General features: G+C 71.2%; 57 protein-coding genes (1 of these 57 cut by a window edge). 21 read left to right on the forward strand and 36 right to left on the reverse strand.

Annotation, left to right across the window (positions count from 1 at the left end; translation table 11 throughout):
• Window positions 1-61: 61 nt before the first annotated feature.
• Complete coding sequence (locus tag ACFWN2_RS12405) at window positions 62-1,111, forward strand: glycosyltransferase (protein WP_382427023.1); 1,050 nt, start codon at window positions 62-64, stop codon at window positions 1,109-1,111.
• Between the two features lie 3 nt (window positions 1,112-1,114).
• Here ACFWN2_RS12405 and ACFWN2_RS12410 read toward each other — a convergent pair whose 3' ends face one another.
• The gene (locus ACFWN2_RS12410) at window positions 1,115-1,504 is read right to left on the reverse strand and encodes an ankyrin repeat domain-containing protein (protein WP_382427025.1); all 390 of its coding nucleotides are present in this window, start codon (window positions 1,502-1,504) and stop codon (window positions 1,115-1,117) included.
• Window positions 1,505-1,515: 11 nt separating this feature from the next.
• Complete coding sequence (locus tag ACFWN2_RS12415) at window positions 1,516-3,720, reverse strand: catalase (protein WP_382427026.1); 2,205 nt, start codon at window positions 3,718-3,720, stop codon at window positions 1,516-1,518.
• A 309-nt stretch (window positions 3,721-4,029) separates the two neighbouring features.
• Between ACFWN2_RS12415 and ACFWN2_RS12420 the strand changes: the two genes are divergently transcribed.
• From ACFWN2_RS12420 to ACFWN2_RS12450, 7 genes are read left to right on the forward strand one after another with little or no spacing between them, the layout of a single operon-like run.
• Window positions 4,030-4,881, forward strand: coding sequence for an STAS domain-containing protein (locus ACFWN2_RS12420; protein ID WP_382427028.1), 852 nt, complete (start codon window positions 4,030-4,032; stop codon window positions 4,879-4,881).
• Entirely contained in the window at window positions 4,881-5,249 is a 369-nt protein-coding gene (locus ACFWN2_RS12425) for an STAS domain-containing protein (RefSeq protein ID WP_382427029.1), read from the forward strand. Before ACFWN2_RS12420 ends, ACFWN2_RS12425 begins: the two co-directional genes overlap by 1 nt.
• Window positions 5,249-5,662 (forward strand): anti-sigma regulatory factor, encoded by a 414-nt coding sequence (locus ACFWN2_RS12430; protein ID WP_382427030.1) that lies wholly within the window; start codon window positions 5,249-5,251, stop codon window positions 5,660-5,662. Before ACFWN2_RS12425 ends, ACFWN2_RS12430 begins: the two co-directional genes overlap by 1 nt.
• The gene (locus ACFWN2_RS12435; RefSeq protein WP_382427031.1) at window positions 5,650-6,687 is read left to right on the forward strand and encodes an ATP-binding protein; all 1,038 of its coding nucleotides are present in this window, start codon (window positions 5,650-5,652) and stop codon (window positions 6,685-6,687) included. The genes ACFWN2_RS12430 and ACFWN2_RS12435 overlap by 13 nt, the downstream gene beginning before the upstream one ends.
• The gene (locus ACFWN2_RS12440) at window positions 6,684-8,414 is read left to right on the forward strand and encodes an ATP-binding protein (protein WP_382427033.1); all 1,731 of its coding nucleotides are present in this window, start codon (window positions 6,684-6,686) and stop codon (window positions 8,412-8,414) included. Before ACFWN2_RS12435 ends, ACFWN2_RS12440 begins: the two co-directional genes overlap by 4 nt.
• Window positions 8,411-9,979 carry a SpoIIE family protein phosphatase gene (locus tag ACFWN2_RS12445; protein ID WP_382427034.1) on the forward strand — a complete coding sequence of 523 codons (1,569 nt, stop codon included), beginning with the start codon at window positions 8,411-8,413 and terminating at the stop codon, window positions 9,977-9,979. Before ACFWN2_RS12440 ends, ACFWN2_RS12445 begins: the two co-directional genes overlap by 4 nt.
• Window positions 9,976-10,362 (forward strand): ATP-binding protein, encoded by a 387-nt coding sequence (locus tag ACFWN2_RS12450; protein ID WP_382427036.1) that lies wholly within the window; start codon window positions 9,976-9,978, stop codon window positions 10,360-10,362. The genes ACFWN2_RS12445 and ACFWN2_RS12450 overlap by 4 nt, the downstream gene beginning before the upstream one ends.
• Window positions 10,363-10,402: 40 nt before the next feature.
• Here ACFWN2_RS12450 and ACFWN2_RS12455 read toward each other — a convergent pair whose 3' ends face one another.
• Entirely contained in the window at window positions 10,403-11,593 is a 1,191-nt protein-coding gene (locus ACFWN2_RS12455) for a zinc-dependent alcohol dehydrogenase (RefSeq protein ID WP_382427037.1), read from the reverse strand.
• A gap of 163 nt (window positions 11,594-11,756) precedes the next feature.
• On the opposite strand from ACFWN2_RS12455, the gene ACFWN2_RS12460 reads away from it, so the two are divergent.
• The gene (locus ACFWN2_RS12460; RefSeq protein WP_382427038.1) at window positions 11,757-12,128 is read left to right on the forward strand and encodes a DUF6292 family protein; all 372 of its coding nucleotides are present in this window, start codon (window positions 11,757-11,759) and stop codon (window positions 12,126-12,128) included.
• Here the strand turns inward: ACFWN2_RS12460 and ACFWN2_RS12465 are convergent.
• Together ACFWN2_RS12465 and ACFWN2_RS12470 are read right to left on the reverse strand one after the other, a co-directional pair.
• A complete protein-coding gene (locus ACFWN2_RS12465; RefSeq protein WP_382427040.1) occupies window positions 12,072-13,058 on the reverse strand; it encodes an iron-containing redox enzyme family protein in 987 nt (328 codons plus the stop codon). The two genes, ACFWN2_RS12460 and ACFWN2_RS12465, sit on opposite strands and share 57 nt — an antisense overlap.
• Window positions 13,059-13,065: 7 nt before the next feature.
• Window positions 13,066-14,055, reverse strand: coding sequence for a YbdK family carboxylate-amine ligase (locus ACFWN2_RS12470; protein ID WP_382427042.1), 990 nt, complete (start codon window positions 14,053-14,055; stop codon window positions 13,066-13,068).
• 88 nt (window positions 14,056-14,143) lie between these two features.
• Here ACFWN2_RS12470 and ACFWN2_RS12475 point away from each other — a divergent pair, with 88 nt between their 5' ends.
• Window positions 14,144-14,524, forward strand: coding sequence for a hypothetical protein (locus ACFWN2_RS12475; protein ID WP_382427044.1), 381 nt, complete (start codon window positions 14,144-14,146; stop codon window positions 14,522-14,524).
• 7 nt (window positions 14,525-14,531) lie between these two features.
• Complete coding sequence (locus tag ACFWN2_RS12480) at window positions 14,532-15,137, forward strand: nucleotidyltransferase domain-containing protein (RefSeq protein WP_382427045.1); 606 nt, start codon at window positions 14,532-14,534, stop codon at window positions 15,135-15,137.
• A 1-nt stretch (window position 15,138) separates the two neighbouring features.
• On the opposite strand, the gene ACFWN2_RS12485 is transcribed toward ACFWN2_RS12480, so the two are convergent.
• From ACFWN2_RS12485 to ACFWN2_RS12500, 4 genes are all read right to left on the reverse strand, one after another.
• On the reverse strand, window positions 15,139-15,891 hold the full coding sequence (locus ACFWN2_RS12485) for an SDR family NAD(P)-dependent oxidoreductase (protein WP_382427046.1): 753 nt from the start codon (window positions 15,889-15,891) through the stop codon (window positions 15,139-15,141).
• A 101-nt stretch (window positions 15,892-15,992) separates the two neighbouring features.
• Window positions 15,993-18,716: an ATP-binding protein gene (locus ACFWN2_RS12490; protein WP_382427048.1), complete on the reverse strand. Its 2,724-nt coding sequence runs from the start codon at window positions 18,714-18,716 to the stop codon at window positions 15,993-15,995.
• A gap of 50 nt (window positions 18,717-18,766) precedes the next feature.
• Window positions 18,767-19,183 carry a DUF3592 domain-containing protein gene (locus ACFWN2_RS12495; protein WP_382427049.1) on the reverse strand — a complete coding sequence of 139 codons (417 nt, stop codon included), beginning with the start codon at window positions 19,181-19,183 and terminating at the stop codon, window positions 18,767-18,769.
• Window positions 19,184-19,225: 42 nt separating this feature from the next.
• Window positions 19,226-20,560, reverse strand: coding sequence for a hypothetical protein (locus ACFWN2_RS12500; RefSeq protein ID WP_382427050.1), 1,335 nt, complete (start codon window positions 20,558-20,560; stop codon window positions 19,226-19,228).
• Window positions 20,561-20,691: 131 nt separating this feature from the next.
• Here ACFWN2_RS12500 and ACFWN2_RS12505 point away from each other — a divergent pair, with 131 nt between their 5' ends.
• On the forward strand, window positions 20,692-21,489 hold the full coding sequence (locus ACFWN2_RS12505) for an SAM-dependent methyltransferase (RefSeq protein WP_382427052.1): 798 nt from the start codon (window positions 20,692-20,694) through the stop codon (window positions 21,487-21,489).
• A gap of 82 nt (window positions 21,490-21,571) precedes the next feature.
• On the opposite strand, the gene ACFWN2_RS12510 is transcribed toward ACFWN2_RS12505, so the two are convergent.
• A complete protein-coding gene (locus ACFWN2_RS12510) occupies window positions 21,572-22,912 on the reverse strand; it encodes an endo-1,4-beta-xylanase (protein WP_382427054.1) in 1,341 nt (446 codons plus the stop codon).
• Window positions 22,913-23,270: 358 nt separating this feature from the next.
• Between ACFWN2_RS12510 and ACFWN2_RS12515 the strand changes: the two genes are divergently transcribed.
• Window positions 23,271-23,813, forward strand: a complete 543-nt coding sequence (locus ACFWN2_RS12515) for an AAA family ATPase (RefSeq protein WP_382427055.1) — start codon at window positions 23,271-23,273, stop codon at window positions 23,811-23,813.
• Here ACFWN2_RS12515 and ACFWN2_RS12520 read toward each other — a convergent pair.
• On the reverse strand, window positions 23,802-24,425 hold the full coding sequence (locus ACFWN2_RS12520) for a TetR/AcrR family transcriptional regulator (RefSeq protein WP_382427057.1): 624 nt from the start codon (window positions 24,423-24,425) through the stop codon (window positions 23,802-23,804). The genes ACFWN2_RS12515 and ACFWN2_RS12520 overlap by 12 nt on opposite strands.
• Window positions 24,426-24,491: 66 nt before the next feature.
• On the opposite strand from ACFWN2_RS12520, the gene ACFWN2_RS12525 reads away from it, so the two are divergent.
• Window positions 24,492-26,498, forward strand: a complete 2,007-nt coding sequence (locus tag ACFWN2_RS12525) for a 2Fe-2S iron-sulfur cluster-binding protein (RefSeq protein ID WP_382427059.1) — start codon at window positions 24,492-24,494, stop codon at window positions 26,496-26,498.
• A 40-nt stretch (window positions 26,499-26,538) separates the two neighbouring features.
• On the opposite strand, the gene ACFWN2_RS12530 is transcribed toward ACFWN2_RS12525, so the two are convergent.
• The 17 genes from ACFWN2_RS12530 to ACFWN2_RS12610 all read right to left on the reverse strand — a co-directional run bounded on the left by ACFWN2_RS12530 (window position 26,539) and on the right by ACFWN2_RS12610 (window position 43,092).
• Complete coding sequence (locus tag ACFWN2_RS12530) at window positions 26,539-27,192, reverse strand: caspase domain-containing protein (protein ID WP_382427061.1); 654 nt, start codon at window positions 27,190-27,192, stop codon at window positions 26,539-26,541.
• The gene (locus tag ACFWN2_RS12535; RefSeq protein ID WP_382427062.1) at window positions 27,193-27,540 is read right to left on the reverse strand and encodes a hypothetical protein; all 348 of its coding nucleotides are present in this window, start codon (window positions 27,538-27,540) and stop codon (window positions 27,193-27,195) included.
• A gap of 5 nt (window positions 27,541-27,545) precedes the next feature.
• Entirely contained in the window at window positions 27,546-28,661 is a 1,116-nt protein-coding gene (locus ACFWN2_RS12540) for a hypothetical protein (protein WP_382427064.1), read from the reverse strand.
• A complete protein-coding gene (locus ACFWN2_RS12545; RefSeq protein WP_382427065.1) occupies window positions 28,658-29,563 on the reverse strand; it encodes a hypothetical protein in 906 nt (301 codons plus the stop codon). The genes ACFWN2_RS12540 and ACFWN2_RS12545 overlap by 4 nt, the downstream gene beginning before the upstream one ends.
• A 213-nt stretch (window positions 29,564-29,776) precedes the next feature.
• Complete coding sequence (locus ACFWN2_RS12550; protein WP_382427067.1) at window positions 29,777-30,991, reverse strand: VWA-like domain-containing protein; 1,215 nt, start codon at window positions 30,989-30,991, stop codon at window positions 29,777-29,779.
• Window positions 30,988-32,211, reverse strand: a complete 1,224-nt coding sequence (locus ACFWN2_RS12555) for an AAA family ATPase (protein WP_382427069.1) — start codon at window positions 32,209-32,211, stop codon at window positions 30,988-30,990. The genes ACFWN2_RS12550 and ACFWN2_RS12555 overlap by 4 nt, the downstream gene beginning before the upstream one ends.
• A 56-nt stretch (window positions 32,212-32,267) precedes the next feature.
• A complete protein-coding gene (locus ACFWN2_RS12560) occupies window positions 32,268-33,656 on the reverse strand; it encodes a hypothetical protein (RefSeq protein ID WP_382427070.1) in 1,389 nt (462 codons plus the stop codon).
• 120 nt (window positions 33,657-33,776) lie between these two features.
• The gene (locus tag ACFWN2_RS12565; RefSeq protein WP_382427072.1) at window positions 33,777-34,253 is read right to left on the reverse strand and encodes a hypothetical protein; all 477 of its coding nucleotides are present in this window, start codon (window positions 34,251-34,253) and stop codon (window positions 33,777-33,779) included.
• A 78-nt stretch (window positions 34,254-34,331) separates the two neighbouring features.
• Window positions 34,332-36,185, reverse strand: a complete 1,854-nt coding sequence (locus ACFWN2_RS12570; protein WP_382427073.1) for a CheR family methyltransferase — start codon at window positions 36,183-36,185, stop codon at window positions 34,332-34,334.
• A 10-nt stretch (window positions 36,186-36,195) separates the two neighbouring features.
• A complete protein-coding gene (locus tag ACFWN2_RS12575) occupies window positions 36,196-36,939 on the reverse strand; it encodes an ATP-binding protein (RefSeq protein ID WP_382427074.1) in 744 nt (247 codons plus the stop codon).
• Window positions 36,940-37,025: 86 nt separating this feature from the next.
• The gene (locus ACFWN2_RS12580; RefSeq protein WP_382427075.1) at window positions 37,026-37,226 is read right to left on the reverse strand and encodes a hypothetical protein; all 201 of its coding nucleotides are present in this window, start codon (window positions 37,224-37,226) and stop codon (window positions 37,026-37,028) included.
• Between the two features lie 22 nt (window positions 37,227-37,248).
• Window positions 37,249-37,986, reverse strand: a complete 738-nt coding sequence (locus tag ACFWN2_RS12585) for an ANTAR domain-containing protein (protein ID WP_382427076.1) — start codon at window positions 37,984-37,986, stop codon at window positions 37,249-37,251.
• Between the two features lie 134 nt (window positions 37,987-38,120).
• The gene (locus ACFWN2_RS12590) at window positions 38,121-38,888 is read right to left on the reverse strand and encodes an esterase/lipase family protein (protein WP_382427078.1); all 768 of its coding nucleotides are present in this window, start codon (window positions 38,886-38,888) and stop codon (window positions 38,121-38,123) included.
• 89 nt (window positions 38,889-38,977) lie between these two features.
• Window positions 38,978-40,135, reverse strand: coding sequence for a glycosyltransferase (locus ACFWN2_RS12595; protein WP_382427079.1), 1,158 nt, complete (start codon window positions 40,133-40,135; stop codon window positions 38,978-38,980).
• A 125-nt stretch (window positions 40,136-40,260) separates the two neighbouring features.
• Complete coding sequence (locus tag ACFWN2_RS12600) at window positions 40,261-40,491, reverse strand: hypothetical protein (protein WP_382427080.1); 231 nt, start codon at window positions 40,489-40,491, stop codon at window positions 40,261-40,263.
• 228 nt (window positions 40,492-40,719) lie between these two features.
• Entirely contained in the window at window positions 40,720-42,204 is a 1,485-nt protein-coding gene (locus ACFWN2_RS12605) for a family 43 glycosylhydrolase (protein WP_382427082.1), read from the reverse strand.
• A gap of 150 nt (window positions 42,205-42,354) precedes the next feature.
• Window positions 42,355-43,092 carry a D-Ala-D-Ala carboxypeptidase family metallohydrolase gene (locus tag ACFWN2_RS12610; RefSeq protein ID WP_382427084.1) on the reverse strand — a complete coding sequence of 246 codons (738 nt, stop codon included), beginning with the start codon at window positions 43,090-43,092 and terminating at the stop codon, window positions 42,355-42,357.
• A 231-nt stretch (window positions 43,093-43,323) separates the two neighbouring features.
• Between ACFWN2_RS12610 and ACFWN2_RS12615 the strand changes: the two genes are divergently transcribed.
• Window positions 43,324-43,500, forward strand: a complete 177-nt coding sequence (locus ACFWN2_RS12615; protein WP_382427085.1) for a CsbD family protein — start codon at window positions 43,324-43,326, stop codon at window positions 43,498-43,500.
• Between the two features lie 105 nt (window positions 43,501-43,605).
• On the opposite strand, the gene ACFWN2_RS12620 is transcribed toward ACFWN2_RS12615, so the two are convergent.
• The 6 genes from ACFWN2_RS12620 to ACFWN2_RS12645 form a co-directional block, all read right to left on the reverse strand.
• Entirely contained in the window at window positions 43,606-43,809 is a 204-nt protein-coding gene (locus ACFWN2_RS12620) for a cold-shock protein (RefSeq protein ID WP_382427087.1), read from the reverse strand.
• Entirely contained in the window at window positions 43,806-44,042 is a 237-nt protein-coding gene (locus ACFWN2_RS12625) for a hypothetical protein (protein WP_382427088.1), read from the reverse strand. The genes ACFWN2_RS12620 and ACFWN2_RS12625 overlap by 4 nt, the downstream gene beginning before the upstream one ends.
• 249 nt (window positions 44,043-44,291) lie before the next feature.
• Window positions 44,292-46,199: a hypothetical protein gene (locus ACFWN2_RS12630; protein WP_382427090.1), complete on the reverse strand. Its 1,908-nt coding sequence runs from the start codon at window positions 46,197-46,199 to the stop codon at window positions 44,292-44,294.
• A gap of 54 nt (window positions 46,200-46,253) precedes the next feature.
• Window positions 46,254-47,615, reverse strand: coding sequence for an aldehyde dehydrogenase family protein (locus ACFWN2_RS12635; protein ID WP_382427092.1), 1,362 nt, complete (start codon window positions 47,613-47,615; stop codon window positions 46,254-46,256).
• Between the two features lie 16 nt (window positions 47,616-47,631).
• Window positions 47,632-48,984 (reverse strand): CitMHS family transporter, encoded by a 1,353-nt coding sequence (locus ACFWN2_RS12640; RefSeq protein WP_382427094.1) that lies wholly within the window; start codon window positions 48,982-48,984, stop codon window positions 47,632-47,634.
• 209 nt (window positions 48,985-49,193) lie between these two features.
• Complete coding sequence (locus ACFWN2_RS12645; protein ID WP_382427096.1) at window positions 49,194-50,063, reverse strand: GntR family transcriptional regulator; 870 nt, start codon at window positions 50,061-50,063, stop codon at window positions 49,194-49,196.
• 144 nt (window positions 50,064-50,207) lie between these two features.
• Between ACFWN2_RS12645 and ACFWN2_RS12650 the strand changes: the two genes are divergently transcribed.
• Genes ACFWN2_RS12650 through rraA form a run of 6 tightly spaced genes read left to right on the forward strand, consistent with a single transcriptional unit; the run spans window position 50,208 to window position 54,649 of the window.
• Window positions 50,208-50,618: a cupin domain-containing protein gene (locus tag ACFWN2_RS12650; RefSeq protein ID WP_382427098.1), complete on the forward strand. Its 411-nt coding sequence runs from the start codon at window positions 50,208-50,210 to the stop codon at window positions 50,616-50,618.
• Between the two features lie 16 nt (window positions 50,619-50,634).
• Window positions 50,635-51,711: an isocitrate/isopropylmalate dehydrogenase family protein gene (locus ACFWN2_RS12655; protein ID WP_382427099.1), complete on the forward strand. Its 1,077-nt coding sequence runs from the start codon at window positions 50,635-50,637 to the stop codon at window positions 51,709-51,711.
• A gap of 1 nt (window position 51,712) precedes the next feature.
• Window positions 51,713-52,351 carry an AroM family protein gene (locus tag ACFWN2_RS12660; RefSeq protein WP_382427101.1) on the forward strand — a complete coding sequence of 213 codons (639 nt, stop codon included), beginning with the start codon at window positions 51,713-51,715 and terminating at the stop codon, window positions 52,349-52,351.
• 5 nt (window positions 52,352-52,356) lie between these two features.
• Window positions 52,357-53,577, forward strand: a complete 1,221-nt coding sequence (otnK, locus tag ACFWN2_RS12665; protein ID WP_382427103.1) for a 3-oxo-tetronate kinase — start codon at window positions 52,357-52,359, stop codon at window positions 53,575-53,577.
• Window positions 53,574-54,173 carry a class II aldolase/adducin family protein gene (locus tag ACFWN2_RS12670; protein ID WP_382427105.1) on the forward strand — a complete coding sequence of 200 codons (600 nt, stop codon included), beginning with the start codon at window positions 53,574-53,576 and terminating at the stop codon, window positions 54,171-54,173. Before otnK ends, ACFWN2_RS12670 begins: the two co-directional genes overlap by 4 nt.
• Complete coding sequence (gene rraA, locus ACFWN2_RS12675) at window positions 54,170-54,649, forward strand: ribonuclease E activity regulator RraA (RefSeq protein ID WP_382427107.1); 480 nt, start codon at window positions 54,170-54,172, stop codon at window positions 54,647-54,649. Before ACFWN2_RS12670 ends, rraA begins: the two co-directional genes overlap by 4 nt.
• A 149-nt stretch (window positions 54,650-54,798) precedes the next feature.
• Here the strand turns inward: rraA and ACFWN2_RS12680 are convergent, their stop codons facing one another.
• Together ACFWN2_RS12680 and ACFWN2_RS12685 are read right to left on the reverse strand one after the other, a co-directional pair.
• Entirely contained in the window at window positions 54,799-55,254 is a 456-nt protein-coding gene (locus ACFWN2_RS12680) for a hypothetical protein (RefSeq protein WP_382427109.1), read from the reverse strand.
• Window positions 55,251-55,890, reverse strand: partial view of a hypothetical protein gene (locus ACFWN2_RS12685; RefSeq protein ID WP_382427111.1) — the 3' portion only. The gene runs 293 nt beyond the window's last position; only the last 640 of its 933 coding nucleotides appear in the window; its start codon lies off the right edge, out of view; it ends in the stop codon at window positions 55,251-55,253. Before ACFWN2_RS12685 ends, ACFWN2_RS12680 begins: the two co-directional genes overlap by 4 nt.

Consider the following 55,890-nt stretch of genomic DNA (forward strand, 5'->3'; position numbering starts at 1 on the left):
CTGCCGCAGCCATGCCCTGCGGACGGAGGTCGTCCCCGCGCTCCCTGTGGAAGAGGTCCCGATGAAGATCGCGATGGTGCTGGCGGAGGACGTGCCCGGCTGGGGCGGGGCGCACGTCGCGAACCTGTCGAAAGCCCTGGGACGACTGGGTCACGACGTGGTCGTGCACGGTCCGGACACAGCACGACGCGACGGTGCGGAGCTGTACCTGGGCGACTTCGTCGACGCCCTCCGCGCACGGTGGGACCGCACCAGACCGGATCTCGTGCACGCGCACTTCCTGCGGTCCGGGCTCGCCGCGCTGCTGGCCGCGCAACGGTCGGGCGTGCCGGTCGTGCAGTCGTTCCACGGCGTCAGCGCCACCGAGCAGAACGGCGTCGAACGGCTGGTGGGCAAGGAGGCAGCGCTCGTCGTCGCGAACGCCGAGGAGGAGTTGCTCGACCTCGCCGCCGCCGGTGTGCCGCGGTCGCGGATCGAGGTCGTGGCGCGCGGCGTCGACACCGGGCTGTTCCAGCCGGTCGGTGCGGTGGCCAGGCGCTCGAAGCTGCGCCGGATCGTCTCGGTGGGGGAGCCGGACAACGGTGTCGCCGACCTGATCACCGCTCTGCCCCGCCTGGGGGACGCGGAGCTGGTGGTGGCGGGGACGACGGCGACCGGCGGCATGGACAGGCTGGCGCAGTGGGCGCGCAGGCTCGACGTGCAGAACCGGACGCGCCTGCTGGGACCGGTGGCGCGGCAGGACATGCCCGCGCTGTTGCGTTCGGCGGACGTGGTGGCGTGCGTGCCGCACCGCACGTCGTGGGATCCGGTGGTGCTGGAGGCGATGGCGTGCGGGAAGCCGGTCGTCGCGAGTGCCGTCGGAGGGCTCACCGACGCCGTGATCGACGACGTGACGGGGGTCCTGGTCCCGCCGGGCGACCTGAAGCGACTCGTCAGGACGTTGCGGGAGCTCCTGGACGACGAGACGCTGCAGGCGTCGTGCGGTATCGCCGGAGCAGACCGGGTCCAGGCCCGCCACAGGTGGCAGGACGTTGCGGAGTGCGTGGACCGCCTGTACCGGCGGTTCCCGAGCACGGCCGAGGCCGCGCGATCGGGGACCGGCCGGCACTGAGGGTCATCGGGGCGCGGTGAGCAGCTCCAGCATCGGCGTCAGCTCGAAGTACCGGGCGACGTCGAGCGCGGACCTCGGCCCGAGGGCGGGATCCGCTCCCGCCTCCAGCAGCAGTCCGGTGATCCGCTCGGAGCGGCGGAAGACCGCCGCCCCGAGCGCCGTCTGCCCCCGGTCGTTGACGCGTCCGGTGTCGGCGCCCCGCTCCAGCAACGCCGCCACCGCGTCCGCGTGGCAGTGGTAGGCGGCGAGGATCAGCAGGGAGTCGCCCGCGGAGTTGGTGAGGTTCACCGGCACTCCCGCGTCGAGCGCCTCGGCCAGCCGTTCGGTGTCACCCGTGCGGGCGAGGTCGAACATCGACTGCAGGAACGAGAGCTCCTCGTCGGTCAGCGTCACGTCCGGGCCTCTCAGACGATCGTCGCGGGGAAGCGGTCCCACACCCGGTGCAGTGCGAGCAGTTCGGTGACACCGGACAGGACCTTCGACGCGTCGTCGTCCAGCACGACACCCGGACCCGAGCACCCGGCGGCCTCGACGGCGGTGGCGCCGGTTCCCCAGGCGCCGATGGCCTTCGCGTGGCGGAAGCACTCCTGGACCAGCAGGACGACGCTCGGGTCGACGGTGTCCGGACTGCCCGCGAGCAGCAGCGCGTCGAACTCGACCGAGCGCGTCGTGAGGAACGTGCGCTGGGCGACCAGGTCGTTGTCGCCGACCGGGCCACCGGTGCGCGCGATCAGCAGCGGCACCATGCCGCCGGCCAGGATCGTCTCGCGGACGGTCCGGACGCCGTCGAGATCGGCGGGGTCGACGACGATGCCGATGACGCGCCCGTCCGTCGGCCACTTCCGCCCGATCTGGGACAGGGCCGGGCTGGGCGTGACCTTCTTCGGACGCGCCGTCGTGCTCGGCACCGGCAGGCCGAGGCCCCGCGCGACCTCCGCGCACAGCGTCGGGTCGACGTTGGCCAGCACGGCCAGCTGGCGTTCCTTGATCGCCTGCTCGTAGACCTTGCCCAGTTCGAACGTGAACGCGCGCACGACGTGTTCCTTCTCGACGGGCGTGAGGCTCAGCCAGAACAACCGCGGCTGCGTGTAGTGGTCCGCGAACGACGCGGGTGCCTGCCGGACCTTCACCGCCCTCGGCAACGGCTGCGCCACCTCGACGAACGGCCGGTCCTCGGCCTTCGCGACGAACGGGTTGCCGCCGTCGAGGGTGTTCGGCCGGTACGGCGCGACGCCCCCGTGCACCGCGTGCTGGTGGAACCCGTCGCGCAGCATGTCGTTGACCGGCGCGTGCGGGCGGTTGACCGGGATCTGGTTGAAGTTCGGGCCGCCGAGCCTCGACAGCTGGGTGTCGAGGTAGGAGAACAGGCGCGCCTGGAACAGCGGGTCGTCCGTGACGTCGATGCCCGGCACCAGGTTGCCGAGGTGGAACGCGACCTGCTCGGTCTCCGCGAAGTAGTTCGTGGTGTTGCGGTTGAGCGTCAGCATGCCGACCGGCTGCACCGGCGCGAGCTCCTCCGGCACGATCTTCGTCGGGTCCAGCAGATCGATGCCCTCGAACGTCTGCTTCGGCGTGTCCGGGAAGATCTGCAGGCCGAGCTCCCACTGCGGGAACGCGCCGGACTCGATGGCGTCGGCGAGGTCGCGGCGGTGGAAGTCGGGGTCGAAGCCGCCCAGCAGCTGCGCCTCCTCCCACACCAGGGAGTGCACGCCGAGCTTCGGCTTCCAGTGGAACTTCGCGAGCGCCGTCTCGCCCTCGCCGTTGACGAGGCGGAACGTGTGGACGCCGAAGCCCTCCATCGTGCGGTAGGAGCGGGGGATGCCGCGGTCGGACATGTTCCAGATGACGTGGTGGGTCGCCTCGGTGTGCGTGGAGACGAAGTCCCAGAACGTGTCGTGCGCGCTCTGCGCCTGCGGGATCTCGCGGTCCGGGTGCGGCTTGCCGGCGTGGATCACGTCGGGGAACTTGATGCCGTCCTGGATGAAGAAGACCGGGATGTTGTTGCCCACCAGGTCGAAGTTGCCCTCCGCGGTGTAGAACTTCGTCGCGAACCCGCGGGTGTCGCGCACCGTGTCGGCCGATCCGCGCGAGCCCAGCACGGTCGAGAACCGCACGAACACCGAAGTCTCGACGCCGTTGGCCAGGAAGCCCGCCTGGCAGACGTTCGCCGCCGTGCCGTAGCCGACGAACACGCCGTGTGCGCCGAACCCTCGTGCGTGCACCACGCGCTCCGGGATGCGCTCGTGGTCGAAGTGCATGATCTTCTCGCGCAGGTGGTGGTCCTGCAGCAGCGTCGGGCCGCGCTCACCGGCCTTCAGCGAGTGGTCGGTGTCGTGCAGCCGCGTGCCCGCCGACGTGGTGAGGAACTCGCCCTGCTGGGCGTTCGCGGTCTGCGGCGCTCCGGTCGGCGCGCCCGTCGGCGACACCGTCTCCGGTCCCGTCTGGTCGGGCTTCGGCGGCAACGGGCCGCGCGGCTCCGTCGGCTCCTCCAGCGACGGCGGCTCGCTCGCCGGAGCACCCGGGATCGGCGGGTTCACCAGCTCCGTCACCTTGTCGACTGCCTTGTCCAGAGCTGCCTTCACGAGCTTGCCGGGCTTGCGCGGTGCCACTGCGTCCTCCTCGGGGGCGGGAAGTCCTGAGGAGGCAGTACCCGCGACCTCACCGGATATGCGTCGCTCACCCCGGTGCTCCCGCGCGGTCCCGAACCGCCGCGGTGTCACACGGCGGGCCGGTCGGGCGATGCACACTTCGCAGGGACGATCCGCCCGCCGACCTGCTGCGGCACGCCGTTGGATCTCCGCCTGTAGGCTTCGCTGCCAGCAGGTGCACACGTCAAGCAGTCGGCGCATCATCCTGCTGCACAGCGGCGGTGTGCACCGTTGCTCGTCCAGCCTGTTCGACTGCCTGAGGAGACTTGAGTGACCGACGCAGGGCACGCCCAGCGCCTGACCGAGCTGCTGCGGACCAACGCCGACTCCCTGATCGACAGGTGGGTGGGCGCGGTCGCGGCCCTGCTGCGCGGACGTGCGACGAAGACGGAGCTCGAAGGCGACTTCCGGGAGTTCTTCGCGGCGCTGCTGCCGCTCGTCGGCAACGACGGCAAGGACGTCAACGCGCCGGAGTTCGGCGAGGTGCGGTCGTTCCTGGAGGAGTACTCGCGCGCCAGGGTCCGCGCGGGCTTCACGCCGACGGAGACCGCGGCGAGCATCTTCTCGCTCAAGCGCGAGGTCTTCGGTCTCACCGAGAACGAGGAGGACCCGCAGATCTTCCGCCAGCTCATGGCGTTCTCCGGGCTGCTCGACGCGTTCGGCCTGCTGACCTTCGAGTTCTACGCGCAGGCCCGTGAGGAGATCATCCGCGAGCAGTCGGAGCAGCTCCTCGAGCTGACCACGCCCGTGGTGAAGATCTGGGAGGGCGTGCTGGCGGTGCCGCTGGTGGGCACGCTGGACTCCGCGCGCACCCAGGTCGTGATGGAGAAGCTGCTCGAAGCGCTGGTGGAGACCGGGTCCGAGCACGCGATCATCGACATCACCGGTGTCTTCGCGGTCGACACCCAGGTCGCGCAGCACCTGCTCAAGACGGTCGTCGCGGCACGGCTGATGGGCGCGGAGTGCATCGTCTCCGGCATCCGGCCGCAGATCGCGCAGACGATCGTGGCGCTCGGCATCGAGTTCGGCGACATCGTCACCAAGGCCTCCCTCGCCGACGCGCTGCGGCACGCGCTGCGCCGTGACGGAGTCGACGTCGTCGCGCAGCGCGAGGTGCGCTGATGGAGCGCGTCCCGATTCTCAAGATCGGCGGCGTGCTGCTCGTCTCCATCCAGATCGACCTGCAGGACCAGAGCGTGCTGGCGCTGCAGGAGGACCTGGCCGAGAAGATCAGCGCGACCGGCGCGCACGGCGTGGTCATCGACATCTCCGCGGTGGAGATCGTCGACTCGTTCATCGGGCGGATGTTCGCCACGATCGCGTCCATCTCCCGGCTGTTCGACGCCGACACGGTCGTCGTCGGCATGCGTCCGGCGGTGGCGATCACGTTGGTGGAACTGGGGCTCACACTCGGTGGCGTGCGCACGGCCCTCGACCTCGAACGCGGAATGAAGATCCTGGGACAGCTCGGTCGCGGACGGGACACCTGATGCCCTCCCGGTCCGAAGGGCCGGAAGAGGTCCCCATCAGCGGGGACGACGACGTGGTTCGAGTGCGCCAGCTCGTGCGCACCTACGCACAGCAGACCAAGCTGTCGCTGGTCGACCAGACGAAGCTGGTCACGGCGGCCAGCGAGCTCGCCCGCAACACCCTGATCTACGGCGGGGGAGGCTTCGCCCGCGTCGAGGAGGTCAGCGACGGCCGCCGCGCCGGCGTGCGGGCCTCGTTCCACGACGAGGGGCCCGGCATCCCCGACCTCACGCTGGCGCTGGCCGACGGCTGGAGCAGCGGCAGCGGCCTCGGGCTCGGCCTGAGCGGCGCGCGCCGGTTGGTGGACCAGTTCGACCTCGACACCGAGGTCGGCCGCGGCACGGTCGTGACGGTGACCAAGTGGAAGAGGTGACCACCGCGAACTGCCTGCCGCTGGTGCGCGACGAGGCTTGGCTGCCGGTGGAGGAGACCGCCCAGGTCGGCAGGATCCGGCGCGCGGCCACGGCACTCGCCGAGAAACTGGGCTTCGACGCGCCGCGCACGGCGGAGATCGGGCTCGCGGTCACCGAGATCGGCACGAACCTGCACAAGCACGCGCGGGACGGCGTGGTCGTGATCCGGTCCGTGCGCGGCGAACGGGACGCGGCCGTCGAGGTGGTCGCGATCGACCGCGGGCCCGGCATCGCTGACATGGCACTGGCCTGGGAGGACGGCCAGTCCACGACCGGCACCCTCGGCGTCGGGCTCGGCGCGGTGGCGCGGCTGTCGTCCAGCTGCTCCATGACGTCCCGGCCCGGCCAGGGGACGGTGATGGTGGCGCGGTTCGCACCCCGGGTCGACTGGGTCCCCGAGTGGGGTGCGGAGAACGCGGCGGGCTTGACCAGGCCGATCGGCGGCGAGGACGTGTGCGGCGACGCCTACGCGTTCTGCCGCGGCACGGACCGGATGACGCTGATGATGTGCGACGGCTCCGGGCACGGACCGCTCGCGGCCTCCGCGTCCGACGCGGCGGTGCGCCTGTTCCGCGAACAGCCGTTCCTGCCGCCGGAGGTGATGGTCAAGCAACTGCACACGGCGTTGCGCGGCACCCGCGGTGGCGCGGTGGCGGTCGCCGACATCGACCTCGTCGCGAGGACGGTCCGCTACTGCGGCCTGGGCAACATCGGTGCGGCGGTCCTCGGGGACGGCCGCAAGCAAGGCATGATCTCGGTGCCGGGGGTGGCGGGCCACCAGGCGCGCACGATCCGGTCGTTCGACTACGCGTTGCCGGAGCGGGCGGTGGTCGTGCTGCACTCCGACGGCCTGACCGAACGCTGGGGCGTCGACGTCGGCAGCGACCTGGCCGTCGACGAACCGGTGCTCATCGCCGCCACGCTGCTCAGGGAAGCGGGCGTGCGCAACGACGACGCCTGCGCGCTCGTGGCCAGACCGGCATGACGCCCTCCGAGCTGCTGCGGCTGGTGATCAGCGACGAGCGGGACGTGTTCCTGCTCCGTCAGCGCGGTCGCCAGGTCGCGGCGGCGATCGGCCTCGACGGGCAGAACCAGGTCAGGGTGGCGACGGCGCTGAGCGACGTCGGCAGGGAGCTGGTGCGGCAGGACGTGAGCACCACGGCGGTCTTCCGGGTGCGGCGCGCGCCGGCACCTGCCCTGCTCGTCGAACTGAGCTGGCAGGCCGTCGTGTCCGGTTCTGGACCGGGCTGGGACACCGCCCGGCGGCTGATGAACGCGCTGATCATGACCGGTTCGGGCGTGACGCTGGTCAAGAACGTGCCGAACGGGATCGTGCTCGACGAGGACCTGCTCGGCGAACTGCGCGAGACCTCCACCGCGACCTCCGCGCTCGACGAGCTGCGTGCCCAGAACCAGGAGCTGCTCGAGACGCTCGAGAACCTGGAGGCGAAGAGCAAGGAGCTGGAGCGGCTCAACGAGGAGCTGGAGGAGACCAACCGCGGCGTCGTCGCGCTCTACCAGGAGCTGTCCGAGGAGCTGGAGCAGACGAACCAGGGCGTGGTCGCCCTCTACGCGGAGCTGGACGCCAAGTCGGCGGAGCTGCGCGACGCGGCCGCCGCGCGCATCCGGTTCTGGTCCAACATCAGCCACGAGCTGCGCGCGCCGATCAACTCGGTGGTAGGCCTGACCCGGTTGCTCGGCGGTCCCGGCAGCGACCCCATGACCGACGACCAGCGCCACCACGTCGACCTGATCAACGAGTCGGCGGCGACGTTGCTCGCGCTGGTGAACGAGCTCCTCGACACCGCCAAGGCCGAGTCGGGCAGCCTGCAGCCGCGGATGGCGCCCGTAGCGCTCGACTACGTGGTCACCCAGCTGCGTTCGGCGGTGCGGCCGATGCTGCGCTCCGGTGACGTGCAGCTGGTCGTGGACGCGTTGCCCGAGCTGCGTCCGCTGGTCACCGACGAGACGATGCTCGTGCGGATCCTGCGCAACGTCCTGTCCAACGCGGTCAAGTTCACCAAGCGTGGCGAGATCCGCTTCGTCGCCGAGGAGGGGCCCGGCCCGGACGAGATCCGGTTCGTGGTCACCGACACCGGCATCGGCATCCCGCCGGACGAGCAGAGCCGGGTGTTCGAGGAGTTCTACCAGGTGCCGAACGCGCTGCAGGTGGGTGCGAGCGGCACCGGCCTGGGCCTGTCCTACGCGCGCAAGCTCGCCGAGATCCTCGGCGGGAGCCTGGCGCTGAGCAGCACCCCCGGCCAGGGCACGGAGGTCGTGCTGACCCTGCCGACCGCCGAGGACGAGTTCGTCCGGCCCGCACCCGTCGCGTGCGCGCTGATCGCGGACGGCGACGAGAAGTGCCGCGAGGAACTGAGCGTCGCGCTGACCGGGATCGCCACCGAGGTCGTCGAGGCGGAGGACGGCCGCAGCGCCCTGAACCTCGTGAAGGAACGGCGGCCCGACCTGCTCCTGATCGGCGCGAGCGCGCCGGTGATGAGCGGCAGCGCCGTGTTGTCCGCGTTGAGGCTTGATCCGGAGCTGGCCGGGGTACCAGTGGTCATCGTGTGCGGCGACGATCCCGGCGGTCTCGCACGCAGCGTGCACAGCCTCGGCGCGGCGATGCTGCACGAGGCGCGGATCTCCCCGGAAACGGTGGGCCGTGCGATCAGGGACGCACAGCTCACGGCGCGCAGAACGGACGCCCGATGAACCCGACAGCCATGGGCGGTGGACCGGCCAGGGTCCTCGTGGTGGACGACCTGGAGGCCAGCAGGTTCATCGCCTGCAGCTGGCTGCGCCGCAGCGGCCACACGGTCGTCGAGGCGACCACGGCCGCGGAGGCGCTGGTCGCTCTGGAGGGCGACTCGTTCGACCTGGTCCTGCTGGACGTGCACCTGCCGGACATGAGCGGCTACGACGTCACCGAGCGCATCAAGGCCGATCCGCGCACGAGCTCGATCCCCGTCGTCATGCTCTCGGCGACCTACATCGAACCCGAGGACAAGGTCATCGGCCTCACCCGCGGCGCCGACGCGTACCTGACCGAACCCGTGGACCCCGGCGAGCTGCTGGCGAACGTCGAGGCGGCGCTGCGCTACCACCGCGCCCGCGCGCTCGCCGAGCACCTCGCCGCGAGGCTGACCCGTCTCGCCACGGCCACGTTCGCGATCAACGCGGCGACGACGTTCGACGCACTGGTCGAGGCGGCGGCGATCGGGGCGGCGGACGTGCTCGACACGCAGGCGACCGCCGTGCTCACCGCCCCGTCCGGCGCCGTCTGCGTCGCGACGGTCGGCGCTCGGCAGCCCGAGGCCCCGACCCGTCCCGGCAACGTGGACGTCGAACAGTGGATGTCGTCGCTCAACCCCGGTGTCGGCGTCGTGGTGGTGGAAGACGCCGCAGTGCCGTGGCACCCGTCGACACCCGCGGTGGCCGTGCTCGCCCGCACGAAGGCACGCAGGCCGCCGATCGGCATCGCCGTCGCACCCTGGGCCGTGACCAGCGACGACGACCGCAACCTGCTGCGCCAGCTCGCCCAGGCGACGGCACTGGCCGCAGAGGGCCTGCACACGTTCGCCGAGGAGCACTCGCTCGCGCTCACGTTGCAGCGCAGCCTCCTGCCCAGGGCGCTGCCGCACCGCCCGGGACTGCCGATGACGGCCCGGTACGTGCCCGCGTCGAGCAACGCCGAGATCGGCGGGGACTTCTACGACGTGATCGAGCTCGACGGCCACGTCCTGATCGCCATCGGCGACGTCTGCGGCCACTCGATCGAGGCCGCGACCGTGATGGCCGAGGTGCGCCACACGCTGCGCGCCTACGCCGTCGAGGGACACCGGCCCGCCGAGATCCTGCGCAGGGTCGACACCCTGCTCGAACGCTTCCACCCGACGGGCGGTCTCACCACGATGTGCCTGCTGCAGGTCGACCTGGAGGCGGGCACGATGGCCGTCGCGAACGCGGGTCACGTGCCGCCCCTGGTAGTGGACGACGTGGACGCGCACTACGTCCCCGTCCACGGCCCGTTGCTGGGCATCGGGTTGGGCAGACCCGAAGCCACCGAGATCCCGTTACCGCCGGGGACCACCGTGCTGCTGACGACCGACGGCCTGGTCGAACGGCGCGGCGTCGACCTGGACGAGGGCATGGAGAAGCTGCGCGCCACCGTGTCGAACACGGAGGACATGGACCTGCTCGCCGACCGCCTCCTGGCCGAGCTCGGCCAGGGCAAGCAGGACGACATCGCCCTGCTCCTGCTGCGACGGCCGGCGTGACGGCCCTGGCGGTCGACATGCCGGTGCGGCCGGGCATGTCGATGTCGTCGTTGCGGCGCGACCTCACCAAGGCGTTGGGCGATCTCGGCGAGGACCACCTCTACGACGTGCAGCTCGTGGTGACCGAACTCGTCACGAACGTCCTCGACCACACCCCGTCCAGCACCGGGCACCTGCGGATCCTGCACGACCAGGAGCCCTGCGCGGTCACCGTCGAGGTGGACGACGAGTCGACGACCGAGCCGGTGTACGGGCGGTCCCGCCTGGGGGAGAACCGCGGCAGGGGGATCGTGGTGGTGGACAACATCTCGCGGCGGTGGGGGAGCCGGTCGCGCGGGGACGTGGGCAAGACGGTGTTCGCGGTGGTCGACTGCACGGGGTGAAAACGGTGGCCGGCCGCACGACGTGGGCCGGCCACACATGTCAGCCCGCAGGCCGCAGCAGCACCTTCTGCGCGCCGAACTGCTTCTTCTGGAACATCTCGTAGGCCTGCGGCGCGTCCTCCAGCGGCAGCCGGTGCGTCGCGAAGTCGTCCACGCCCAGCGGGTCGTCGGACCCGGTGAGCAGCGGCACGATCTCGTCGACCCAGCGGCGGACGTTCGCCTGGCCCATGTGGAGCCGGATCTGCTTGTCGAACAGCTCCATCATCGGCATCGGGTCGATCATGCCTCCGTACACACCGGACAGTGAGATGGTGCCTCCGCGGCGCACCGAGTCGATCGCGGCGTACAGGACGCTCAGCCGGTCGATGCCCGCCTTCTCGGTGAGCAGCGCGCCAGCCGCCTGGGGCAGCGCGGCGACCAGGTTGTGCGCGAGCCGTGCGGCCGGGGCGCCGTGCGCCTCCATGCCCACCGCGTCGATGACGGAGTCCGCGCCCCGCCCGCCGGTGAGCTCGCGGATCGCGTCGCCGATGTTGTCGTGGTCGCGGGTGTCGAGCACGGTGACGCCCCGTGCCTCGGCGCGGGCCAGGCGTTCCTGCACGAGGTCCACGCCGATGACCTGACCGGCGCCCTTGTGCAACGCGACGCGGGCGGCCATCTGCCCGATCGGCCCCAGCCCGAAGACGACCACCGAGCCGCCCTGCGGGATCTCGGCGTACTCGACGGCCTGCCAGGCGGTCGGCAGCACGTCGGACAGGTAGACGAAGCGGTCGTCCGGCGGGCCGTCCGGGACCTTGATCGGCCCGTAGTGCGCCTGCGGCACCCGCAGGTACTCCGCCTGCCCGCCCGGCACCTGCCCGTACAGCTTCGTGTAGCCGAGCAGGGCCGCTCCCTTGCCCTGGTCGGTGACCTGGGTGGTCTCGCACTGCGACTGCAGGCCGCGGTCGCACATGAAGCAGTGGCCGCAGGAGATGTTGAACGGCACCACGACCCGGTCGCCCGGCTTGAGGGAGGTGACCTCGGCGCCCACCTCCTCGACGACGCCCATCGGTTCGTGGCCCAGGACGTCGCCTTCGGTCATGAACGGGCCGAGCACCTCGTACAGGTGCAGGTCCGAACCGCAGACACCGGTGGACGTGACGCGGATGACGGCGTCCGTCGGCGTCTCGATCCTCGGGTCGGGCACCGTGTCCACGCGGACGTCGCGCTTGCCGTGCCAGGTGACGGCCTTCATCGTCGCTCCACTTCGGCAGACTGCAAGAGACTGTCGGCGGGTGCCCTGCCGATCGACGTGCAAACACCGCGGGGATTCCGTTTCACGAGGCCACGGCGGGGTAGCACTTCTTCACGTCAAGCAGTCGGCGCTTCGAGTTCCTGCGTGCGACGGCGGTGGACTGATGAGCGTGCAGACCGGCTTCCACTTCGACTCCGACGACACGGCCCGTCAGCTGCGCCAGTACGTCGACGACGTCCTCGAAGCCGCCGGACTGTCCGGCAACGGCTTCGTCGACCACGCGGACGGGTCCCGCAGTGCTTATGTGGCGGTGGACGGCCGGGTGGCGGAGTTCCCCGGTCACGACGTGGCGCTGCTGTGGGACCAGGACGACGGCTGGTCGGTGGCCGCGGAGAATCCCGCCGACGGCTCGCTCGTGGTGATCGACCGCCTCACCGGACCGCGGCAGTCGCCTGCCGCGGTCGCGCAGTGGGTCCGTTCAGTGCTGCGGCACCAGCCACCGCAGGCGGGTCCGCAGCGACGACTCGTCGGCTGACCAGGCCGCCAGCAGGTGATCGGCGAGGCGTGACTCCAGGAGGTTGGTCGCCTGAACGCCGAACACGACGTCGTCGCGCAGTGTCGGTTCCTGCTCCAGCAACGAGCCGATGACGTCGTGGCGCATGATCTGCTCGTGCACGGCGTCGGCCTCGATGTGCTCGGTGAAGAACTCGACGCAGCGCGGGTCGGCGTCCATCCGCGTCAACGCCTGAACCATGCGCTGGGCGCTCGGCCCCGTGGTGATCTCGGCGGCGGCGAAGTGCCCGACCAGCGCGCCGCGCAACGACCGGTGCAGGCCGAACAGCGACATCATGTTGACGATCGCGATGGCTGGCGCAGGCACGTCGTCCAGGTACCGCAGGTGGTCCGATGACATCCCCGCGCCTTCGAGCAGGTCCACGAACAGTCGCGAGTGCATCCGGTCGGCCCTGCCGCCGCCGTACTCGTCGAACTCCACGGCCACCAGCGCGGCCTTCGCCCTGCCCCGCAGCCGGGGGATCACCCACGCGTGCGGGTCCGCCTCCTTGTGGTGGTAGACCGAGCGATGCGCGAAGTACTCGCACATCTGCTCCCAGGTCCCGTTGTCGCGCAGGTGGTGGGATACGCCGCTGCCGGGGACGTGCTCGACCAGCAACGCGTCCAGCGTGCCGTCGAGGTTGTCGCCGCCGTCCACATCGGACCGCAGGGCGGCGAGGAACACGCGTTCCGCCTGTGCCCGCAGGCGCAGCAGCTCGGGATCCCACTCCCAGGCCGGGTCCACGCCGTCGAAACCGCCGTAGTGCAGCTCGTACAACGTGTGCAGCGCGATGGTGAGGTCCTCGCCGTACGGGTCGGCGGCGGTGAACGGGACCGGGCGGCCGTCCGGGGCGCCGCTCAGTGCCGCGACGACCTGTTCGGACAGTGGCCCGCGAGGTGTGGGTAGGTGCACTCGGGGGTCATACCCGCTGGGACAGCAGGTGATGCACCAGTTCCAGCTCGCCGCGTTCCTCCAGCGCGGGTGTCACCTGGTCGAGGAGGTCGTCCAGCACGGCGGTGGCGGGCACCCGGCACTCGCGCCACGGGTCGATGCCGACACCGTCGATGCCGTACCGGGAGGCGGTCCACACCGCGGCGGCGAGCACGTCGTCCCGTGCCGGCGCGGGTTCCTTGCCGTGGGCGATGTCCACGTGAGCGGCGTGCACCAGAGCGCGGGACAGCGCCGCCTGCAGGACCGCGTCGTCCGTCGTGGCGGCGGCGTCGGCCGCCCGGAACTCCACTGTGGGCAACGTAGAGGCCAGGCGCAGGAGCCAGAACGACTGGGCGGTGTCCACCAGCGTCCCGCAGGCGACCATCCGCGCCACGTGGGCGTCGTAGTCGGCGGCGTCCCTGAACAACGGAGGCACACCGGAGCCGGGGAACCTCGACTGCAGCACCGTCCTCCAGCTCGCGTAGCCGTGGTCGGGGGAGTTGGCGGACAGCGCGAGCAACGTGGGCAGCCACGGCCTGACGTGGTTGAGCACCGCCACGGCCGTCTCCCGGTCCGGGACACCGACGTGCACGTGACACCCGGACGCCTCGTAGTCCTCGATGACACCCGCGTACGTGTCGAGCACGCGGTGGTACCTCGCGCCGTTCGTCACCACGGGCCGTGCCGCCGCTTTGGTAGGCGTGCCACGGGAAAGCAGCTCCAGACCTTCCTCACGGGCGGCGTCGGCGACCATCTCACGGGCCTGCGCGAGGGCCTGTCCGAGCGCGGCGACCGTGGTGCAGGGTCCGGTGGCGGCCTCCACCTGCGTCGCGGCCAGCTCCGCGTGGAAGTGGGTCAGTTCGGTGTTCTGGAGGCGTTTGAGAACGGCGTCCGCGCGCAACACGGTCCGTCGCGAAGCCGGATCGACGAGCAGGAACTCCTCTTCGACGCCGACGGTGTCGGCACACGCGTCAGGCAAGTGCCCATCTCCGCTCTTCGGAGGAACCCTGTTCCCGCGGTTACCCGAAGTGGGTAGGGGCGAACCGCGGCGGGGTATTCGGAGCGGCATGGACGACAAGACGACCGAGGCCCTCGGCAAGCTCCGCAAGGCACTGGAGACCACCGAACGCGCCCGCGGGCACCTGTACTCGTTCCACCAGCTCACCGGCACCGCCGACTTCGAGCTGGGCGACGCCGTCACCCTCCTGCGCGAGGCGGGCCACGCCGACCACGCGAAACGCGTGCAGCGGGAGCTCCTCGGCCGCAACGTCCTGCCGGGCCGCTGGACGTTCCAGGTCGTGGAGGAGTACGACGACATGTACTACGAGGTGTTCCGCGAGGTCGAGCGCGCCGTGCGGGACGACCTGGCGGCAGGGGAGCGGCACGGCCTGGAGAAGGGGCTCAAGCGTGAGCGGCAGCGACTCAGCGCCGAGGCGTACGACGACTGACGGGGTCGTGCTGGACTTGCACGAGCTGGAAGCGCGATGGGCGTTCGCGTGGACGCCGACCGAGGTGGCCGCGCGCCTGAACGGTGTCGGCACGCCCTGGTACGTCGCGGCGGGGTGGGCGCTCGACCTGTTCCGCGGCGAGCGGACGCGGCCGCACGGCGATCTGGAGATCGCTGTGCCCACAACGGGATTTCCGGAGATCCGCGACCGGTTCTCCGGCTACGTGTTCGACGTGGCGTCGTCCGGACGTGTCTGGTTCGAAGCGGACGCGGACGTGCTCGCCACCACGCACCAGACGTGGCTGCGGGACCCGTCGACCGGCGGCTACCTGGTGGACGTGTTCCGCGAGCCGCACGACGGCGAGGTGTGGGTGTGCCGCCGGGACGAGGGCCTGCGGTTGCCGTACAGCGACATCATCGAGCGCACGGCGGACGGGATCCCTTACCTGGTACCGGAACTCGTGCTGCTGTTCAAGGCGAAGGCCATGCGGTCCAAGGACCAGCGTGACTTCGAGGGGGTGCTGCCGTTGCTCGGACGCGACCGGCGAGGGCGGCTGCGGGAGTGGCTGGAGCGCGTCCACCCCGGTCATCCCTGGCTGGACGCGCTCCCGTGACTCAGCCGCCGTAGCAGGCGCCGACCGAGATGTTGACCTGCGTGGACGTGATGCTCCGTCCCTTCTCCGAGGCGACGAACGCGGCCACGGCTCCCACGTCGGACATCGTCGCCGCCCGCTTGAGCGGTGAGCCGTTGATGATGCCCTGGCGCGGGCCCTCCATCTCGGGGATGTCCGGGAACGTGTCGATGATGCCGCCGGTCAGCAGCGTGATGGTGCGCACGCCGTGCGGCGCGAGCTCCACCGCCCACTGGCGGCGCAGCGACTCGACGGCGTCGAAGCCGATCTGCACGTTGCCCATGCCGGGCATGGCGTGCGTGGGGTCGGAGCCGCCGAAGAACAGCAGCACGCCCGACTCCTGCTTCACCATGTGCCGTGCGGCGGCCTTGGTGGTGATGAGCTGCGTGGTGAGGCCCCTGCCGATGGCGGCGACGCAGTCGTCGGTCGAGATGTCGGCCAGCGGCTGGAAGAGGCCCTCGCCGGTGATGACGTTGACCGAGATGTCGACGCTGCCCGTCTTCTCGACGACGGCGTCGATGTGGTCGTTCACGGCGGACGCGTCGGTGGCGTCGACCACCGCGGTCTCTGCCTGGCCGCCCGCGGCGCGGATCCGTTCCGCGACCGCCTCCAGCGTCGCCGGGGTCCTGCCCACCAGGAAGACCCGCGCGCCCTCGGCGGCGAAGGCGTCGGCCATCGCACCGCCGATCGAGCCGCCGCCTCCGTAGATCACCGCGGTCCTGTTCTCCAGCAACATGTGCCTCTCCTTGTCGTTGCTGGAGAAGCTATGGCTCCGGCGCACCGGTCCACATCGGTCACGTGACTGGCGTGCGGCCGGTCGGGCGCCGGTCGGTTAAGTCATTCGAGGCCGAGCTGCGCGAGCTCGATCCGCCGGGTGACGCCCAGCTTGGGGTAGGCGCGGTACAGGTGATGACCGATCGTGCGGGGGCTCAGGAACAGCTGCGCGCCGATCTCCTTGTTGCTCAGGCCCGCCGCCGCCAGTCGAACGACCTGCACCTCCTGCGGGGTCAGGTTCTTCAGCGCGTCGTCGGCGACCGGTTCGAGCGCGGGGCGTTCGCCGAGGGCGGTGAGCTCGCTGCCGGCGCGTGCCTCCCACGCCGGCGCGCCCAGCCGTGTGAAGCCGTTCAGGGCGGCGGTCAGTTCGGTGCGCGCCTCGCCGCGGCGGCGCCTTCTGCGCAGCCACTCGCCGTAGAGCAGGTGTGTTCTGGCCTGGTCGAACCGGCCGCCGTGCGAGGCGTGCAGGTCGAGGGCGGCCCGGTAGTGCTCCTCGGAGTCCTCGACCACCGCCTGGCAGCGGTGCAGCAACGCCGTCGCGATCGGACTGTCGACGTGCTTCGCCCACCGTTCAAACGCCGTGAGCTGCTCGGTGACGCGGCCGGGGTCGCCGTCGCGCACCGCCGCCTCGACCAGGTCCGGGACCGCGCGGATGAGGAAGTCGTGGCGGGCAGGGCCCGTGCAGACGGTGCGCAGCGCGTCGAACGCCGCCCCGTACCGCCCGGCGGCGAGGTCGAGCAGGCCGAGGCCCCAGAACGTCAGCGCGGCGCCGACGGCGTGCCGTCCGTCGAGGACCGGCAACACCTCGGCGGCCAGCGACCGGCAGCGTTCCTCGTCCCCGGTCACCGCGGCCAGCCACACCGACGTCGCGCGCAGCAGCGCGACCTCCATGTCCATCCCGAACTCGCTGCTCAGCGCCACCGCCTCGGCCAGTGCGGTCTGCGCGGTCAGGAAGTCGCCGCGCAGCATCGCGGCGAACGCCAGGACCTCCTGCGCGTACGGGATCCAGGTCAACGCCCCGCTGGCGCGCACGTCGGCCAGCATCGCCTCCATCACCGCGATGGTCGCCCGGTCGTCGGCGAGCATCAGCCCGCTGAACCCGGCCACGACCCGGTGCATCGTGTCCTCGCCCGGCAGCCGGCCGAAGTCGACCATGGCGCGCAACGCGCCGACGGCGTGCTCGGGCCTGCCGGCCAGCAGCTCGCCCCAGCCGATCTGCGCGTCGGCGGACGCCCGGTGCCGCGAGCCCGGCTCCAGCCGCAGCAGGGCCATCAGCCGACCGCCCTCGGCGACCAGGGACAGCGCGCCCGCGTCCCGTCCCGCGCAGGCCATCTCCGTCAGCATCACCAGGGCGCGTTCGGGGTCGCTGTCCATGACGAGCAGCGCCGCCTCGCACGCCAGCGCGGCGTCCGCCTCCGGTGACTTCCGCTCGTACTCGATCTGGCCGCGCAGCAGCGTCACGTCCGCGACCACGGCCGGGTCGGCGGTGAGCGAGGTGACCTCGACGGCCAGCCGTGCCGCGCGGTCGGGTTTGCCCGCGTCGTAGGCGGCGAGCGCGGCCTTGGCGATGCGCCGCGCCTTGAGCTCCGGATCCACGCTCAACCGTCCGGCGCGGTCGTACGCGGCGGACACGGCCATGGCCCCACCACGGCGTTCGGCGCGCAGCGCGGTCCGTTCGAGCTCGGCGGCCACGGCCTCGTCCGGCTCCGTCGTGGCCGCGGCGAGGTGCCAGGCGCGGCGGTCGAGGACCTCCGGAGTGGACAGCGCCTCGGCGAACGCCCGGTGCACCGCGATCCGCTGGTGGTGCGTGGCGCACTGGTAGGCGGCGGCCCGCACGAGCGGATGCCGGAACGCGAGCTCGCCGTCCAGCACCGTGACCAGCCCCGCGCGTTCGGCGGCGGCCAGGTCGGACGTGTCCGCGCCGACCGCGCGGGCGACCCGCAGCACCGTCTCCATCCCCGCGAACCGGTCGGCCGCGGCGACCAGCAGCATCGACTGGCACGCCGGTGGCAGGCCGACGATCTGCGCGCGGAACGTGTCCTGCACCCGCCGCGTCACCGGCAGCGGTCCGACCTGGTGAGCCGGTTCCGCCCGGCCCTCGCGCTGCGCCGCCAGCCTGGCCGCGCCGAGTTCGAGCAACGCGAGCGGGTTGCCTCCCGCCTCCTCCAGAACCCGCGCCCGCATCGGCGCGGTCAGCCCGGGACTGCGTTCGTCGAGCAGCCCGGCCGCGGCCTCCGGCGACAGGTCCGCCAGCCGCAGCTCCTCGATGCCGGGCGTGGCGAACGGCACGGCCGTGTCGCGGACGGCGAACAACATGACGACCGGATCGGCCTGGAACCGCCGCGCCGCGAACAGCAACGCGTCCGACGACCCCCGGTCGAGCCACTGCGCGTCGTCGACCACGCACAACAACGGCTGCTCCGAAGCCAGCTCCGCGAGCAACGTCAACGTCGCCGCGCCGACCAGGAACGGCGTCGTCGCCACGTCGCCGCTCAGCCCGAACGCACCGCGCAACGCGTCCGCCTGCGGCCCGGGCAGCAGGTCCAGCCGGTCGAGGTACGGGTACAGCAGCAGGTGCAGCGCGCCGAACGCCAGCTCGGCCTCGGACTCGATGCCGACACCGCGCAGGACCCGCATGCCGCCGGCTGCGGCCACGGCGTGGTCGAGCAACGCGGACTTGCCGATCCCCGCCTCGCCCCGGACGACCAGCGCCGCGCTGCGACCGGCCGACGCCAGCCCCAGCGCCCGCTCGACGTGGTCCCGTTCACCGTCCCGGCCGACCAGCATGGCGAAAGACTAGTCGTGGGACCGAGGACGCCGGGCGGGAACAGCGTGGGTCAGGTACGTCGCGGCCGCTCGGGCGCCCAGGCGATGAAATTCATGAACAGTCCACCCAGGATCACCACCCCGAGCATCACGCCGAGCACCCAGAACGCCTCGTCGTTGTCCGCCAGCGCGGCGTCCACGACCCTGCCGTCCTCCAGGTCGTAGCGGACCGTCACGCGCTCACCTGGCTGCCGGCTCGGCCCGTTCTCCGACAGGGTCGCCACCTGCCTGCTGCCGTCCGGCAACGGGTACTCGACCCTCACCGAGACGCTCTTGCCCGACTTCAGGCGCTCCTGCACCGTGCCCTCGGCACTCGCCCACGACCCCTGCTCCACAGCGGACTGCAGCACGATCACCAAGCCGATCACCGCGCCCGCCAGCACGAGTCCGGACAGGATGCGGCCCTGCCGCGACTTCACCTTCGCCACCACGCCTCCTTCGCAGAGGACATCGTCCTCCGCGCGGAAACGTCACACGCAGGGCGTGAACAACCTCCTGGTGCCGGGGCCCGTGTAGGCGGCGCGGTCGGTGAACCGGCAGCCGAACGCCTCGGCGGCGACGGTGGCGCGGTCGAGCGCGTCACCGGCGGGCTTCGTGCCGCGGTCGGTCCACCTCACCAGGTCGTCCCACGCCGTGCCCACCTCGGCCGGGGAGAACTCGCAGTGCTCGACGGTGCGGATCGCCCGCTGCACCAGCCACCTCGACTGGCCGTGCCGGGCGACGTCGGCCCGGTACTCCTGTTCCATCGAGAACGGCACGAAGAGGTCGCCCAGGCCGTGCAGGGAGAGCACCGGCACGCCCGGCCTGCCCGCGATCCTCGGGATCTCGGTGAGCGCGGGGGACAGGCGGGACCGCCAGTCGCGCGGCGTCACGCGCTGCACCGCGCGGTTCAGGTCGACCGGCGTCGACGGCTGGTAGCGGGTGCCGATGTTCGTGGCCAGCCTGCCGGGGTCGAACGCGAGCGGGGCGGCGTCGGCCGGCGGGGAGGCGAGGCCGAACAGGAAGTCCTTCCAGTACGCGAAGGCGGGCGTCGCTCCGGGACGTGGTCCGCCGCTGCGTTCGACGGTGGTCGCGCGGAACTGGGCGCCCTTCTCCGTGACGGTGTCGGGGCCGCCGGGCGTGAGCGCGGTCAGGCCGAGCTTCTCCTGGATGCGCGGGACCACGGTGGTGAGGTAGTCGGCGGGCACCGGGTAGGAACCGATCCCGGAGAGCGCCTGCGCCGTCAGCTGGTAGTCGAGGAAGAAGTCGAACAACTCGTGATCGCCGAGCACGCCGCACATCGGCAGCGCGCCGTCGTAGAAGCCGGGGAACTGCTCCAGCGACCGGCCGATGACGTGCCCGCCCATCGACACCCCCGCGACGAGCACCTGCCTCGGCTTCGCGACGAGCTTCCCGAAGTGCTGCGCCAGGTCGTGCGTGGCGAGGACACCGGCCCGGACGTCGTAGCCGTTGCCGTAGTAGGAGGACGCGGCCCAGGCGTAGCCCTGGCCGAGCATGCGGGCGCGCAGGCCGTACGCGGGCGGTTCCACGGTGAGCACGGTCCCGGTGCCCCGGTAGCCGTGCGCCCACATGGCGAGGCGGCCGTTCCACTTCGCGGGCACCTCGACGATGTACGCCGAGTGCTCGTGCACGCCCTGCAGCACCCTCGTCGGCTGCCCGTTCACGACCTCGGGCTTCAACGGCGGGTTGCTGATCGTGTAACCGGGCAACGGCTGGTCGCCGGGGACTCCGGGCGCGGCCTGCGCGGGAGCACCTCCCGCGACGAGCACCAGTCCGAGCAACGACACCACGAGCCGAGCGCGCATGACCCACCTCCGTGTGCCCATTGCACCCCGCCCGCGCGTCGTGGTCACCCGCCGAATGGCCCGATGGGTTGATCTCCGCGCGTGAGCAGGTAGCGTGCCCGGCACGGTGTCGATCACGTGTGGGGGCAGGCATGAATGACGAAACTGGCGGCGTCGACCTCACCCGCCCCAGCGCGGCGCGGGTCTACGACTACTACCTCGGCGGCGCGCACAACTTCGCCGTCGACCGCGAGATGGCCGAACGCGCGATCGGCCTGTGGCCAGACCTGCCGATGATCATGCAGCAGAACCGCGCGTTCCTGCGCCGCGCCGTGCGGTTCTGCATCGACGCCGGCATCCGCCAGTTCCTCGACCTCGGCTCGGGCATCCCGACCGTCGGCAACGTGCACGAGGTGGCCCAGGACGCCGCCCCCGACGCCCGCGTCGTCTACGTCGACAACGACCCGGTCGCCGCCGCGTACAGCGAGAACATCCTGCGGGGCAACGACCTGGCCGGCGTCGTGCAGGCCGACCTGCGCCGCCCGGACGAGGTGCTCTCCAGCCCCGGCGTCCGCGCGCTGCTGGACTTCGACGAGCCCGTCGTGGTGATGATGGTCGCGGTGCTGCACTTCGTCCCCGACAGCGACGACCCGCAGGCCATCGTCGCGAAGTACCGCGAGGCGATGGCGCCCGGCAGCTTCCTCGTGCTGTCGCACGCCAGCCAGGCGGGCCGCCCGGACCAGGCCGACTCGCACCAGGACCTGTACCAGCGCACCGCGACCCCGATGACCATGCGGACGCGGGAGCAGGTGACCGGTCTGTTCGACGGCTTCGACGTCGTGGAGCCGGGCGTGGTGTTCTTCCCGGAGTGGCGGCCGGTGTCGCCGGAGGACGTGGACGACAACCCGGAGCGGTTCACCGGGCTCGCGGCGGTGGGCCGCAAGGCCTGACCGGCCGGCCCCGGGCGGGAGGTGTCCGCCCGGGGCACGGCCAGGCGCGGGAGGCCGCCGCCGGAGGCCTCCCGCACGTTCGTCAGCCGACCTGGCAGGAGATGCCGGGCCAGTTCCAGTTGCCGCCGTGCTGGATCGTGAAGCCGAACGTGTTGCCGTTGCCGTTCGGGCGCGCCACCATCACGTTGGCCGACGGCCAGGTGGCGCTGGTGTTCCAGGTGGCGATCACCCGCTGTGGCGAGCTGACCGTCACCGTGACGACCCAGTTGTCCGTGCCGGAGACGGTCACGTTGCCGTTGAAGCGGTCATTCCACTTCTCGCCCTCGGAGTACGTCGCCGTGCAGCCCCCGCCGCCGGGGTTGGAGGACGTCGTCGTGGTGGTGGTCGGGGTGGTGGTGCCCGTGCCGCTGTTCAGGACGTTGAGGACGGAGTTGTAGGCGGCCTTCTTGTTGCCGCTGCCGTCGAACAGCAGCGGGGTGCCGGAGGCGCGCCACGAGTCGCTGTCCCGGATGCCCCACACGGTGATGCCGGTGCAGCGCGAGACGGCGAGGCAGGCCTGGGTGACGCCCTGGTACTGCTGGGCCTGGCTGCTGCCGGAACCCTCGATGTCCAGTTCGGTGATCTGCACGTCGACGCCGAGTGCGGCGAAGTTCTGCAGGGTGGTGTGGTAGTTGGACGGGACCGGGTTGCCGCTGTTGAAGTGCGCCTGGAAGCCGACGCAGTCGATCGGGACGCCGCGGGACTTGAAGTCCTGCACCATGCGGTAGACGCCCTGCGTCTTGGCGTGTGACCAGTTGTCGGTGTTGTAGTCGTTGTAGCAGAGCTTCGCGCCGGGGTCGGCGGCACGAGCCGCGCGGAAGGCGGCCTCGATCCAGTCGTTGCCGGTGCGCTGGAGGTTGGAGTCACGGCGTCCGCCGCCGCTGCCGTCGGCGAAGGCCTCGTTGACGACGTCCCAGGCGTAGATCTTGCCCCGGTAGTACGTCGCCACCTGCGTGACGTGGTTGAGCATCGCGTTGCGCAATGCTGTGCCGGACATGTTCTGCATCCAGCCCGGCTGCTGCGAATGCCACGCCAACGCGTGCCCGCGCACCCGCTTGCCCTGGTTGCGGGCCTGGTTCACGATCCGGTCCGCGTTGCCGTAGCTGAACTGGTTCTGGTTCGGCTCGGTCGCGTCCATCTTCATCTCGTTCTCGGCCGTGACCATGTCGAACTCCCGGTTCAGGATTCCGACGTAGGTCGAGTCACCGAGCTTGTTCGCGGCCACCGCGGTGCCGAAGTAACGGCCGCTCTGCTGGGCGGCCGCGCCGAGGGTGGAGGCCGCACCGCTGGCGGGTGTCGCCGCGAAAACGGCGGCGGCCGCGGTGGCGGCGACGATCGTCGACACGAGCCCTGCCCGTGCAACTGACTTCGCTGTCAGCTTCATTTTTGGCGCTCTCTGAATAGAACCCGCACGAATGCGAGTGGACGGTTGCATTTCGTTCGAACCCCGGTTCGAGCGGGCGGAATTGCGCCAAACCCACGCGCCGCTCGACTCGGGCGCCGGAAGTATCAGCTGACGTGGACGGCCAGATCAAGACCTGTTCACCCGGCCGGACTCCCGTCCCCGAACACCGGGGATCGACGGTCGGCTGTCGAATTTCTGTCGAACGCGCGGGTGAGCGACTTGATTTGGTCCCGCTGTTCACTGCGCTGTTCGTGAATGTTTCGAAAACCGCACGGCTGACGACCGCCGCGAACACAAGACTGGTACGCAGACGGATCTGCCACTAGCTTTCGCCGACGTGAGCGGTGAAGTGATCATCCTGACCGGCCCGCCCGGCGCGGGGAAGACGACGGTGGCCGAGATCCTCGCGACCGGCGCGGAGAGGCCGGCCGTGCACCTCGTGACCGACCAGTTCTACCGCTGGATCCGGACGGGGTTCGTGCCGCCGTACCTGCCGGAGGCGCAACGGCAGAACGAGGTCGTCGTGGATGCGATCGTGACGGCGACGGCGACCTATGCGCGCGGTGGTTACGACGTGGTGGTCGACGGGATCGTCGGGCCCTGGTTCCTCGACCCGTTCCGCGCGCTGGCTGACGAGCTGGCGGTGTCGTACGTGGTGCTCCGGCCCGGCCTGGACGCCACCCTCGCCAGGGCGGCCGGACGTGCCGACGGTGAGCTGAAGGACGTCGAGCCGATCACCGGCATGCACGCCGCGTTCGCCCGGCTCGGCGACCTCGAAGCACACGTGATCGACAGCGGGCACCTCGACGCGGAGCAGACCGCCGCCGAGGTCCGGCGCGTCCTCGCGGCCGGCGGGCACCGGCTGCCGTCAGTCCGCTGAGGACGGCCCGCGCAGGTAGCGGGTCACCATGTCCACGAGCTCGTTCTCGAACGTGCCGACCGCCTGTTCGAACGCGGCCAGGCGGTGCGTGTTCAGCTCGACGGTGAACACGACGATGTCGACGGCGGTGTCCAGGTCGCGCACGTGCACGTCCGGGTGGCGGGCGAACACCTCGCGGACCTGGGCGACGCGCCGTTCGCCGTGACGGGTGATCGTGTCGCGCAGCTCCCCGGAGAGCTGGCCCTCCTCGATCATGATCCGCAGCAGTCGCGGGTCGTCGCGGTGGTTGTCGATCGCGTCGCGGACCAGCGCCCGCACCACGGACTCCAGTGAGCCGGGGGAGAAGTCCAGCCGGTCGGCGTGCGTCCACGTGCCGCGGTCGATGTGGCGGACCATCAGCTCGGCCAGGATCGCGTCCTTGTTCGGGAAGTACTGGTACAGCGAGCCGATCGAGACCCGCGCCTGCTCGGCGATGCGGTTGGTGGTCCCCGCGGCGTACCCGTGCTCGGAGAAAACGTGAGCAGCCGCCGTCAGGATGCGGTCGCGGGTGAGCTCCGCGCGGACCTGACGGGGCTTGCGACGTGGCTCGACGTCGCGGCCGGAGGCAGGCATGGCGTCCTTTCCGAGTGATCTCAAAAGCGAGTATCCAGGACGTGAGCAAAAGCTCACAATAGTAGTATGACCTGCGAAGACGTCAGCCCCACCCGGATCGGAACCGTGGAGGGGGTGGAAGCCCTCGTCGGACGACCGGCGTCGATGATCATGCTGAAGCAGCTCGCCGCGCTCGACGAGGGATGCGTGGACGTGCTCGCGCGCAGCCCGATCGCCGGGTTCGGCCACCGCGCCGCGGACGGCACGGTCAGGACCACGTTCGTCGGCGGCGCACCGGGTTTCGCGCGCGTGCACTCGCCGGCACGGATCTCCTTCGCCATGGACGCCGCCGACGGCCCGGCCTCGTTGCTCTTCCTCCTGCCGGGAGGAGGGGAGACGTTGCGGGTCAACGGTGTCGTGCGCCGCGGCGGGTTCGACGTCGAGGAGGTGTACGTGCACTGCGCCCAGGCCGTGCTGCGGTCCGGGCTGTGGCAGCGGCCGACTCCCGCGCAGACCGCGCCCGAGGTCGGCGACGGTCCACTCGCGACACCCGGTGTCGCGGACTTCCTGGCCAGCGCGCCGTTCCTGGTGCTGTCCACATGGGACCTGCAGGGTGGAAGCGACACCAGTCCGCGCGGCGACCAGCAGGCGGTCGCGAGGATCCTGGACGGCCGCACGCTCGTGATCGCGGACCGCAAGGGCAACCGGCGGGCGGACACGCTGCACAACCTGCTCGCGGACGACCGGCTCTCGTTCGCCGCTCTCGTGCCGGGACGCAACGGCGTGCTGCACGTCCGCGGCCGCGGATCGATCACCGCCGACCCCGCCGTGCTGGAGCCGTTGTCGTTGCGCGGCATGCCACCGCACGCCGCGCTGCTCGTCGACGTCGAGGCCGCCGAGCTGACCGCGAACGACGCCGTGACGCGCGCCCGGCTGTGGAACCCGGCCGCCCGCGGCGCGGTGCCGGACCTGATGGCGCTGGCGGGCAGGCACCTGGCCGCGAACACGAAGAAGGGCGGGTCGTTCCTGCTCAAGCTGAGCGGCGTCATCCCGGTGAGGTGGCTGCGGGCGGTGATGAACCTGGCCTACCGCTCCGGCCTGCGCAAGGAGGGCTACGAGGTCACCACCGCGCTGCCTTCCGTTGCGGCACAGGAAGAACCGCTGAGGGAGGTGCGCGTGGCCGAGGTGCGCCACGAGACACCGAGCGCCGTCACGCTGGTGTTGGAGGACGGCCGGCCGTTCGACTTCCGGCCCGGCCAGTTCTTCACGCTGGTGACCGACGTCGACGGCTTCCGGGTGCGCAGGCCGTACTCGGCGTCGTCCGCACCGGGTGCCGCGCTGGAGGTCACGGTCAAAAGCGTGGACGGAGGACTGTTCTCCCACCACCTCCGCTCGCTGCGGGCAGACGACCGGTTGTTCGTGCGCGGCCCGTCCGGTTCCTTCCACGTGAAGACCGGCTGTGACGTGGTGCTGATCGCGGCCGGCAGCGGCATCACGCCGATGATGAGCATGATCCGCACACTGCTGGCCGAGCCGCAGGGCGACCGCATCGCCCTGCTCTACAGCAACCGGACCGAGGAGGAGACCATCTTCGGCGCCGAACTGGCCGCGCTCGCGGGGAAGCACCCCGACCGGTTCACGGTCACGCACGTGCTGACGTCGCGCGACGGCCGGCTCGACGTTCCCGGTGTCCGCCGGTGGACGACCGGCCTCGCGTTGTCCGATGGCTCACGGTTCTACCTCTGCGGTCCCGAGGCGTTGACGGACACGGTGCGCCAGGCACTGGACCAGCTCGACATCGCCCCCGAGCGCGTGCAGGTGGAGAGCTACGCGGGCACGACCACCGCGGAGGGATCGGCCACACCCCAACGCATGCTCGTCGAAGGCGTGGGCACGGCCGTGGTCGAACCCGGCCAGACGCTGCTCGACGCCGGACTCGCGGCCGGCCTGCCGCTGCCGTACTCGTGCACGGTGGGAAGTTGCCGGGAGTGCGTCGTGAAGCTCCTGGCGGGCGAGGTGTCCTCGCAACAGGACGGCGAGGTCCTCACCTGCACGAGCGCTCCGTTGACCGACGTCACCCTGCAACTGCCTTAGGGCGTGTCCCGTCGGCCGCCACCGCACCAGACGAACTTCCCTAGTGCCGCAACAGGAACCCGGCGCTGTGGTCGACGCAGCGCTGCCGGGGACGCGGCTGCCCCCGCGCCGTCAGCACCTGGTCGAGGTGGCGGTACACCCCACCGAGATCGAGCGGACCCGGTCCGTCCAGCACCCGCACGAGCTCGCCGGTGAACTCGGTGTTGCGGGCGTCCGCGCGGTACGCGGCCTTGGTGGTGCGGTTGGTGGCGGTCAGCAGGTGCAGGTCCGCGGCGGCGGGGGAGTCCATCGCCAGGCCCGAGTAGCAGCAGTCGAGGACGACGACGCGGTGCCGGGCCTTGGCGTGCTTCATGATCTCCAGCACCGAGTCCAGCGGCAGCGACGTGCGGCGGGCGTCGCGCGGGGTGTCCACGGAACCGGGTAGCGCCAGGCAGAGGTGGTCGTCCTGGTCCCGCAGCCCGTGGCCCGCGTAATAGAACAGCAGCAGGTCCGCCGGGGACGAGGCGCACCCGTCCAGCCGGTCGAGGACCAGCTGCGGCGTCGTCGGGTCGCAGAACAGGTGCATGCCAGGGGTGTCGACGACGTCCACGAGCGCGTCGTGCAGGTCGGTGAGGTTGGCGGCGGCCTGGTCGAGCTGGGGCAGGCCCTCGGTGTAGGTGCTGGTGCCGACCAGCACGGCGCGGGAGTCGGGCACTCAGTCCTCGTCCAGCAGCCGCACGATCCGTTCCAGCAACGCCTCGGCGTCCGGCGGTGCCTCGACGTCGATGTCGAGCCGCTCGCCCTCGCGGGTGATCCGCAGACTGATCCTGCGCGCCTTGGCCCGTTCGGTCAGCCACGTGAAGAACGGCCTCGCGAGCGGCACGGTCGCGGCGGCCACGACGACGGCGTCGGCGGCACCGCCCAGCTCGCCCTCGCCGGGGCCGATCATGCGGAGGTCGACGCTGCCCCGCAGGTCCTCCTCCAGCCAGGCGGCGAGGTCGCGGGCGTCCCGGTCCCTGTCGGCGGGGTCGCCTTCGAACTCGAAGAGGGTCTTGTCGGGCACTGGGGCTACCTCTCGGCGGCGGTGGTACCGGGACGGCGGCGCCGCGCGGTGTCGAACAACGGCAGGTGGCCGGGCACCTCGTAGGGCAGCCGGAACGCCAGTGCGGCCTCCTCCAGGTCGACCAGGTCGCAGAGGATCCGTTCGGCGTCGCGCATGCTCCCGGGAGGGGCGCCCTGGCGGTAGGTGTGGTCGAGCCAGTCGCGGTTGAGCGCGGCGAGGTTGCGCCACACCGCGTCCAGCTCGGTGGACGGAGGGCGGCAGGCCGCACCGCCACCGGTCGTGGCGGCGACCAGCTCCGCGAACCCGTAGGGCACGGGTCCCTGGGACGCGACCGAGATCCGGGTGCGGAAGCAGAGCCCGGACGTGTAGCGGGCGGCGGCCTCGGCGTAGAGCGGGGCCGCGTGGATCGCGAGCCGGTCGGCCGGCGGGGGCATGGCCCAGATCGGGTTGGTGAGGCCGGGCCTGGCGAGCAGGTCGTACTCCTCCGCCAGCCGCCGCAGCTCGCTGATGAGCGTGGGCGAGGGCGCGTACGGCTCCAGGTACACGCTCAGCACGGTGGGCGCGGGCATGCGCGCCAGCTCGTGCCACAGCGGTTCCCACGAGGGGTCGTCCGGCGGACGGGGCGCGGCGACGGCGAAGCAGAGCTGCCTGCCGGTGTCGCGGCGCGAGCACGGCGCCCAGCTCAGCCGCTTGCGCACCTCGAAGCCGCCGTTGACGTCGATCGCGCCGGGCACGAGCTCCTCGCTGATCTCCTGCCCGTCCAGCAACGGTTCGGTCAGCACGTGCGGTGGTGTCGCGGCGAGCCGGTCGCGCAGTCGCACCGCCGCGGCCTCCGCCCGGCGCGGGTCGGTGTCCTGCACCCGGCCGAGCAGCGTGCACGACACCAGCCGCGTCGCCGGGTCGTTGCGGAACCGCAGCTCCCAGCGCGCCTGCGACTCGGTGCTCCACTGGCCCGCGAGCCAGGCGCGCTCGCGGGTGGTGGTCTGCGCGAGCCGCTGCGGTTCGTCCACCCCGGCGAACGCGCGGGTCTCCGCCAGTCGCTGGGCGGGGCGCACGCGCACGCCGACCCACGCCCAGCTCATCTGCGCCGTGCTCTCCACGAGCACGCCAGGAGCGGTCACTGGTGTCCCGGCAGGCTGTGACGCCCGGTGTCCGGCGGGGCCGCGTGCCGCACGGGCGGCGGCGCGTACCCGCCCGGCACCGGCCCGCTGGCGAACGAGCCCGACTCCACGGGCGGCATGCCGTGCGGGAAGCCGAACTGCTCGGGCACCTGGATGCCCTCCACCGCGACCATCAGACCTTCACGGCAGGCGGCGTGGACGGCCTCGCGCATGGCCCGTGCCCGGTCGGCGCGCAGCATGGCGATCTCCGGGTCGTTCTGGCCGGACATGCCGCGCACGATGCCGACCAGGAACTGGCGGATCAGCGTGGAGCCGCGCCGCGAGCGCCACATCTGCCAGCCGAGGTACAGGCTGGTGCCGTAGCTGAACACCGAGACGTACACCCGGAAGTCGCCCTCGGTCAGGAACAGCCGGTGGCTCAGCTCCATCGGACCGGCGCCCGTGCGGATGCGCCGCGTGCCGCCGTCGAGCGGGAGCTGGCGGTTGCGCAGGGTGCCGGAGATCTGGCTGTAGACCGACGGTGCGAATTCGGCCCGGTCGGTCAGCATCACGCGCCACTCGGCGACCGGTTCCGGCAGCTTGGTCAGCAGCAGCACCACGAAGAACACGACGACGGAGCCGATGTTGCCGATCGACCAGAAGACGAAGGCACCGGCGGCCGTGTCGATGCTGCCCGCGGACACGCTGCCCAGTCCGACGAGGAAACCGAGCAGCCCGAACACCGCCCAGACCAGGAACGCCGCGGCGGCCGCGCGGGCCCAGAGCTGGAACACCACCCGCCAGCTCACGGTGTCGTCCAGGTACAGGTCCATCGGCCGGTGGCACAGGTTCTTGTCCAGGTAGGCGGCGTTGCCGTCGCCACCTCGCCAGCCCGGCAAGGGCTGGACTTGGTTCTCGTTCAACGGGTGGGTCCTTCCGGTGACGACTTGCGACAACCGGATTAGTAGCGGGCGTCCGCCGTGCTGTTAACAAATTCGAATGCGTTCACTCTGATGTCGCAACCTATTTCTTTGCGAGGTGGAATGGGTTCGGTAAAAGGTGCCAAATAAGTGACACCGATGTCAGTGAAACGGACCTGGCGAGCGGAATGCAATTGCGGTGCCGAATGGCCGCGGTCAGCCGATGGTGACCACTCGCGCCCAGTTCGGCGGTGCGTCGGGCTCGTAGTCGGGGTCGTCCTCGTTGATGCAGGTGTTCCTCGGGAACAGGCCCACCACCGTCCGGCAGGGCGGCGCCGTCTCGGGCCACGGCGTCTGGCCGTCGGTCAGCACGACGACGACGTCAGGACGGGGAGAGGACCGCAGGGCCTTGTCGAACCCCTCCCGCAGGTCCGTGCCACCGCCGCCCACCAACGGGATTCCCTCCGCCTTGCACAGCGGACCGGTGACGTGGGCGGCGGCGTCGCAGGACAGCACCGATACGAGGTCGCGCCTGCCCCCCACCGCACGGACGATCGCGGTGATCTCGACGATCGCGCTGCCCAGCTCGGCGTCGCTCACCGACCCGGACGTGTCGACGATGACGACCACACGGGGCGGACGGCGGCGCAGGCTCGGCATGACGACTCCCGGCACGCTCGCCGACCTGCGCGAGGGCCGGCCGTAGGTGTAGTCCTCACCCACGCCGGGCCCGGAGACGGCCGAGCGGATCGCCGCCCCCAGCAGGTCCCGCCACTGCTGGGGCGGCTGGAACGCCTCCTCCGCCCAGCGCCGCCAGCCCTCCGGGGCGTTGCCGGGGCTGCCCTTGATGCCCTGCGCCACGCGGAACCGGACGGCGTCGCGTTCCTGCTCGGTGAGCCCGTGCGCGCCGCCCGGCCCCAGGTCCCACACCCGTTCCAGACCGTCGGCGCCGCTGCCGCAGTCGAGCCAGGCGAACGCGGCGGTGTAGCGGCCCAGCCGGAACTGGCGCAGGTAGTCCTCCATCAGCTGCCCCTCGTCCAGGTGGAGCGCCCGCGGGTGAACGGCGTCCTGCGGGCGGGGCAGGCCGTCGCCGAACACGTCGTCGTTGATCTCGCAGTCCGCCGCGATGTTCATCCGCAGCCGCTCGCCGGGCCCGTGCAGGTCGTTCTGCTCCGCGAACCGGTCGCCGCGCCCGTGGTGGTCGCGGAGCAGGTGGGACGCCTCGTGCACCCAGACCCCGGCGAGCTCCTCCAGCGGGGTGCGGTCGACGAACGCCGGCGAGACGTAGCAGCGCCAGTGCCGGTCCACGGCCATCGTCGGCACGTGCCGCGACTCCACCGGGTGCAGGGCGAACAACGCCGTCGCGAGGTACGGCCGGCAGCGCACCGCGTACAGCCGCGCCGCGAACAGCTTCTCCTCGTCCAGGATCACCGGCCACCACCCCCGGTGCGCGCCAGGGCGCGGTCCGCCCGCTGCGTCAGCGACACCGCGCCCGCCAGCCGTTCGATCGTCTCGGGGACCTGCCAGTCGTCCTGGCGCAGCGAGGCGAGTGTGGCCGCCGGGACGACCACGAGGTCCGGCGCGCCCGTGTCGAGGGCCAGGGTCAGCACCGCCCACGCCGCGTTCCAACGGGCCTCGTCCGGCCGGTTGCGCACCGCCGCCACCACCCCGTCGAGCACGACCTGCCGCAGGTCGCCGCGCTCGGGCAGCACGGCCTCCGCCGGGTCCGCGAGCAGCACCTCGGGATCCGGCAGGTCCATCCGGTCGACGCTCGCCAGCAGTTCGAGCCCGGGACCGTCGCCGACCGTGCCCCGCACCAGCATCGACAGCACCTCGCGGGAAGTGCCGGCGGCGGTCGCGAACGCGATGAGCCGCAACGTCATCTCCCAGCTCCGCGGAGAAGGCCAGGCACCGCCGCGCTGCGTCTCGGTCTTCGGCATCCTGTGCACGAGGTTCGGCCGTGCGGCCAGGAGCTCGCAGACCGCGCGGCGGGCGAACGCCACGGCGTCCGGCAGCCGTTCGGGATCGAGCCGCGGAAGTGGTGCGGTGGGCCAGGTTCCGCCCAGTCCGCGCACGACGACCTCGTGGTCGTGCGCCCACTGCAGGTGGACGAACCGGTTGGCGAGCGGCGGGCTCAGCTCCCAGCCGTCGGCGGCCGAGGAACGCGGGTTGGCGGCGGCCACGATCCGGATGCCCGGCGGCAGCCGCAGCGCGCCGACCCTGCGTTCCAGCACGACCCGCAGCAGCGCGGCCTGGACCGCGGGCGGCGCGGTGGACAGCTCGTCCAGGAACAGCAGTCCCCGTCCGGCCTCGACCAGACGCACGGCCCAGTCGGGAGGCGCCATCGGCACGCCCTGCGTCGCGGGGTCGTCGCCGACCACAGGCAGTCCGGCGAAGTCCGACGGCTCGTGCACGCTCGCGATCACCGTGGTCAACGGCAGTGCGAGGGCGTCGGCGAGCTGGGTGAGGGCCGCGGTCTTGCCGATCCCGGGTTCACCCCACAGCAGCACCGGCAGGTCCGCCGACACGGCCAGCATCAGGGCTTCCAGCTGGGGATCGGGCCGCGACTCGGTGGACGTGTCGCCGAGCAGGGCGAGCAGGTCGGCGGCCACGTCGAGCCGGTTTTGGGGCACGGTGAGGAAAGCAGACATGTTCTTGGTCACCTTGAGTAGAGGCCGTGCGCCGGCCTGGGCGAAGAGGGGAAGGGTCAGCGAACGGCCGGGCGACGCCGGCGGGAGTCCCGAGTGGACGGTGGTGGCGGTCCCTGGACGAGCCCGGCGCGGTACAGCCCGTGCAGGACCTTGCGCCGCGCGGCCGTTTCCAGCTCGTCGCGCAACGGCCCGTCGCGCAGCAGCGCGTCAGGACCGAGCAGACCTTCGACGACGGCGAGGGCACCGGCGACGTCACCGTGGTCCAGGCGGGCGCGGACGTCCACCAGGTCCTCCGGGTGACGGTGGGCCGCGTCGATCGCCTGCAGGCACGGCAACCCGTTGCCGCCCAACGCGACCAGCAGCTCCTCGCGGCGCAGCTCGGCGGGGGAGTGGTCCAGCGGGACCAGCACCCCGTCGACCACGCCGATCCGGTGCCTGGAGCCACGGCAGTCGACCAGCCGCGAACTCGTTGTGCCGTCCGGACTTCGCGTCGCGAGTCTTGGTTCGTCCGGCAGCAGCGACGCCGCGACGAGGGGGTGCAGCTGATCGGCGCCGATCAGTCCGGCGCGCACCAGCTCCAGGTCCGGCGGCACCCAGGTCGCCGCGTCGGGCAGCAACGGCAGAGCGCGCTGGAAAGCCGTTGGTGTGGAGGCGCTTCTGTCGAGGTCCGGTGGCGCGGCGGGCCACGCCGGCAGGACCTGCCGGGAAGCCGTTGGTGTGGAGGCGTTTTCGCCGGGTTCCGGCGCGAAGTCCGTTGCCTCGCAGCCACTTCCGACCAGTCCCAGCGTCGTCCACCGCCGCGACCCGAGCCGCACCAGGACATCGCCGTCGCACCCGTCCGCGCGGAGCAGGATCGCGGCCTCCGCCCTCCACCGGTCGGTGGCGCGCCCGCCGGGATCCTCACCGGTACCGGCCCGCTTCCGCAGCTCCCCGGTCCTGCGCGCGTCCCACAGGTGACGGTGCAGGTCGAGCCGGAACCTCCGGTCAGGCCGCGGATGGGGATGATCGCCCGCCTCCGCCAAGACCCCGGACGGTGCCCACACGGCAAGGCTGATCCGCTGACCAGCGCATGCCCACGCCGGCGGCGTCCGCGCGACGAGGTGCAGCTCGCGTCCGGTGTCGTCGGCGTACCTGGCGAGGGAGACGGTGAGGCCCGGCCGCAGCAGGCCGTCCGGCCTGATCCGCGGGAAGTGCCAGCGCAGCAGGTCAGGAGCCAGATGCCGCAGGTCGGCGCGCAGAGCGTCCGCGCACGGCCTGCCGCGGGCCAGACCCACGACACGGAGGTCGAGATCCACGTCGACCCGCGCGGCAGCGCAGGCACCGGCCCAGTCGCCGATCTCGCGGCGGGTGGTGGCGGACTCGATCATCGACGTCGGCACGGCGAACTCGCGCACGGCCGACCAGAAGAGGTTGCGGGTGTGTCCGTTCACGGTCCAGTGGTGCATCAGCACTCACCTTCGGTGAACAGGACCCCCGATCTGCTCGTGGAGGTAGTCATCGCGGGAACCGTATCAGAGCGCGCAAGCGGGTTCACGCCACCAGGGCCTTGGGGTGCAACGGATGCGTCACGCGGCCGCGTGACGCCGGACCCGCGCCAGGTACCGCGCCGTCGCGCGCGGACCCCGGAACACGTGCACCTCCGCGTCCCCGGCGTGAGCCGCGAGCGCCTCCAGCAGCAGCGGCCGGGAACGGCGGCGCCACGACCACACCCACCGCCAGAACTCGGCGTTCTCCCGCGACCGCCACACCGCCCGCCAGGCGCACCGCGGGAACGAGTAGTCGAGCACCAGCACGGTGTCCGCCCTCCGCAGCCGGCCGTCGAGCACGTCGTACGGGCCGAGGTCGCCGTCCATGATCCAGCGTTCCTCGGCGGCGAGCTCCGCCTGGACGACGACCCACAGCTCCAGAGGCGTCGGCTCCAGGTTCGGGCCCCAGAAGTGCTTGTCGAGCTCGACGACGGGAAGTCCGGTCGCGGCGCCGAGCGCGGCCGCGAGGGTCGACTTCCCGGCGCCGCCGCGGCCGAGGATCACCACACGATTCATGAGACGATCGTGTCAGAACGGCAGGCGCCGCGCTGCGGCACCGCGCACCCGCGCCTCTCACCGAACGAACTCGCAGGCCTAGTCGGTCTGCTGCTCCATCACCAGGATCGCCCCACCGGGCTCACCCACGTTGCTGCGCAACGAACTGCACACCACGCGGACCACGACCTCACGCCCGCGCCGGTTCACCGCGCTGAGCTTGACCTCGTCGATGAACGCAGGGTCGGACAAAGCCGAGCGCACGATCGGCCGGAGGTCGGCGACCGGCAGGCCGATGTCGAGGTTGAGCAGGTGCTCGCCCTCCGCCTCGTCGCGGCGCACGCCCCAGAGCTCCTCGGCGCCGCGGTTCCAGGCGAGGACCCGCATCTGCAGGTCGAGCACGACGACGCCGGCGCGCAGCGAGGTGAGGATCGACTCCAGGAACTCGTTGACCTGGTCGAGTTCGGCGCTGCGTTCGCGCAGGGTGTCGTTGATGGTCTGGAGCTCGTCGTTGGTCGACTGCAGCTCCTCGTTCATCGTCTCCAGTTCCTCGTTGGTGGACTGGAGCTCCTCGTTGGTGGTCTCCAGTTCCTCCACAGTGGACTGGAGCTCCTCGTTCGTCGTCTCGAGCTCCTCGTTGGTGGACTGGAGCTCCTCGTACGCGGACTCCAGCTGGCGGTTGGCGTACTCGAGGTCCTCCAGCAGCCTGCGCGCCGACGTCACGTCGTGGAACACCACGGACACACCGAGGATCGTGTTGTCCACACCGACGAGCGGGTTGACGTGGATCTCGAACCACAGCGACTCGCCGGGCCCGCGCAGCCACTCGACGTCCTTGACGCGCAACGACTTGCGTTCGAGGCGGGCCTGCTCGACGTAGCCGCGCAGTTCGATCGGGCGGTACGAGAGGTCGAGGTCGCGCAACGGCCGGCCGACGTCCTTGGGGGACAGCCCGAACGTCGTCTGCGCCTGCAGGTTCGCGAGCGCCACCACGTCGTCCGCGGTCACGACGACCTGCGCGACGGGGCTGGCGGAGAAGGCGTGCTCGCGCAGCTCGTCGATGCCTCCGACGTCCACCCTGCGATCGTGCACGATCGGGTAGGAGACGAAGTTGGCCGCGCTGCCGGAACCGTTGGGCGCCTTGCGGAAGATGCGCCGCTTGAGGTCGATGGGGTCGAAGATCCGGCTGTGGCTGAGCAGCATCTCGGCCTTGCCGAGGAACAGCACTCCCTTGGGCACCAGGGCGAAGTGGAACCGGCCCAGGATCTTGGCCTGGGTCTCCTGGTTGAAGTACATCAACGTGTTGCGGCACACGAGCAGGTCTATGCGGGAGATCGGCGCGTCCTGCACGAGGTCGTTGCGGCCGAAGATGACCGAGCGGCGCAGGTCCTTGCGGAAGCTGTAGCGGCCGTTCTGGTGCTCGAAGTACCGGGCCACGAGCTCCGGCGGCACGTTCTGCAGGTCGCGTTCGCCGTAGCTCGCGAGCCTCGCCTGGGTGAGCGCCTCGTCGTCGACGTCGGTCGCGTAGATCTTCACCTGCTGCCGGAACCGGTCCGGCCCCAGTGCCTCGGCGAGCACCATCGCGAGGCTGTACGCCTCCTCGCCGGACGCGCAGCCCGCGCTCCACACCCGGATCGGGTCGTCGGGGCCGCGTTCGGCCAGGATCGCCGGGATCACTTCCTCGCGCAGGTACGTCCACGCCTCGGCGTCGCGGAAGAAGCCGGTGACGTTGATGAGGATCGTGTTGAACAGCGCGCTGAACTCCTCGGTGTTGACCTGCAGCTGGTCGATGTAGTCCGGGTAGTTCTCGACGCCGATCTGGCTCATCCGGTGACGCACGCGTCGCATGAGACTCGTGCGCTTGTAGCCCGTGAAGTCGAAGCCGCGCGACTCCTTGAGGTAGAGCAGCACGTCCTCGAAGGCTTGGTCAGGTGCGGGGCGGCGGTCGTTCACGTCGGCAAAGCTACCGCTTCGGCCTCGGCGTCAGCACAGCCCACACGATCTTGCCACCATCGAACGACGGCCGGGAGCCCCACGCCGCACACCTCTCGTCGACCAGTTCCAGTCCTCTGTGGCCGGGCGCGCCCGGTCGTGAGGCCGTCAGGACAGGAGGTTCCGGGTCGCCGTCGCGGACGGCGATGGACAGCCCGGCGGGCCGCAGTTCGACGCGCAGCACGGATTCGGTGCGGGCGTGCCGGACCGCGTTCTCGACGAGCTCGGTCACCACGAGCAGCGCGTCGTCGAGCTGCAGGGGCAGGGACCACTCCTCACACGCGTCGCGCACCTCCTCCCGTGCCAGGAGAGCCGCGACCAGCGAGTTCGGCAACGACAGGCGCCGGTAGCGGCGAGGTGGCGGTTGTCCGGCGCGCTCAAGCGCGGACTCGAGGTCGGGTGCGGTGTCGACGTGCCGGGAGACGCCGCTGCGCCTGAGCTCGTGCCGGTGCTTGTCGGTCTCCGCGACGAGGACCACGGGCACGCCGGGCCACTGCGAGATCCTCATCCAGACCGTGGTGAAGACCGCCAGCATGGCTCTGCTCGCGGTCTCGAAGTCCGGCCCCAGACGCACGACGACCGCGGCCGGCGCCTCTGTCGCCTGCTTGAGCAGCTCGTCGCGCAGCGACGGGTAGGAGGACAGGTCGAGGCGGCCCACCGGCGTCGCCACCACCACGCCGGCCAGCTCGGTCGTCTGGACGCTGATGTCCGTCACGCGCCCGCGCCTACCTCCCTGGCTGCCCGCGGTGTCCTCGTCGAGCATCCCGGACCGGCTCCCGGCGGCCTCACCGGGGGCCTGGGTCAGTCGGTCCGCACCGACGTCATGTGCAGGCACAGCCCCGCCATCAGCACCAGGACGCCGCCGAACGCCAGCGTGAAGGTCGCGGTGAGAAGGCCTGCCAGCAGACCCAGCCCGCCGAGCAGGTCGATCGCGTACCGGACGGACCGGCGGTTCGGTTGCCAAGGCGCGACACGGGGTGGCGGGGACTGGAGCGTGGTCATGACGTCCTTCCTGGGGTGCCGGTCACTGCCGGCTCAGCACGGTGGTGACGAACTCCTCGGCGACGACCCGCAGCTTGCGGTTCTCCTGCTGGGACTGGTCGACGAGCCGCTGGAACGCCTCCTCCGCCGTGACGCCGTGCACGGCCATGATCATTCCCTTGGCCTGGTCGATCACCGCGCGGGAGTCGAGGGCGGTGCGCAGCTGTTCGGAGAGCTCGGACGCCCGCAGGTACCTGCTGTGGCTGCGCAACGCGACCTCGGCCGCCGCGGCGTAGAGCGACAGCAGTGACACGTCGATGTCCGCGAACCCGCTCTCGTCCGCCGAGTAGACGTTGATGGCACCGGCGTGCTGTTCGTCGACCGTCAGCGGGGTGGAGAGGAAGCTGGCCATGCCCGCGGCCCGGCACGCGCGTGTGAACACCGGCCACCGCTCCAGCGCCTCGTTCATCCCGGCGCGGACGAGCGTTCGCGTCTTCGCGGCGTCGACGCACGGGCCGGCGTCCTCGCGGTACTCCACGGCGTCGAGTTCCACGACGAGCTGACTGGTGGCCGACGCGGTGAACGGCTTCATGCCGTCGAGCAGCGTCACCGACACCCCGTCCGCGCCGGGTACCGAGCGCTGCACCTGCGCGGACACCAGCTCGATCAGCGCGGGGAGGTCGTCTGCACGGCCGAGTGCCTCGTCGAGCGAGTTCAACGCCCTGGTCACCTCGTCCAGGGACTCGCCGAGGGGAGAGCCGTTCGGGTGGTGCGGTGTCACGAGCGTTCACCTTCGTCCGGTCGGATCGCGCGGGACTCGGGGATCAGCCGCTTCGATCACGCGGCTACCCCCACGGCGATCCGGCAAACCGCTCCGATCGGGCAACTGTCCTCAGCGGGCCGGGTGCGCGGACCTCACCCGGCGATGCGCAGGTCGAACCGTTCGGCGGCCCACGCGGCGAGGCGCGGCCGCAGGGCGAGGTACACGTCCGGGTCGAGGCCCATGCCGGTGTGGGTGCTGTGCACCTCGACGCACTCGGCCGACGGGTCGAGGGACAGCTCCCACGGCACGATGCCGTCGGACTTGGAATACAGCGACACCGCGGGCATCCCCGGCGGCAGTGGTGCGGTGGCCGCCGCGACGTTGTCCTCGAAGCAGGTGCCCGACAGGCAGTCGGTGTCCATCAGGCCGGGCACGCCGAGCGACGACAGGCCCGCCAGCGCCCTGGCCGCGAGCAGCACGTGCGGGTGCGCGCCGAGGGGATCGAGCAACGGGCTGCCCATCATCACCAGCCCGCGCACCAGGTCGGGGCGGCGGACGGCGGCCAGCCGCGCGAGGCCGCCACCCCTGCTCTGCCCGAGCAGCACCACCGGTCCGCCGGTGGCCTCCGCGTGCTCCTCCAGGCGGCGTTCGACCCGGTCCACCAGTTCGGACGTGCAGCCGACGGTGAGCCCGACCCCCGCGCCGACCGGCAGGTAACCGCGGTCGCGCAGCCATGTGCCGGCAAAGCTGAGGCTGAGGTCGCTCGCCCCGAAACCGGGCACCAGCACCACCCCGAGTCCCGCGCCCTCGTGCGGGTTCGCCTTGCGCCACACCGGGTGGCGCAGCAGGCGGGGGATCGTGAGGGCGGCGACGGCGACATGTTCGCGCGCCAGCGATCGCAACTGTCCGGCAGCACTCATGGCCTCGCTCGCTTCCGTCCGGGTGCTGTGGAATCGGCCAGGCGGGGCGGGCGCGAAACGCGGAACCACGTCACGTTTCTGCGGCCGTGCTAGCGGGCCGGGCCCGCGACCGGCATCCCGGCGGTCGCGCCGGCCCGTTCGTAGACGCGCAGGAGGTCCGCGGCGACGTGGTCCCAGGTGTACCGGGCGACGACGCGGTCCTGGCCCGCCACCGAGAACTCGTCGCGCAGCGTGTCGTCCAGCAGGAGCAGGCGCACCGCCCGGGACAGGCTCTCCTGCTCCCCGGCCGGCACGAGCAGCCCGGTCACGCCGCCCACGACGACGTCGGCGAGCGCGTCCACCGCGGTCGCGACGACAGGTACGCCGCAGGCCATCGCTTCAAGCGCGAGCGCACCGGACGGTTCGTACGACGACGCGCACACGACGACGTCAGCGGAGCGCAGCAGTGCGGGCATCTCCTGCCGTGTCACGGCACCGGCGAAGACGATCTTCGTGTCGAGGTGCTTCGCGTGGTCGCGCAACCGGGCCACGTCCGGGTCGCGGGTGGTCCGCCCGCTCGGCGGAAGCCCGACGACGACCAGCTCCGCACCGTCCACCCTGGACAGAGCGGTGAGGACGGCGCCGGTGTGCCGGTTCAGCCGCGCGAGGACGCGGTACGGCAGGTCGCGCGCCGCCCGCGGACCTTCGGCGGTGAACTCCGCGACGTCGACACCGCTGGGCACGACGGAGATCCTCGTGCGCCTGACACCGGACTTGGTGAGCTCGAACGCCTCACTGGCGCTGCCGGCGGTGAGTTGCGCCGCCTCCCTGCCCACCAGTACCTCGATCCGGCGGCGCTCACCCGGCGCCTCGGCCGTCGCGAGCGAGTGGAACGTCTGCACGACGGGGACGCCGATCCGCCGGCCGCCGAGCACGCTCGCCATGCCGGACATCCAGCCGTGCCCGTGCACCACGTGCGGCGCGGACGTGGCCCACTCGTCCACGAGGAAGGAGGTGAAGTCGCCGACGTCCGGCAGCACGTGCTCGTCGTCGAGCGGCTTGGCGGGCCCCGCGGGCACCCGCACGACCTCGACACCGCGGCCGGTGCGCGTCCGTTCCGGCACGTCGCGGCGATCCCGGCGGCGGTAGACCGTCACCTCGTGGCCCTGTCTGGACAACGCGGCGGAAAGCCCGGTGACGTAGGCGTCCTGCGGGTCGGAGACCTCGGCGTGCGGGCTTCCGTGGGCGGACACCATGGCGATTTTCACTTGGTCACTCCAAGTTGCTGGCGTGTGACGAGCACGCGGCACGAGCTGTCTGCTCAACTCGGAGTCGTCGACCGCCCGCTTCAGGGCACTGGGCCGGATACCCGATCCCCGCTCGCCCGAAACCCTCAGACCGGTGACCCGTCCGGATCGGCCGGCCGCACGCGCAGGATGTACGCGGTGTCCACGACGGTGATGGACCGGTCGGCCAGCAGCACCGGCATCCACGAACGCCCGGTCTCCGGATCGACCACGTGGGTGCCGTTCACCACGCCGTGCACGTAGGTGGCCGGATGCAGCGCGCCGGTGTTGAGGTAGGTGACGACGCAACCGGGACTGGGGGACGGAGAGGTCGGCATGAGGCGGTCCCGGTGGCTGGAGGGCTACGTGGTGCTCGACGTTCCTGGCGAGTACCCGCTGGGGATCGCCGAAACCTCGCCCCGGGTAACGGGTTCGCAACAGCGTGCTACGACCTCATGGGGGAAAGCCGGGGAAGCGCGGGAGGCGCGCCGACGGCCCGGCGGCGGGAACTCGCCACCGGGCCGCTGACGACCTCGCGTCGGATCGAACCGCTGTTCAGGCCGTGATCACCGGTGGGCGACGGCGAAGTTGTCGAACGCCGCGCCGGTGTTGAAGACGCGCACCCCGTTGGCCCCGCTGGAGAAGCTGGTGTCGGTCACCGAGATCTTCGGCGTGGCCATGTCGCCGACGTACACCTTGATCGACGAGCCGATCGCCTCCACCCGCAGGTGGTGCGCGACGTTCGGCCGGACGGTCACCGGTGCCGAGGCGAGCTGAGTCCAGTTGTTGTCGGCCTTGCCGAGCACCACCCGCCCGTTGCCGGTGATCCCGGCGTAGTAGCCGCGGTAGCTGTCCGTGCCGGTGGTGGCGCCCGTCGCGCGGAACACGACGCCGCTGTCACCGTTCGCGGACCTCGGGGTGATGTCGGCGTCCTGCGCGAAGTTCGAGAAGTTCGTGTCCAGCAAGGACTTCCCGCCGAACGAGGCCCCGGTCTCGTACCTGCCGCCGCTCGCCGACCACGTGCCGCCGTGGGTGGTCCAGCCGACGGCGTTGCGGTCGTCGAAGTTGTCCTTGACCCGCATGGTCACCGGCGCGATGGTGCCGTCGGCGTTGAAGGTCATGCGGTCGTAGGCGATCTGCCGGTCGTTGGCGCCCGTGCGGCTGAGCGGACGCCGGTGGTAGACGATGTACCAGATGTCCGTACCCGGCACGTTGATCACCGAGTTGTGGCCGGAACCCCGTGCCACGGAGGCGTCCTGGCTCAGCACCCGGCTGATCTTGGTGAACGGCCCGGTGGGGGAGTCGGAGATCGCGTAGGACACCGCGTAGTTCGGGCCGGTCCAGCCGTCCTCGGACCACATGAAGTAGTACTTGCCGTTGCGCTTGAACATCTGCGAACCCTCGGTGAAGTTCGCCGGCGTGATCTCCTTGTACGTGCTGCCGTCCGCGAAGCTGCCGAGACTCGTCATGTCGGCGTTGAGCTTGACGACGTTGGCGTGACCCCAACCGCCGTAGTACATGTACGCCTGACCATCGGTATCGATGAACACGTCCTGGTCGATCGGCTGCGCGCCGTTGACGAACTGGGCGATCAACGGCTTGCCGATCGCGTCCCGGTACGGCCCCTCCGGCCGGTCGGCGACCGCGACGCCGATGCCGCCCAGTTCGGAGTTGCTCTGGATGTCGTTGGCGCCGAAGTAGAGGTAGTACTTGCCGTTGCGCTGCACGGGTGCGGGCGCCCACACGGCGCGGCGTGCCCACGAGACGTCGGCCTTCGTCAGGACGTTGGGGTGCTTGGTCCAGTTGACGAGGTCGGTCGAGGAGAAGGCGTCGAGGTAGGTCTGCTCGTCGTACGGCCGCGACGAGGTGGGGAAGATCCAGTGCTTGTTGTCGTAGAACGCGACGTCGGGGTCGGCGTACCACCCGTCCACGATGGGGTTGCCGGCCTCGGCCGTCGAGAAGTCGGGCACGGCGGCCGCGGACGAGGCCACGGCGGGCACGCTGCCCAGCAGCAGGGCGGCCAGAGCTGTCGTGACGATCTTTGACGTCAAAGTCTCGTCCAATCTGCAGGGATCGCTTTACAACGTTGTAAACACGGTGCGCATCGATCCAAACACTCGCCGTGGACCGCTGTCCAGATCGGGAACGAGAACGCGGTGATCAGCGGGCTCCGCTGATCACCGCGCCGGAGTGTCCTGGTCTCAGATGCCGCAGCTCGGGGCGGACCAGAAGCGAGATGACTTGTGCGCGACGTGCACGTGGTCGTTGTGGCCGGTGTAGCCCGGTCCGAGGATCTCGTTGAAGCCGTGGTTGCGCGCCTGCTTCGCGAGCGCGCAGAAGCCCTGCGGTCCCGCGCCCAGGTCGACCGCGTCGCCGTAGAGGTGACGGCTTCCGGCCGCGCCGCCGACGGCGTTGTTGCACGCGACGCTGCGGAAACCGCCGTTGACGTCGATCGGCCTGTCGCCCATGGCGTGCCGCATCGCCTGCAGCTTCCACATGGACACCAGGGCGTTGGCGCGCGCGGTCGCCGCGGAGACGTTGCCGCCGGCCCAGGTGGTGTTGCAGTTGTTCAGCTCGTCGTAGGTGAAGTTGACCGGCGTGCAGTCGTTGTCCTGCAACGCGTAGATCTTCGTGAACGTCGCCGACCCCGCGACGCCGTCGGCGCCGAGCCCGTAGGCCTGCTGGAACCGCGTCACGGCGGCCTTCGTGGCGGGCCCGAACTGCCCGTCGATGCCGAGCACGGCGCCGTAGCCGGGGTAACCCGCCACCCTGATCTGCAACTGCCGCACGTCCTCACCCGACGCACCCTGCGACAGGGTGCGGTTCCAGGTGTAGCAGGCGTCGGCGGCCGTCACCGGATCCGCCTGCGCCGTCGCGGCAGGGGTGACGACGACAGCGGAGAGCAGGGCGGCGACCGGTAAGAGAAAACGGAGTTTCATGACAAGCGGCACCTTTCGATCACAGGGACGTGCAGCCTGTCGAGTCCGCGCCGGGTCTGTCAACGAGCAACCAAATGAACTTCCAGTTCGGCGAACGGAAACCACCTGGATGGCCGTGTGGACGAGTTGGCGGCGGCTCCAGAAATCTTCCCGGCGGGGGATTCAGGTCGGCGCTCACGGGAATCCAGGGCTCGACGTCGCACCTGAGACTCAGGTGCCGGGGAAGGACACGTGGGCACCGACGACAAGATCGACGCCAAGGCCGACCAGCTCAAGGGCAAGGTCAAGGAAGGCGTCGGCGACGCGACCGACGACAGGAGCCTTCAGACCGAAGGCCAGGCGGACCAGACGAAGGGCCACCTCAAGGAGGCGGCCGAGAAGGTCAAGGACGCGTTCAAGAAGGACTGACCGGCGTCCTGAGCGCAGCGGAGGCGCACACCCATGCGGTGTGCGCCTCCGCGCGTGTTCAAGGGCGTTCGTCCGCAGTGGACGGACGCGTCGTCTCGTCCGGCGTCAGAGGACGCGGACGGACACGGCCTGAGGTCCCTTGGCACCCTGGCCGATCTCGAACTCCACCGGTTGGTTGTCGGGGATGCCCTGGTGGTCGTAGTCCTGCACCTCGGAGTGGTGCAGGAAGAGGTCAGGGCCGCCGCCTTCGGGAGCGATGAAGCCGAATCCCTTGGTGCCGTTGAACCACTTGACGGTTCCCTGGGTCATCGAAGCGCTCCTTCGGTCGACCGGAACACGCCTGGCGCCTCCGGAGTGCGTGGCGCGAGGCCCGTCAGGCCCAGCATCTGCAGCAGGTCCAGGCAGTCGCCCGCGTCACGCGAGTGTTCGGCGACTCTGTGCGCGGCCTGACGCTGTTGAACGGCCGCGGCCTGTTCGGCGTCGAGGCGGGCCTGGGTGAAACCTTGGGCGGGCAAGGAGGAGTGCGGGCGATCCGGCGGCAAGCCGGTGCTCCTGTCTCCGGCCGGAGGAAGTGAGACCTGGCCGAGTTGAGCCGGGGACCGCGGCGGCTGGATGCCGGCAACTGGAACCCCAACGAGCCCGACAGTACCCCAGACGGAGGACACCTGCGTGCGAGTAGGTGACTTGGCGTCTCGGGGCAGGTGCCTCGCGGGACTCGGACGGCGTCTGCTGCGGGCCCGCTTCACGCCGTCGCTGGGTGCGACCGAACCCGGTCGCACCCAGCTCTGCCGCTAGTTGCCCGCCACCTGCCACGCACCGAACGGTGCGTCCGGCCCCACGGCCGTCTGCACGCGTTCCCGCAGCCGCATGTCCCCGCCCAGCGCGAACACCCGCACGAGCCCCTGAGCGTCCACGACCGCGGCGGGCGCGGCCTCGTGGTAGCCGCCGAGGTCCTGCCACGGCCCGAAGTTCCCGGCCGCGTCCTGGCGCACCAGGCTCAGGCCGTAGGAGTCGTTGCGCGCGAACGCCAAGGTCCGGCCACCGGAGGTCACGGCGGCGACCGGCCCGAGACCGCCCATGCCACCGATGTTCACCGGGGTCGTCTCCCACGCGCCGTTCGCCGACTGCTCCCGCAGCGTGCCCACGGACCCGTCGCCGTGGCGGCGGGTGAAGACGCGGACCCGGTTCGAGTCCAGTGCCGTGCCGATGGACGCGGTGCTCTGCGCGGCGACCGTCAGTGCCTGGTAGACCGTGGAGCCGCCGACGTTCTGGTACCAGTGGAACGCGTTGCCGTTGCCGTCGGCGAAGACGTGCATGCGCCCGCCCGGCGCGGTGATCGCGGTCGGCTGCGACATCGCCTTGCCGCCACCGCCGGACGCGGTGGCCCAGCCGCTGCTGAAGCTGTTGCCCACCTGCCACTTGTTGGCGAGCGTGCCGGCGCGGTTCACCACGTACAGTTCGAGGTTGCCGTTGGAGACGCCGAAGACCGGTGTCTGGTAGGCGGGTGTGCTGGTGTTGGGGTTGCCGAGCGACGTCCACGCGCCGAAGCTCTGCGCGCCCGCGGCGGTCTGCGTGCAGGTGCGGATCGCGGCCGTGTCGAGGTCGAGCACCGCGAGCTGCAACCGGTTGTCGCCGCGCATCGCCACCGCGACACCGGGGGCGAAGGAGCCCGCCAGCAACAGGGACGGGCCGACCCAGGCGCCACCGGTGGGCTGGCGCCACCACATCAGGGAGTCGCCCGCCGCGATGAACGCGTGCAGCGTGCCGGCGCTGTCCCGCGCGACCCACTGCGGTGACACGGGCCAGCGCTCGTAGCTGCGCGACAGGTTCACGTCGAACACGTCGCCGCTCAACGGGTCGAGCGCCTTGTACTTGTTGTACGCGTTGACCTTCGGCGTCCGCAGCGCGAGCGGTACGTTCATCTGGGACTGTCGCGTGTTGTAGCAGCGGTAGCGCACGAGCAGCGCGTACGGGCGGCCCGTCGGTCCCTCGTAGGTCTTCACGGCCCGCTGCGCGAACTTGGCCGTGTGGATGTGGTCCAGGTGGTCCGGCATGCCGTTGGCGTACCGCGCGTCGTCCGGGTACGGGTCCTGGCACCGGATCACCGTCGCCTGGAACTGCTGCAACAGTCCTACCAGGACGTTGACCACGTCGGCGTGCGTGTAGGTCTGCACGCGGTTGGCCGGGCTGCCGGTCGGGACGATCGTGCTGGTGCTGTACGAGGTGTTGTTCCACAGGTTCGTGGTGGCGTCCTCGTGCAGGTCGTCGCCGCCGTCGGGCAGGTTCAGGTAGACCAGCTGCACGTTCGGCTTGCCGTCGAGGGTGTTGACCTCGACGGTCTTGCCCGCCACGACCATCGCGGTGCGCGTCCAGGTGCTGGGCACGCCCGCGAGGGACGCGTAGGCGTTGCGCTGGCCCTTGTGCAGCTCGGCGGAGAGCTGTTCGCGGGTCAGGTTGTTCGTGCCGTTGAACTCGTCGGCGGTGAGGATGATCGTCCGCACCGGACAGCCGGACAGGATCGCCGGCTGGATGTCCGGGTTGATGAACAGCAGGTCGTCGTCGGAGTGCGCGATGATGTTCACGAAGCTCGCACCGGTCGGCGCCTCGGCGTGCGCGGTTCCGGTGCTGACGCCGACGGCGGTCAGCGCGGCGGCGGTGCCACCGGCCTTCAGAACCGTGCGTCTGCTGATCTTGGGCATTGGACGGCCTCCCCGTGCTCTGATGCACGGACTTCGGTCGCCGATGAATCTTCGTTACACCGATCCGCTCAGCCAGTACGTGCGGACGGTCGTGAACTCGCGGATGCCGGCGGCGGCGAGCTCACGGCCGTGGCCGCTGCGTTTGGTGCCGCCGAACGGCAGCCGCGGGTCGGAGGCGACGATCGCGTTGACGAACACCGCGCCGCTCGTGACGGCCCCGGCCAGCCGGAGCGCGCGGTCCGGGTCGGAGGTCCAGATGCTGACGCCGAGCCCGTACTCGCTCGCGTCGGCCAGCTTCGCGAGCCCCGCGTCGTCGGCTGCGGTCGCGAGCGCGGCGACGGGCCCGAACGTCTCCTCGTCGAACGCGGTGACACCGGGACCCGTGCCGGCGAGGACGGTCGGTTCGTAGAAGTAGCCGGGTCCGTCGACCGGGTTGCCGCCGAGCAACAGGGTCGCGCCCTGGCCGATCGACTTCTCGACCTGGACGTGGAGCTGGTCGCGCAGGTCGGCGCGAGCCAGTGGACCGATGGCCAGTTCGCGGGCAAGATCGACGAACCTGGCGGTGAACTCGTCGGCGATCGCGTCGTGGAGCAGGAACCGCTTGGCGCACACGCAACTCTGGCCCGCGTTGGTGAACCGGGCGCGCACGGCGGCAGCGGCGGCGGCCTCCACGTCGGCGTCGTCCAGCACGATGAACGGGTCGGAGCCGCCGAGCTCCAGCACGGTCTTCTTCACCGCGCGGCCTGCCGCCGCGCCGACCGCCGCGCCCGCCCGGTTGCTGCCGGTGAGCGTGACGGCGGCGACGCGGTCGTCGGCGATGATCCGCTCGCTGACGGCGGGCACGTCGGGTTCCGCGACCACGAGCGTCGTCAGCGCACCGGGCGGGAATCCCGCGCGGGCCAGGAGGTCCTGGATCGCGAGCGCGCTGCCGGTGACGTTGGGCGAGTGCTTGAGCAACACGGTGTTGCCGGCGGCGAGAGTGGGGACGGCGAAGCGCATCACCTGCCACAGCGGGAAGTTCCACGGCATCACCGCGAAGACCACGCCCAGGGGTTCGTACCGGATCCAGGCGCGGGTGCCGGGTCCGACGTCGACCGGTTCGTCGGCGAGGATCCGTTCCGCGTGGGCGGCGTAGTGCTCGGCGGTGACCGCGGACTTCTCGACCTCGCCGAGTGCCTCCTCGACGGGCTTGCCCATCTCGGCGGTGATCAGGGCGGCGAGCGAATCGCGTGAGGCGCGCAGTTCGCCGGCCAGCACGCGCAGGTGCGCGAGGCGGCGGGGCAGTGGCGTGGCGGCCCAGACGTCGGCGGCGGACCGGGTGGCGGCGATCGCCGAGTCCACTTCGGACGGCGTGAAGGCCTTGTAGTCGGCCAGGTTCGCGCCGGTGGCGGGATTGACGGTCGTGATCGTGCTCATGGGGGAGGACTCCTCGTCAGGTGATGCTGATGGCGCCGGTGAGCACGGCGAAGACGATCCAGGCCAGTGACGCGAGCGTGACCCAGAGCAGGCTGAACCGCTGGAAGTCGCCGAGGTCGCGCTTGACCAGCCCGAGCAGCACCCACAGCGGTGCGGAGGCGGGGCCGACCGAGTGCAGCATCTGGCCGATGACACCGGCGCGCGCGATCTCGTCTGCGGGGATGCCGAACTGCGCGGCCGACTCGGCGAGAACCGGGAGCACGCCGAAGAAGTAAGCGTCGTTCGACATGAAGAAGCTCAGCGGCAGGCCGATCACGGCGGTGAACACCGGGATCAGGTTGCCCATCCCTTCGGGCACGACGGCCAGCATCGACTTCGCCATCGCCTCGACCATGCCGGTGTCGGTGAGGATGCCCGTGAAGATCCCCGCCGCCAGTGCCAGCACCACGACGGGTACCGCGCTGGACGCGTGCCGCTTGATGACCTCGCCCTGGTCGGCGAGCTTCGGGTGGTTCACCAGCAGGGCGATGACGAACCCGGCGATGAACAGCGTGACCAGCGGGGCGACGCCCAGGACGAGCAGCACCAGCAGCAGCGCGGTGAGGCCCGCGTTGAACCACATCCTCCACCGGGGCGTGGCCGGCACGGTCTCGTCCGGCTCGCCAGGACCGCCGGTGATGGTCGCCGTGGTGGTGCCACCGCCGCGGGTGCGGCTGGACGCGATCTCCCTGGCCACCTCGGCGATCACCAGCGGGTCGATCCGCCGGCGCTGGCGCACGCCCAGGAGGTATGCGATGAGGACGATGACACCGCCGGTCAGCGCGAGCGAGGGCAGGAACGGCACGAAGTAGGCGGTGGCGTCGAGGTGCAGCACGCTGATGGCCCGCGTCGCCGCGCCGCCCCACGGCGTGGAGCCGGACACCGCGCCCAGCGCCATGGTCGCGATCGTCGCGATGACCAGCGGGTTGATGCCCAGCCGGCGGTAGATCGGCAGGAACGCGGAGCAGATGATCATGTAGCTGGTGGTGCCGTCGCCGTCGAGCGCGACCAGCAGCGCCAGCACCGCCGTGCCGACGCAGATCCGGACCGGGTCCCCTTTGGACAGTCGGATGATGCCGCGGGACACGGGGTCGAAGAGCCTGGCGTCCATCATGACGCCGAAGTAGAGGATCGCGAACAGCAGCAGGATCGCGGTCGGCGCGACGGTCTTGATGCCGCTGACGGCCATGTCCCCGAGATCGCCACCGCGCCCGGCGAGGATCGCGAAGACGACCGGTGCCGCGATGATCGCGACGAACGCCGTGGCGTACTTGCGCAGCACGAGCACCATGAACGTGCCCAGCGTGAGAAAACCGAGAACGGCAAGCATCTTTGCTTCTCCACTCGCGCGGATTGGGTGCGTCGGCCGGAGAGGTCGGGTGCGGTTCGTGCCGCGCCGACCGGCCGTCGGGGTCCGGAAACGGTGAAGGCGACGGTAGGTCGCTGCTCGGTATTTTACAAGTAGGAAGTACCAAGAATCTTGGTCGCACCAAGTCCGCGGTAGGTGATCGTCGATCACCCGTGGTGGTGTTCGTGCTGCTAGGAGCCGGTCTTCTCGGTCGTCACGGAGCTGAGGTGCTCACGCATCCGCTCGGCCGCCTCGGTCCGGCGGTCCGTCAGCAGCAGGTCGGCGATCTCGACGTGCTCGCGGCACCGCACCACACCTCGGGCACGGGGGAGCGAGCGGCGGTATTCGACCAGGCGGCGCAGGTTGTCGACCCTGCGCAGCGCCTCGATGAAGAACCCGTTGCGGCTGCACTCCGCGATCGTCTCGTGGAAGACGTGGTTGATGTTGAACAGCGCGATGTTGTCCAGGTCGTGGATCGCGCCGTCTGCGAGCCGTTGCTGCTGGTCGCGGACGTGCTCCAGCGCCTGGCGGTCGAGCACGAACGTGGGTTCGAGGATCGCCGCCGGCTCGATGGTGAGCCGGAAGCGGTAACTGTCCGCATAGGACTGCTCGGAGGTCAGCGTCGGCTGGAACTCCCAGCCGTAGCCGGGAAGCCGTTCGATCCAGCCCTCCGTCGACGCCCGGCGCAGGATGCGGTTGAGCTGTGCCGGGGTGAGGCCGTACTGGCGGGCCAGCGCGCTCTCGGTGACGCGGTCGGGCAGCGCGCCGTCCAGGCGGTCGGAGGCGATGGTCAGGTAGACGGCCTCGTCGGCGCCGTCCTCGGCGTCCTCGGTGAGGTCGAGGTCGCCGATCTCCAGAACCGTGTAGCCGCCGCGTTCGGCCTCGGCGACCGCGCCCGACTCGGCGAGCAGGCGCAGTGCGTTGCGGACGGGTGAGCGGGAGACGCGCAGCTGGTCGGCGAGGGTGCGTTCGACCAGGCGGGTGCCGGTGGCGACCTGCTCCGCGCGGATGTAGTCGACGATGCGCGCGGCGACCTGACGGGTGAGCTGAGTCGGCGGCATGCGTCCATCCTCGCGGGGGCGATCGTTCGCCGCAGTCTACGGGCGCGGAGACGCGGGTCACGTTCGTTGGTATTACTTGTTGGCAAAATACCAAGGCCGGGTTACGGTGGCGTCAACACCACGAACCCCGGATCGGACTCCCCGATGAACGAGACCTTCCCCGCCTCGGTGCTCCGCCCGGCCGAGCTGCCCGCCTTCTCGCGCGGCGGTGGCGCCAGCACGATCCCGCTCGTGACCGGTGCTCGCGGCGCCGCGGTGTTCCTGAACGGACAGACGTTGTTCGAGGGCGGCGCGGGCATTCCGCTGCACACGCACAACTGCCCGGAGAGCGTCGTGATCCTCGAAGGCGACGCCGTCGTCGAGATCGACGGCGTGGAACACCGCCTCACCCGCTTCGACACGACCTACGTCGCCGCCGGTGTGCCCCACCGCTTCCGCAACGCCTCGGACACCGCGCCGATGCGCATCCTGTGGACCTACGCCTCCGTCGAGGCCACCCGCACGATCGTCGCGAGCGGCCTGACCACCCGCGTCGACGCCGAGCACTCCCGCTGAGAAAGGCAGATCCGACATGACCAAGCCCTACCGCCTCGGCGTCCTGCACGGCGACGGCATCGGCCCGGAGATCGTGCCCGCCACCGTCACCGTCCTCGACGCGGCCCTTGCTCGCGCCGGCGTCGAACCCGTCGAGTGGACCGAACTCCCGTTGGGCGCCAGTGCGATCGAGACCCACGGCGCCCACACCCCGCAGGAGACGCTCGACGCGCTGGCAGGCCTGGACGGGTGGCTGCTCGGCCCGCACGACAGCGTGTCGTACCCGCAGCCGTTCCGCTCCGAGCTCAACCCCAGCGGCACCATCCGCAAGCACTTCGACCTGTACGCGAACGTCCGCCCCGCCAAGGCGTTCCCCGGCGGCAACGCGGTCGTGCCCGGCACCGACCTGGTGATCGTCCGCGAGAACACCGAGGGCTTCTACGCCGACCGCAACACCTTCGCGGGCACCGGCGAGTACATGCCGACCCCGGACGTGGCCGTCGCGATGGGCATCGTCACCCGCGCGGCGACCGAACGGATCGCGCGCACCGCGTTCGAACTCGCGCTGCAACGCGACAAGCGCGTCACGATCGTCCACAAGGCCAACGTGCTGAGGCTGACCACGGGCCTGTTCCGCGACGTCTGCCGCGAGGTCGCCGCCTCCTACCCGGACGTCACCGTGGACGACTTCCACATCGACGCCATGACCGTGCACCTAGTGCGCCGAGCAGACAAGTTCGACGTGATCGTCACCGAGAACATGTTCGGCGACATCCTCTCCGACCTCGCCGGCGAGATCGCCGGTTCACTCGGCATCGCGGCCTCGGTGAACTCCTCCGACACCCACGCCATGGCGCAGGCGGCGCACGGCTCCGCACCGGACATCGCGGGCAAGGACGCCGCCAACCCGATCGCGATGATCCACTCGGGCGCGATGCTGCTGGACTGGCTGGCGGGCAGGCACGACGACCCGCGCCTGCGCGACGCCGCCGCACGCGTGGAGGCAGGCGTCACGGCCACCGTCGTCAGCGGCACCAGCACCCGCGACCTCGGCGGCACCGCGTCGTGCAGCGGCTTCACCCAGGCCGTCGTCACCGCGATCGAGACCGCCTGACATGGCACTCGTCGCACTGGTCCACGCGACCCCGGCCCCGATGGCACCAGCGGCCGACGCCTTCGCCACAGCCATGCCGGACGCACGCCTGTGGAACGTCCTCGACGACACGCTCATCACCGACGCCGAGCAGGCGGGCAGCCTCACCCCGGAGCTCAGGGACCGGATGCGCACCCTGATCGGCTACGCCGTCGACAGCGGCGCGGACGCCGTCCTGCTGACGTGCTCGATCTACGGCCCGGTCACCGCCGAGCTGGACCACCCGGTGCCGGTCCTGCCGCCCGACCGCGCGTTGTTCGAGGAGGTCGCCCGGCTGGCACCGGCCAGGGTGCTCGTGCTCGGCCCGGCCGAGGCGGGGGCGCGGGACACGGCGGACCGGTTGCGCGCCCACCTGGGTGCCGGAGCGGTCGTCGAGGGCGTTGCGGTGGCCGGGGTGCGCGACGCGCTGGCCGCGGGGGACGTGGCACACGCCGCCGAACTGGTGGTCTCGACGGTCCGCGCGCACGACACCGACGTGGTGGTGCTGGGCCAGTTCTCGCTCGCACCGGTGGCCGAGGCGGTCGCGGCGGCGCTGGACGTGCCCGTGCTCAGCGCTCCGCAGCTGGCGGCGCGGGCGATCCGTGCCGCGCTGGGAGGGTGAGGCCGGTGCTGGGCTGCATCGCCGACGACCACACCGGGGGCAGTGACGTCGCCGCCGCGTTGAGGAGAGCGGGAATGAGGGTGGTCCTGCGATTCGGACTTCCGAACGCCGAGACGCGGCTGCCCGACTGCGATGCCGTCGTCGTCGCCCTCAAGACCCGAGCCCTCCCCGCCGCCGAAGCCGTCGCCCACACCCTCCACGCCCGCCGATGGCTGGCCTCCCAGGGCGCCGACCGCCTCTACCTCAAGTACTGCTCGACGTTCGACTCCACCGACGACGGCAACATCGGCCCGGTCGCCGACGCGGTCGCGGACGGCGCGCTCACCCTGATCTGCCCTGCCTCCCCGGAACACGGCCGCACCACCTATCTCGGCCACCTGTTCGTGGACGGCACGCCGCTGTCCGAGTCGCCGATGCGGCACCACCCGCTCACCTCGATGACCGACTCGAACCTCGTGCGGGTGCTCGGCCGCCAGACACCGCACCCCGTCGGCCTGCTCCCGCTGGACGTCGTGCGCGGCGGCGCGATCCGCGAGCACCTGGACTCGTTGGCGGCAAAGGGGATCCGGCACGTCGTGGTCGACGCCACCGAAGACGCCGACCTGCTCGCGGTGGCGCGCGCGACCGTTCACCTCCCCGTGGTCACCGGTGGCGCGGGACTTGCGGGCGCGATCGCCCGCGCCACCACCACGACCGCCCAGGCCGAACCGGCGACGCTGCCGTCCGGTCCCGCCGTCGTCCTGGCCGGCAGCTGTTCCGCGGCCACGCTCGCGCAGCTCGACCAGGCCCTGGCGCGGTTCCCCGGCCACCGGCTCGACCCCGTCCGCACGTCGGATCCGGAGGACCTGGTCCAGGAGGCGTTCGCGTGGCTGGACGAACACTTCGGCGACGGCCCGGTGGTGCTGTACTCGTCGGCGAGCCCTGACCAACGAGCGGCCGCTCGCGCCGCCATGGGGCCGCACACCTCGGAGCTGCTGGAACAGGCGCTCGGCAGGGTCGCCGAACGCGCGGTGAAGCTCGGCGCGCGACGCGTGGTCGTGGCGGGTGGCGAGACGTCCGGCGCGGTCACGACGGCGCTGGGCGTGGAGCAGGTGCTGGTGGGTGACGAGGCGGACCGCGGAGTGCCGTGGTGCCTGACCACCGGCGACGACCCGCTGGCGTTGCTGCTGAAGTCGGGCAACTTCGGCGGTCCCGACCTCCTCGTGCGGGCTGCGGGCGATCGGTGACCGCCGCCCAGCTCGTGGCCGTCGGCGCGTCGTTGTTCGACCGGCGGCTCACCCACGGCCGCACCGGCAACATCAGCATCAAGGAACGCGGCCGGATCCTGGTCACGCCGACAGGGGTGAGCCTCGGCGCCCTGGACGCGTTGTCCGAGATCGACGACGAAGGACGGCACGTCAGCGGTCCGCCGCCGACCAAGGAGGCGTTCCTGCACGCCGCCGTCTACCGCGCCCGTCCCGACGCCGGCGCGGTGGTGCACCTGCACTCCACCCACGCCGTCGCGGTGTCGTGCCTGGCCGACGTCGATCCGGCCGACGTCCTGCCGCCGCTCACGGCGTACTACGCGATGCGCGTCGGAAAGCTGCCGCTGCTGCCGTTCCACGCTCCCGGCGACCCGGCGCTGGGACCCCTGGCCGAAGAGGCCGCCCGCACGCACCACGCCCTGCTGCTGGCCAACCACGGCTCGCTCGTCGCCGGTCCCGACCTGCTCACCGCCGCCGACGCCGCGGAGGAGCTGGAGGAGACCGCCCGCATCCACCTTCTGCTGCAAGGCCATCGCACTACAGTGGCCACAGTGGACGAACCAGAGGAGAACCGGTGATCACCCCTGTCGCGACGGCCGACCTGGTCGACGAGCACGGCGACGCGCTGCGCGTGTGCGACCTGCAGTTCCGCTCCTTCGGCGGCCGGGCGCGGTTCGCCGGCCGGGTGCGCACGGTGCGCTGCTTCGAGGACAACGACCTGGTGCGCACCCTCCTGCGCTCGCCGGGCGAGGGCCACGTGCTCGTCGTCGACGGCAGTGGCTCCCTGCGCACCGCGCTGACCGGTGACCTGATCGCCACCGCCGCCGTGGAGAACGGCTGGGCCGGGCTCGTGCTGCACGGCGCGGTGCGGGACAGCGCCGCCCTCGCGTGCATGGACCTCGGCGTGTTCGCGCTCGGCACCATCCCGCGCAAGAGCGGCAAGACCGGCGCGGGCGAGGTGGACGTGCCCGTGACGTTCGGCGGCATCGAGTTCGGGCCGGGCGACGTGCTGCACGCGGACGAGGACGGCGTGGCGCTGCTGCCCGAGGGGTGACGATTCACCAGGCGTCCCGCTGCCGCCTGAGGGTGATGACCTACCAGCCGTGGCGCTGCTGCCCCAGCCGTGGCGACCTGCCAGGCGTCCCGCTGCTGCCCGAGGGTGACGACCTACCAGGCGTGACGCTGTGCCCGAAGCGTCACGAACTACCAGGCGTCCCGCTGGAATCCCGCGGGCTGCTCGTCCTCCGGCTCGTCGGCCACCCTGCGCGGCCGGACGGGCGGTGGCGTCGGCGGTGTGGCGAGCTGAGGAGGTGCGTCCGGAACGTGCTCCGGCACCTTCTTGATCAGCCCGTCGGTGACCAGGCCCTGGTAGAGCGCGCGGACCTCACCGCGCGCCCGGCCGGCCGCCGTCCGCACGGTGTCGACGATCAGCGGGCCGAGGTCCGGCCTGCCCGCGACGGTCAGCCCCACCAGCATCCCCGTCGAGTCGACGACCGCGTGCACCTGGCCGTCGGGTGAGGTCGCCGAGCCCTGCACGGTGCCGGACCGCGACTTCACGGCGTCCAGGGCCTGAGCCTGCCTGGTCACGCGGGTGAGGACGTCCTCAGCGGACGCGCGCAGTTCGGCGGCGCGCGCGGTGAAGTGGGCGGAGTCGGTCACGGCGTGCTCCTGATCTGCTCGGGGTAGCGGTCTTCCTTGTCGCCGAACGGGCCTCGGTCGGTGCCGGGGTCCTCGTCCACGGGAGGTTCGGTCACGACGTCGGTCTTGGGCAGCCTGTCCCGCACCTGCGGCGTGTACCCGTCCTCCGGGTGGAAGTCGTCCGGCCGGTACTCGCCGGCGGTGACCACCTTTGGGCGTTCCGGGCGCACCCACTTGAGCTCATCACCGGTCAGATAGCCGGTGACCTTCGCGAAACCCTGGTCGACGAGCGCCATCTCGGCCTGGGCGGCTTTGACGATGTTCTCCCCGGCGGCCACCATCGACACGAGCACCTGGGCCTCGTTCTCCCCGTCGATCGCCGCGCTCGCGACGCTCGCCGCACCGGCCGTCATCGCCGACCCGACCGCGATGACCAGCAACGCCCCGGTGCCCGCGGTGAAGGCGCCGATGACCCCGGCGACCGCGCCGACGATGGCGAGGGTGAGCTTGGTGCTGTTGTCCCCGGCGGACTGAAGGCCTTTGGTGGTCGCGTCGATGAGCTGCAGGACGTCGCTCCTGAGCTTCTCGATCACCGCGTGGTGCGCCTTGTGCACCATGACCAACGCGTCGAGGAGCTCGCGCTTGCGCCCCATCGCG

Origin of the sequence: Lentzea sp. NPDC058436 (genome assembly GCF_042721515.1) — a bacterium.
Taxonomy (GTDB): Bacteria; Actinomycetota; Actinomycetes; order Mycobacteriales; family Pseudonocardiaceae; genus Lentzea.

What these genes read in the sequence shown, in the direction of transcription:
- ACFWN2_RS12445 (WP_382427034.1), top strand. Translation starts at nt 8,411, where the DNA reads ATGAACCCGACAGCCATGGGCGGTGGACCGGCCAGGGTCCTCGTGGTG.
- ACFWN2_RS12600 (WP_382427080.1), bottom strand. Translation starts at nt 40,491, where the DNA reads ATGCCGACCTCTCCGTCCCCCAGTCCCGGTTGCGTCGTCACCTACCTC.
- ACFWN2_RS12500 (WP_382427050.1), bottom strand. Translation starts at nt 20,560, where the DNA reads ATGCGCGCTCGGCTCGTGGTGTCGTTGCTCGGACTGGTGCTCGTCGCG.
- ACFWN2_RS12620 (WP_382427087.1), bottom strand. Translation starts at nt 43,809, where the DNA reads ATGACCCAGGGAACCGTCAAGTGGTTCAACGGCACCAAGGGATTCGGC.
- ACFWN2_RS12510 (WP_382427054.1), bottom strand. Translation starts at nt 22,912, where the DNA reads ATGAAGCTGACAGCGAAGTCAGTTGCACGGGCAGGGCTCGTGTCGACG.
- ACFWN2_RS12560 (WP_382427070.1), bottom strand. Translation starts at nt 33,656, where the DNA reads ATGCACCACTGGACCGTGAACGGACACACCCGCAACCTCTTCTGGTCG.
- ACFWN2_RS12590 (WP_382427078.1), bottom strand. Translation starts at nt 38,888, where the DNA reads ATGAGTGCTGCCGGACAGTTGCGATCGCTGGCGCGCGAACATGTCGCC.
- ACFWN2_RS12455 (WP_382427037.1), bottom strand. Translation starts at nt 11,593, where the DNA reads ATGAAGGCCGTCACCTGGCACGGCAAGCGCGACGTCCGCGTGGACACG.
- ACFWN2_RS12610 (WP_382427084.1), bottom strand. Translation starts at nt 43,092, where the DNA reads ATGAAACTCCGTTTTCTCTTACCGGTCGCCGCCCTGCTCTCCGCTGTC.
- ACFWN2_RS12660 (WP_382427101.1), top strand. Translation starts at nt 51,713, where the DNA reads ATGGCACTCGTCGCACTGGTCCACGCGACCCCGGCCCCGATGGCACCA.
- ACFWN2_RS12650 (WP_382427098.1), top strand. Translation starts at nt 50,208, where the DNA reads ATGAACGAGACCTTCCCCGCCTCGGTGCTCCGCCCGGCCGAGCTGCCC.
- ACFWN2_RS12580 (WP_382427075.1), bottom strand. Translation starts at nt 37,226, where the DNA reads ATGACCACGCTCCAGTCCCCGCCACCCCGTGTCGCGCCTTGGCAACCG.
- ACFWN2_RS12460 (WP_382427038.1), top strand. Translation starts at nt 11,757, where the DNA reads ATGAGCGTGCAGACCGGCTTCCACTTCGACTCCGACGACACGGCCCGT.
- ACFWN2_RS12490 (WP_382427048.1), bottom strand. Translation starts at nt 18,716, where the DNA reads ATGCTGGTCGGCCGGGACGGTGAACGGGACCACGTCGAGCGGGCGCTG.
- ACFWN2_RS12640 (WP_382427094.1), bottom strand. Translation starts at nt 48,984, where the DNA reads ATGCTTGCCGTTCTCGGTTTTCTCACGCTGGGCACGTTCATGGTGCTC.
- ACFWN2_RS12655 (WP_382427099.1), top strand. Translation starts at nt 50,635, where the DNA reads ATGACCAAGCCCTACCGCCTCGGCGTCCTGCACGGCGACGGCATCGGC.
- ACFWN2_RS12645 (WP_382427096.1), bottom strand. Translation starts at nt 50,063, where the DNA reads ATGCCGCCGACTCAGCTCACCCGTCAGGTCGCCGCGCGCATCGTCGAC.
- ACFWN2_RS12485 (WP_382427046.1), bottom strand. Translation starts at nt 15,891, where the DNA reads ATGTTGCTGGAGAACAGGACCGCGGTGATCTACGGAGGCGGCGGCTCG.
- ACFWN2_RS12505 (WP_382427052.1), top strand. Translation starts at nt 20,692, where the DNA reads ATGAATGACGAAACTGGCGGCGTCGACCTCACCCGCCCCAGCGCGGCG.
- ACFWN2_RS12425 (WP_382427029.1), top strand. Translation starts at nt 4,881, where the DNA reads ATGGAGCGCGTCCCGATTCTCAAGATCGGCGGCGTGCTGCTCGTCTCC.
- ACFWN2_RS12565 (WP_382427072.1), bottom strand. Translation starts at nt 34,253, where the DNA reads ATGAATCGTGTGGTGATCCTCGGCCGCGGCGGCGCCGGGAAGTCGACC.
- ACFWN2_RS12520 (WP_382427057.1), bottom strand. Translation starts at nt 24,425, where the DNA reads ATGCCTGCCTCCGGCCGCGACGTCGAGCCACGTCGCAAGCCCCGTCAG.
- ACFWN2_RS12630 (WP_382427090.1), bottom strand. Translation starts at nt 46,199, where the DNA reads ATGCCCAAGATCAGCAGACGCACGGTTCTGAAGGCCGGTGGCACCGCC.
- ACFWN2_RS12475 (WP_382427044.1), top strand. Translation starts at nt 14,144, where the DNA reads ATGGACGACAAGACGACCGAGGCCCTCGGCAAGCTCCGCAAGGCACTG.
- ACFWN2_RS12440 (WP_382427033.1), top strand. Translation starts at nt 6,684, where the DNA reads ATGACGCCCTCCGAGCTGCTGCGGCTGGTGATCAGCGACGAGCGGGAC.
- ACFWN2_RS12555 (WP_382427069.1), bottom strand. Translation starts at nt 32,211, where the DNA reads ATGTCTGCTTTCCTCACCGTGCCCCAAAACCGGCTCGACGTGGCCGCC.
- ACFWN2_RS12525 (WP_382427059.1), top strand. Translation starts at nt 24,492, where the DNA reads ATGACCTGCGAAGACGTCAGCCCCACCCGGATCGGAACCGTGGAGGGG.
- ACFWN2_RS12635 (WP_382427092.1), bottom strand. Translation starts at nt 47,615, where the DNA reads ATGAGCACGATCACGACCGTCAATCCCGCCACCGGCGCGAACCTGGCC.
- ACFWN2_RS12405 (WP_382427023.1), top strand. Translation starts at nt 62, where the DNA reads ATGAAGATCGCGATGGTGCTGGCGGAGGACGTGCCCGGCTGGGGCGGG.
- ACFWN2_RS12430 (WP_382427030.1), top strand. Translation starts at nt 5,249, where the DNA reads ATGCCCTCCCGGTCCGAAGGGCCGGAAGAGGTCCCCATCAGCGGGGAC.